Origin of the sequence: Marinobacter denitrificans (assembly GCF_008795955.1) — a bacterium.
Lineage (GTDB): Bacteria > Pseudomonadota > Gammaproteobacteria > Pseudomonadales > Oleiphilaceae > Marinobacter > Marinobacter denitrificans.
On the sequence record NZ_VMHN01000003.1, the window covers coordinates 171,111 to 228,781 of the forward strand.

A 57,671-nucleotide genomic window follows, 5' to 3' on the forward strand; every position below is an offset into this window, starting at 1 on the left:
CGCATGAGCGGGTAGTTACGTTCTGATCAGGCCTTTTCCAGTGGCGTCACCACCAGCAGATCATCCCTGAGCTGGATCTGCACGGCGGTTTTCCAGCCGTTGTCCTGAAGATCTTCGGAGATTTTATAGTGTCCGGCGATGGACACAAGCTCTGCTTCAAGAGACTGGCAGAATACCCGGGCGTGTTCGGCGCCATGGATGCCCGCCAGGGCCCGGCCGCGTAGAGGGCCATACACATGGACATTGCCCGCTGCCAGCACTTCAGCGCCGGCCTGGACTGGCGCCAGAATGATCAGGTCGCCGTCCGGTGCGTATACCTGCTGCCCCGAGCGCACCGGCTGATTGATGATTCTGGCGGGTGCGGGCTCACCATGGTTTTCCACCCGTGGCGGTGCCGGGCTGTCTATGGCTTCGGCTGATTCTGTTTCCGGCCCGGTGTCAATCTCGCGGTCTCTCTGGTTGCCCCCAGGAAGCAGTGCCAGAGAAGCACCCCGTGCCAGCCGGCGCTGGTCGTCGTTACCGCCGCGTACGCCGATCACGTGAATGTTGTGACGGCGGCAGGTGCCGATGATCTTGAAGAAATCCAGTTCGCTGCTCAGGCCCTCGTACTTCTCCAGGCTGACGATCAGCGGAATATCCTTGAAAAAGCCCGGAGCCTGGCTGATCTTGTCCCGTAGAGTGCTCTCGAATTCTTCATCGTCAAAGAAGTACAGCTCCAGTGCCGTCATGGAAACGCTGGCACTCTTGAGCTGGAAACATTGTTTTACCCCTGATACGGCGGTTTCGCTCATGGGTGGTTCTCTTCCGTGGTGTCGTCCTGGGTGGTAGCCGGGCGTTTGCGAAGCGCCGGGCCGTCAAAGCGGATACCGGACCAGCCGGTGCCGATAAACTGGCGAATGTTACCATGGCTCTCGCCCGCCGGCTCATCCAGCACCTGCCGGTAATGCTGTGCGAAGAGGCGCAATGTGTCAGCCTCGTTCAGGTTGCAGTACTGGGCCAGGGCAAAAACCCGGCACGAACCGGCATTCTCGCCGGCGCCATTGTACAACGGGCCGTTGTGGAACCCGGTAGGCTGGTACTCAAAAAAACGGTCAATCAGGGCCAAGGTGTCGTCAAAGTTGCCATGGCCGGCCTCTGCGGAGGCCAGATGAATGCGAACCGCGTCATTGAGGTTCATGCGTGGTGATCCCTTTTCGGGCCTTCCTGATACCGGGCTTTCCACTCCTCGTAAGGCATACCGTAGATAATTTCGCGAGCTTCCGGGTCTGACAGTTCGAAACCTCTTTCACCCGCTTCCGCGCGATACCACTTGGACAGACAGTTGCGACAGAAGCCAGCCAGGTCCATCAGGTCAATATTCTGGACCTCAGTGTGCTCACGCAGGTGACTGACCAGTTTCCGAAACGCGGCGGCTTCGATTTCTGTCTGGGATGGTTCCGGGATAGGGTTCGTCATGGTCGTTTGCACCTGTTGCTGGAGTTGAAGTATAGAGCTCCTGACATTCTCGGCATGTTACCGTAAGATACAAGGCTGTACATATGTACAGATAATTTACTTGCTAGAAGAATCATGGCCCAGCGCAAGATTATCCATGTAGATTGCGACTGCTTCTACGCCGCCGTGGAGATGCGGGACGATCCCTCGTTGAGCGACGTTCCCCTGGCAGTGGGTGGTGAGGGCGGCCGTGGTGTGGTCACCACCTGCAACTATAAAGCGAGAGCCTATGGGGTGCGATCGGCCATGCCCGGCGGGGAGGCGCGGCGCCTTTGCCCGGGGCTGGTAACCGTACCGACCGACATGGCCCGTTACCGCGTGGTGTCGAAACAGGTGATGGCGATACTGCGGGAGCTGACGGATCTGGTGGAGCCTTTGTCACTGGATGAGGCCTTTCTGGATGTCAGCGACGTGAGCGACCACAAGGGCAGTGCAACGCTGATGGCCCAGTACCTGAGGCGTCGGGTGAAAGAGGAAGTGGGGATTACCATCTCCGCAGGTGTGGCTCCCAACAAATTCCTGGCCAAGATTGCCAGTGACTGGAAAAAACCCGATGGTCTGTTTGTCATTCGCCCGGAGGATGTGGATGGCTTTGTGCAGGAGCTCAAGGTTGAAAAGCTGTTCGGGGTCGGGCAGGTAACCGCGGGCAAACTCCATGGGCTAGGCGTCATGACCTGCGGCGATCTCCAGAATGTTCCTGCCGATGTGCTACTGGAAAAGTTTGGCAAGCAGGGGTACCGCCTGCGGGAAATGGCCTTTGGCCGCGACGATCGCGAAGTGGTGGTCTCCCGGATTGCCAAATCCGTCAGCGTAGAGCGTACCTTTTCCCAGGATCTTCCCGACAAGCGCGCCTGCGACTCGGTTATGGCCTCACTGGTGGCAGACCTGAACCTGAGGCTGCGCCGCAAGGCGGCCCACAAGCCCATCCACAAGCTGTTTATTAAGATCCGCTACAGCGACTTTTCCACTCACACTCTGGAACGGGTGCGGGAACAGATCCGGGAGCCCGGGCTGGAAGATTATCAGCCGCTGCTGGATGAACTGGTTACCGATACAGGGCGCCCGGTGCGTCTGCTGGGGCTTGGGGTCAGGTTCCGCAACGACGAGTCGCCGGTTATGCAGTTGCGGCTGTTCGACTGACCCGGAAAAGAAGGTTTGGCCTTTATTTGGCTGTTTTAGTTCAGGGTGCTATCTTTTTAACAGGGCGCACGGAGCCTGAACTATGGACAGTTTATTGGCCTCTGAAGCCTTTGAGTTCGGACTCGGGGCTTTTTTTGTCATATTTCATGCCTACGGCCGGTTCAACACACCGGTATCCAACCGCAGCTCCACCACTCGATGGCGCTTCAATGGTTGCTTTGTGTTGTATTCCGGCGCCCTGGTACTGATCTACTGGTTGGTTACGTTCTTTGCCTGGGTATCGCCGGAGGTGGTTGACCGGATACTGCCACTGCTGGGATGGCCCGCTGGATCCGAGATGGAGGGTGGCGACCTCTTCCGTAGCCCACTGACGATTGCACTGATTTTCACCGCGTTGCTGCCGAACTTTCCGGTGCTGAAGAAAGTAGACCATAAGCTGCTGCAGATATTCTGGGACCTGGCCGAAATACCCGGGCATGCGGTCAAGCTTGCCCATCAGATGTACCGTGCCCCTTACCATATTTTTCCGATGAAATTTGACGAGATGGAGCGGGATGCCAAGGCCTTTGACATTCCTGCGAATCGGAGCGAGTTAACCGATGACCATGCCTCGCCAGCCTTCGCCTGGGCAACGGTCTGGTCATTGATCAATGAGGTAAGGCATTGGCATGAAGGCCGCTCGCGCTATCACCGTTTTATCCAGGACCGGGAGAGCGAGTATGAGGCCCTGAGCATGGAGTTCACCACCCTCAGCTCACGAATTGCCGCCTATTATCGGCGGCTGGAGGAGCTGGGAGGGCGCCCGCAGCGTATCGAAAAAGACCTAAGGGATTCCTTGGTGAGCGACGGGCGCGACCTGTTCATGAGGCTGTGCCGCCTGCTGGCCCACGCAGTGCTGGACATCGAGATCGGACCGGGAGCACGTCGGCGCGCACTGGAAACCTTCGGGTTCGAAGTGCCGGACGATGAACCGGAATCGCTTGGCATGGCAAAGCTGCTTCAGGTCGTTGCGATAGCAATGGCGGCTTTTATGGCGGTGTCATTTATTCGCTACACCATCGAGGGGGGGAATGGAGCGCCTTTCGGTACCGTCGTATTCTTCGCGCTATTGATGGGGGCCAATTTTGGCGTATCGGCTCACGCCGGCACATTTCCCAAAAGCCGCTGGCGATTCGCCGATATCGAGGCAAATCGCAGCCGTCCATGGGGTGGCTATGTTTTCTCTGGCGTCCTAGCAGTCGGTGGCAGCCTGGTTGTGATCTCCGCGTTGCGGTTCACCCGTTATGTGTTTGACGGCAGGAGTTATCAGGCAGGGTTTGACCAGCTGATTGTCGACCTTTCCTGGTCCTTTCCCTACCTGTTCCTCTCATTTGCCATAGGGTTCGGTGTTGCCTGGGTTTGTGATACTGAATGGCGGCGTTGGCCGGCCCGCTACAGACGATGGCTGGATGCGTTGGCCCTGGGCATCATCGGTGTTGTCGGTGCCTATATCTGTTACAGCGCCATGCATGGTTTTCCCCCGTTCGAGGGAACCAAGGCGCCCGAATTCAGGGATGCAAGTGTCGCAGGTGCGGTGCAATTCATTGTTCAGAGCACGGTGGCCGCTGCGCTGATTGGCGCACTGGTCCCCGGCTGGTATCGGCAAAACCGCTATCGCAGCCCTGTGCAACGGGTCTGTCGCTACATTGATCGCAACAGCCATGACTTGAGGATCGAGGCGGGTAAGCTGGCACCCTTCATGTTGAAAAACCTTTTGACGAAAGTTGCTGCGTCATCTGCTATGGCTGATGGACTGCTGGATCATGCCGAGCGGGATGTTCTGCGGGACACGCTTAACAAACTGGCAGAACATAACCTGCTGGATTTCACGGTTGACGCCGGAATGGAAGAGATGATGCAGCAGGTCGAGCGCTGGCGTGAGGAGGACGCGGAAGAGTTGAGAAACGAGATGCTACAAGCATTACAGATGCTGAGAGGTAGCGAGTATCTGGCGGGGCTGATGGTTCAGTTGAGTGCAGCCACCGGGTATGCGGACGGCGTGTTCCAGGTACCGGAACAGTACATTCTGGAGTGCATCGCCAGGGCTCTGAATCTTGATCCCCAGAGTGAGCTTGCAGCCTGTAGTCTCTGCCGGGGATGGGTGGGGCCCGGGCCGGGCGTTACTGTTCAGGCTGCAAACAGGACCGACAGCGGCTCGCCAATGGTGTAGACCGAAACCAGACCCAGGCTACCGCCAATCAGGGCTCCGGCGGCGACGTCACTGGGGTAGTGCAGCCCCAGTACCACACGGGACGTGGCGACACTCAGGGTGAATGGCAGGAGCAGCCAGGCCAGCTCTGGCGTGGTCATGGCCAGCACAGTATTGAAGCAGGCAGCGTGTAATGTGTGGCCGGAGGGAAAACTGTACCGGTCAAGGGGAGGGGTGCCGCAGTTGATGGATGGGAATGAAATGAACGGCCGCTCGCGGATCAGCCAGTGTTTCAACAGCTTGTAGCTTATGGTGCAGGTCAGCCCGGTGACCACCATCAGCAATGCGATGGCCAGCCCGTTTTGTGGCCTGATCAATGGCATGGCCAGAATCACCAGATACCACAACCAGCCGTCGCCCAACCGGCTTACCACCTGGAAGTAACCGTGAACCGGGCGGAATCTCAGGCTGCGATTGATGGACTGGCAGAGGGCAAACTCCCTCTGATCCACCACGCTAAAGAAGCGAGATGCCTTGCTGTTGGAGGGCATTGGAGTGATTCCTTTGTGGCTGGTTCAGTATCAATTGCTCGAACTGATCGATCTGCGCCGCCCAGTCCAGTTCCAGTGCATCCAGGCGCGCCTGGGCACGAATTCTGTTCATCAGTGTTGGCTGGTCGGCAAGACGCAGGGCGTGATCAACAAAGCCTTCGTCATAGTGCAGCTGTGCTTTCATCCCGTTGTCTTCGTGGCGGATATGCTCGCTGGCGGCGGCATCGTCAAATGCGACAACAGCAAGGCCGCTTGCCATCGCTTCAGTGACCACATTACCGAAGGTGTCGGTTTTGCTGGGAAACAGGAAAATATCGCCGGAGGCATAGTGCCGGGCCAGATCCTCGCCCCGCCGTGTGCCGGCAAAAATATAGTCCGGATGGCGTTCGGCCAGGCGCTTGCGCATGGGGCCGTCTCCCACCAGGATAAATCTGGCGTTGGGATGCAAACTGCGAAGCCGCTCGAAGCACGACACCGCCATTCCCAGGTTCTTTTCCGGAGCGAGCCGTCCCACGTAGAGAATGGCCCGGTCCTCGGGTTGTAGCTGCCATTGCTGCCGCAGTGCCTGGTCGCGCTTGTGGGGCGCAAAACGGCTGCAGTCGACACCACGGCTCCAGACGGAGGTGGGGTGAATGCCCATGTCAGCCGTGGTGCGGGCTATTTTCCGCGTAGGAACCAGGGTAAGGGCGGTCCGGTTGTGAAACCAGCGACCGTAAGCGCACAGTAATTTCTCCAGAAAACCGGCGCCATAATAGCGGCTGTAAGCATGGAAGTTGGTGTGGAAGCCGGAGGTCACCGGTATGCCAGCCTTCCGGGCGGTTGAGACTGCGGCAACACCAAGGGGGCCCTGGGTGGCAACATAGATTGCATCCGGGCGTTGACGCTTCCAGAGAGCAGCAAGGAAACCGGGACGGGGGATGCCGAATCGCAATTCCCCATAACCCGGAAGTGGCAGGCCGGTAACGATATGCTCTTGCGAGAACAGGCGTTCCCCCGCTTCGGAAAGGTCGCGTTTCGATTCATGGCTCTGGCAAGGACGGATAATCGTCACCCTGTGACCGCGGCGCCTCAACCCCAGGCACAGATACCTGAGGGTGTTGGCCACGCCATTGATTTCCGGAGGAAAGGTCTCCGAAACAATGGTAATGTGAAGCCTGCGCCCTGAAGCCTGGGTGATTCTGGTCACGGTTTTTCCTGCGGTGTCCTTTGGCATGCCTCTACTATGGAAAGCTGGCATGACAGTAGCGGGACAATTCCGTGACAATCCGTTTACCCTTTCAGCAATTGACTCTTTTCCGTTCCAATAACGAATCCGGGAGGAAGCATGAAGACCCGAAAACTGGGCAGAACCGATATTGAGGTCAGTGAGATTTGCCTCGGCACGATGACCTGGGGGGAGCAGAACACCGAACAGCAGGCCTTTGACCAGCTGGATCTGGCAACCGCCGAAGGCGTCAATTTTATTGATGCAGCAGAGATGTACCCGGTACCTCCACGGCCCGAGACCCAGGGGCTTACAGAGACCTATCTGGGTAACTGGCTGGCGAAGCGTGGCCGCAGGGACGATCTGGTGATTGCCTCCAAGGTCGCCGGGCCGGGCAACGGCCTGACGTACCTGCGTAATGGCCCCCGCCTGACCCGGGCCCATATCCGTCAGGCCTGTGACGACAGCCTGCGCCGGCTCCAGACAGACTACATTGACCTTTACCAGGTGCACTGGCCGGACCGGAATGCGAACTTTTTTGGCAAACTGGGGTATCAGCACAGCGAGGATGAGCAGGCCACGCCCATTGAAGAAACCCTGAGTGCTCTGGCTGAACTGGTAGAGGAGGGCAAGGTTCGACATATTGGTATTTCCAACGAAACGCCCTGGGGCACCAGTGAGTACCTGCGCCTTTCCCGGGAGCGTAATTGGCCCCGCATTGTCAGCGTCCAGAACCCTTACAACCTGCTCAACCGTACCTTCGAGGTGGGGATGGCGGAAGTCGCCTGCCGCGAACAGGTGGGCTTGCTGGCCTATTCGCCCCTTGCGTTCGGAATGCTTTCTGGCAAATACCTTGATGGCAGACGCCCGGAGGGTGCCAGAATGACCCTTTATGAGCGTTTTACACGCTACACCAGTGGCCGGGGGGCCGAGGCTACCCGTGCCTACGTGGATCTGGCTGCCAGCCATGGCCTCTCACCAGTGCAGATGTCGCTCGCCTATGTGACCAGCCGTGGTTTTGTGACCAGTAATATTATTGGTGCGACCACCCTGGATCAGCTTCGGGAAAACCTGGGGTCTGCATCGGTTTCCCTGGAGGATGATGTGCTAGCGGCGATCGAAGACCTTAACAGGGAGTACACCTATCCCTGCCCTTGAGCGAGGAGTGATTACCGTTCTTTAACAAGATGGTTGCGTTAAGCGCTATTCTATTGACAAGAACCTGTGAGTAGACCCTCTAGTTACAGGTTGCAACAGAGATCGGTAATATTTTGACAAAATCGTGGTGGTGTGGTGACAAAAATACGGCGAAGTTGTGTGCAAAATCACATCTTTCCGGCCGTTAATCATTAGACTTAAGCATTACGTGACAGTAGACTTCCGTTTCGCTAACAGGTCGCCAAAACCACCATGATTATCCGTATCTTCATCGCACTCCTTGCTCTCAACATGATCGCTTTCGTGGTTCGCGCAGAAGCCAATGAGCGCGTTTTTGCCGATGACGTGCCGATTGAAGACATCTACCAACTCCAGGATCAGATGGCCGGAGATTTTGAGAGTGATGACGTGGACATGTATGCGAACCTCGGCTCCCGGTTGCTGAGCCTCGGTTTCAGCCGCGCGGACTCCCGGGAAAAGACTTACGCTTCTGACCGCGCCCGGCCTGACCACGGTATTGCTCTGCTTGACGAGGGTGCCTGCCTCAATCTCAAGTGGAACTTCTGATCGGCTTAACCCCGTTTCCCGGCGCTCCGTGCCGGTATTGATTGCCCCCTCTGTGTATTAACCTTCCTGAGCTGGCGTTTATATGACCGGGCGCATTGCCTGACTCGTTTTCGCATGTGATTATTCCTGTCCTATGCATTTTCACGCACAGATAACGGAGTATGGCCATGGCAAAGGAACAACCGGTAACGCTTGGAAGTAGCGCTGAGTGTGTGGACGAGTTGATCCGTCGTGTGGGAAAGAACATCACGCTGGGCCTCCCGCTCGGTCTTGGTAAACCTGTCCGCTTCGTGAATGCCCTGTATCAGCGTGCGAAGGAGGACTCCTCCATACAGTTGCACATCGTTACCGCGCTGTCCCTGACCGCCCCGGGTGGAAGTTCGTCATTGGAGAAGCGCTTCATGGGGCCGTTTGCCGAGCGACTCTACGGTCGGATCCCGGAACTTGAATACGCACGGGACGTGATCCGGCAAAAGCTGCCGGCCAACGTGAAAGTGTCGGAATTCTTCTTCAAGGCAGGCTCCTTTCTCCATAATGAGACTCAGCAGCGAAACTACGTCTGTACCAATTACACCCACGCTGTTCGTGATTTGATGGCGCTTGGCGTCAATGTGGTGGGGCAGATGGTGGCGCCTCCCGCAGAGCCCGAGCAACAGGAGACCTTTAGCCTGAGTTGCAATCCGGACCTGACACTCGATCTGATTCCCTTGCTCCGGGAGCGGGAGGAATCCGGAATGGCCGTTGCTCTCGTGGCTGAAACCAATAGCCACCTTCCATTCTTGGGCAACGATGCGGCGGTGGAACAAAGTCAATTTGACCTGGTTCTCGAGCACGAGGTCTCTGATTACCCCTTGTTCTCTGCTCCACAGATGTCGGTCAGCCCGGAAGACCACATGATCGGCTTTTATGCCAGCGCGATGCTTAAAGATGGAGGCACCCTTCAGGTAGGCATCGGTTCCCTGGGAGCAGCGCTGGTTCACAGTACAATCCTGCGGCACACCGATAACGAGCACTGGAAAAAGGTTTTTGACCATCTCAGGGTTGCCGAGCGCTTTCCGGTGGTTAACGATTATGGCGGCACCGGTACCTTTACAGAGGGCCTCTACGGTTGCAGTGAGATGATGGTCGACGGGTTCATCTACCTGATGGAAGCCGGTGTGCTGCATCGGGAGGTGTTCGATCATGCCGGCTTGCAGACGCTGATCAACCGGGGGGAGTTGGCTCACAGCGTGTCAATAGACACTCTGGACTTGCTGCGGCGGGAAAAACTCATTGCATCGCCTTTGCGGGCCCGCGATGTGGAGTGGTTGTGTCGTTACGGTATTTTCCACCCGGGCGTTGAATTCAAAGGAGGGCGGCTGAGGATTGGTGAAGAGTCACTCGGCCCCGACCTGGACAGTGACGAGGACAGGCAGGCCATTGCCTCTATGGCCCTGGGTGAGAGGCTGGCCGGGGGTATTGTTCTGCACGGTGGTTTCTATGTCGGTCCGGAGCAGTTCTATCAGCGCTTGCGAGATATGCCGCCGCAGGAACGAGACCGTATCTGCATGACCAGCGTCAATTACATCAACCATCTTTATGATCACGCCTTTGGCAATCAGCGACTTAAAGTGGCACAGAGGGTCCACAGCCGTTTCGTCAACTCGGCGATGATGTATACCCTCAGCGGAGCGGCCGTCTCCGACGGACTGGACGATGGTCGCGTGGTCAGTGGCGTGGGCGGTCAGTACAACTTTGTGGCCATGGCTCACGAGCTGCCGGGCGCCCGGTCTGTGCTGACGTTGAGCAGTACCCGCAGTTCGGCGGGTAAAACCCTGTCCAACATTGTGTTCAGTTACGGCCATTGCACCATTCCCCGTCACCTCAGGGACATCGTGATCACCGAGTATGGCATCGCGGACCTGCGTGGTCAGTCAGATGAGCAGGTATACCTGCGCCTGATCCGTATTGCCGACTCCCGCTTCCAGCAGGATCTGTTGAAGCAGGCCCAGAAAGCAGGAAAAGTCGATCCGTCGTTCCGGTTGCCAGAAGAGTGGTGCAACAATACGCCGGAAGCGATCCAGGCTGCTATCAAAGCCGCTGGTGACAAGGAGGTGTTTCCTCCTTTCCCGTTTGGCCGGGATTTCACCGACGAAGAACTGAGGTTGGGCAAGGCATTGCAGACCCTCAAGGCCGCAACGGCGACCCGTCGTGGTAAACTGGCAACCTTGTGGCATGCAGTGAAGGCAAAAGACGATCAGGGCCGGTACCGGTCGTTGCTGGAGCGCATGAGTCTGGACGAGCCCAGAGGCCTGAAAGCCAGGCTGGATCAACGCCTGGTTATTCATGCACTGAATCTGACTGATACACCGGAAACAGGAAACCGTACTGCCTGATGCAAAAACCTGCCGTATTTACCGTTCATTATGTTCTCAAGAACAAAGTGGGAGAACTGGTCGACACTTCCGAGGGCAGCGAGCCGCTGTATTTCCTGGAGGGTAGCCCGGAAATTATTGAAGGCATCCAGAAAGCGGTGAAAGACCGCAATGTGGGGGATTGCCTTGAAGTCACCGTACCCCCGTCCATGGCCTATGGCGAGCACAATCCGGAACTGATCCGCAAGGTGCCTCGCTCGATGTTCGAGGGGGTGGAAAACCTGCACGTGGGGATGAAATTCCAGACTAACACCGGCGACAGGGCTCAGGTGGTCCAGGTGGTGGGCATTGACGGCAATCTCGTTCGGGTCGATGCCAATCACCCGCTGGCGGGTTTCACTCTCTACTTCGACCTGGAGATTATCGGCAAGCGTGAAGCCACGGAAGAGGAAATCAACGCAGGCCACCCCCTGAGTTGAGGTTACACGTCAGGGCTGGCAACTACCGCTGGCCCGGCAGCTTCCCGGTCTGCCAGCCGCCCGGCCTGTATTTGCCACAGGCCCTCCCTGACGGTCTTCTGCAGTTCCCCTGACAACTCCGATTGTTCCTTGCTGCTCAGTGGGGATACCACCGGATGGGCGATTATGCCCACTTCTACAGCTGGCTGGCGGAGCATGCGGATCAGGTGGTGGTGGAACTCATCATCACCGATAAACGGGGCCAGGTGGTCCGGATGGCCTTTGCGCAGGTAACCGATACTGATGGGCTGTATGTCTACGCCGGCATCGGCTGCAGCCTGGAGCAGACGGCTGTGAAATGGCAGCACGGTGACGCCCGCGGTTGTGGTGCCTTCCGGAAATACCAGTACTGACTGCCCGCGCATCAATGTATTCGCTATTTCCCGTCGGGCCTGCCCCGCTTTACCGCTACCACGCTGGATAAACAGTGTGCCCGCCTGCTTCGCCAGCCAGCCGATCACCGGCCAGTGCCCCACCTCCGCCTTCGATAGAAACCTAAGGGGCACCATGCTCCCGAGTACCGGAATATCAGACCATGAGATGTGATTGCAGACATAGAGCACGGGGCGGCTGCTGAAAGTGCCCCGAGTGGCCACCCGATAACCCAGGCACCAGCTGGCGCCGCTGAAGCAGAAGCGGGCGAAGGGCGCACGGTCGGTCCGGACCCGGAGAACGGTATCCACCAGTACCAGGATACCGGCGAGTAAGGCGGTCAGGGCCATAAATCCGACAAAAAGTGTGAGTCTGGTGGTCAGGCGTATCAGTTCCATGACTGGCTCCCGGCTTATCTGGTGGAGATTTGCCACTTAACGGCCCTGGTGGCGCATGAAGTGGCGACTGTAGCGACTGGCCAGGTTGTTTACATCCAGCACCACCAGCAGGTCTGCACAACGGAAATCCGGGTCCCAGCAGGGCTCTCCGCACACACGGGCACCGAGCCGCATATAGGCTTTGATCAGCGCCGGGACATCGACTGGCCGGTCTTCACTGACGGAATGGGTGAGATGGGGGAGCGCTCGCAAGGGGGTCACCCGGTATTTTTCACTGGCCAGGAATTCCCGTTGCAGGTAGCGGGCAATGCGCCAGGCTTTCAGACCCCCATCGGACATGCCGATGCTGGCACATCCGATCAGGTAGTCTACGCTACGTGATACCAGATATTCCGCCACCGAAGCCCATAGCAGGCTGATGGTGGCGCCGTTGCGGTAGTCGGGGTGGACGCAGGTGCGTCCGAGTTCGGCCACGGTTCCCGGGAGCTGATACAGCGAAGACAGTTCGAATTCGCCCTCGGAATAGAACCCCCCGGCTTTCATGGCATTGCTGTGATGAAGTACTCGAGTGGTTGCCACCAGCCTGCCGGTATTCTCATCGGAGACAACCAGATGATCGCAGTAGGGGTCAAACTCGTCGGCGTCGATTCCGGGAATGGCAGCTCCCAGGTCGGAGCCATATTCCTCCGAGAACACCTCATATCGCAGTCTCTGCGCGGCTTCCACGATATCCGGCTGCTGGGTGATCACAGTTTTAAGCCGGCGGACCGGGCGTGATATACGGGCTGTCCGGGCGATCATTTATAGGCCTCTTTTTTGTCCACTTTGGGACAAGGCTATGAACTCGGTGTGACACCGAAATGAACGAGCCATGACGACTTCGTGACAGATGAGTTGGGGCGGGGTCGTAGTGTGACGTTTGTCACGGGCTGTAACGAACGGGCGGTTCCATGTATATTTCTGAATAGCATGTATAATTGCTGTTACAGGAGGTAGCCTGTATTGTCAGTGACATGGCAGACCTTCTGACCAAAGACTCTTGTCCGGCCAGGTGGGGTGAACATGGCCGGAAGCTTCAAAAACCGGAAAAACAAAATCAGAGATGGACGGCGTGGAACAGACGAACGAAAGTTGGCGGATTCTTATAGTCGAAGATGATGAGAGACTGGCGGAGCTGACCAGGGAGTACCTGGAAGGCAATGGTCTGACGGTCGCTCTAGAAACCCACGGTGGCAAAGCGGTAGAGCGTATCCGCCAGGAGCAGCCTGACCTGGTCGTGCTTGACCTGATGTTGCCCGGTGAAGACGGGCTTTCCATCTGCAGGCGTGCCCGGCCATTCTATCCCGGCCCCATCATCATGCTCACCGCCCGTACGGATGATCTCGATCAGGTGCTCGGTCTGGAAATGGGGGCTGATGATTACATTGGCAAACCCGTTCAGCCCAGGGTGCTGCTGGCAAGAATCCGTGCTTTGCTGAGGCGGGTTACCGAGAATGGTTCTGCCTCTGCAGAAGAGGGCAGTGGCGAAGAACCCGTCAGGCTGCAGTTCAATGACCTGGTGGTAGACCGCTCCATGCGCGAAGCGTGGCTGAATGAAGACAGCATTGATCTGACCAGTGCCGAATTCGACCTGCTGTGGTTGTTGGCCAGCAATGCTGGCCGCGTTCTCAGCCGTGAAGAAATCTTTACGGCGCTGAGAGGGATCGAATACGATGGACAGGACCGCTCGATTGACGTCCGGGTGTCACGGATACGGCCCAAGATCGGTGATGACCCCATTCATCCGAGGCGCATAAAAACCGTACGCAGCAAAGGCTATCTGTTTGTAAAGGAAGCCTGACTGTTCAGTCTCTGGCGCTGGCCCGTCCGGGCCGGCGTTCATTGCCAGGGTTATTGCAATGCCCCTCAAGTTTTTTCTCAAGCTGTATGCCCGCCTGATTGGCCTGACCTTTCTGATTCTCCTGCTTTGTGCCGCGCTTTTTCTGGGCGTGAATTCCGTGCGGGAACAGTTCTGGCAGGAGCGCTTTTCGGCGCCATTGCTGCACTGGATTGGGGCTACCTCCTATCCGGAACAGCAATATCATTGGCTTGAGTCATTCTATGATTTCCGCGTAACTCCCCCCGGTGACCTGCCATTCTCCGATGTCATAATGGAGCGTCTGTCCTATGGCCAGGTAGTGGCACTGGAAACCAGTATTGGCCAGCAGGTGATGATTCAGGACGGTCAGGGCCGTGTTCTCGACCTGCGATTCCGGGATATCTACAGTGACGTTGCCGAGGCAACCGCACTGATTGCCCGTATCCATCTCGACGCCACGCCGGCAGAAGGCCGGGAAGATGCCATGGTCCAGCTCTCCGGAGCGCTGGGGGTGGAAATGGTGCCGGTCCAGGACCAGTCCGCACTCCCGGATTCAGATGTTCTGGAGCGTGTCTCGGAGCGTGGAATCTCGCTTTATCATCACCCGTCAAAGGACAGGGCTCATGTGCTGCTTCGGCTGGAGGACGGCACTCTGGTGGATATGGCAATGCCTGCACAGTTCGATCCCTGGGCCTGGCCAGTGATTATGCTCTTGCTGGTTGTTGCAGGCAGTGTGCTGGCGCTGGCGCTCTATCTGGCTCTGAGGGATGTGGACAGCAATCTCCGCGCTGTGGAATCCGTCGCCATTCGTATTGCCCGCGGGGAAATGGGCGCCCGGGTCGACGCCGGCGACAGCCGGCTGGTGTCGCGATTGGCGGCAGCCTTCAACAGCATGGCGGAGCATATCCAGCGATTGGTGGGCGTGCAGCGGGAAATGATCCATGCGGTTTCCCACGAACTGAGAACGCCAGTGGCGCGTATCCGGTTTGGTGTTCAGATGATTGAGAGCGCCAGCAGCCCGGAAGCATTGCAGAAGCAGCTGGACGGCATCGATGGTGATATCCAGGAGCTGGATGAACTGATCGACGAAATACTGACTTACGCAAGGCTTGAGCAGGGCGGACCGGTCTTCGCGCTGCAGGAAACGTCGGTCTCGGACATCGTCCGCCAGGTGGTCAGCGAACAGCAGATGACCCGGCCTGAGCACAGCATTGAGGCGGATATCGACGAAGAATCGGAGCGCTGGTCATTGTCGGATGTGGAGCCCCGGTACCTGCACCGGGCAATCCAGAACCTGGTGGGCAATGCTGCTCGCTATGCCGCCCGGAATGTCAGGGTTCATTGCCAGTTTGATGAAGACAATTGCCGCATCGATGTTGAAGATGATGGCCCGGGTATCCCGGAAGAGGACTGGGAAAAAGTGTTTACGGCCTTTGCGCGGCTGGATGACAGCCGCACCCGAACCTCGGGAGGTTATGGTCTTGGCTTGTCCATCGTGAGAAGAATTCTGTATTGGCACGGCGGCCAGGCGTTCGTCAGCCGTAGTGACGAGCTGGGCGGTGCCCGGTTCAGTCTGGTATGGCCCCGTAAGAAGCCTACGGAACACAGTCTGTAAGCGAATTTGTGACGGGTTTCTCGGTGTCTCACCGGATGTAACAAACACGCAACACAACCACAACTGAAGGGCTTCTCGATCAGCGGGATACTGTTTGTGTAAGGGATGACTTTTGAGGTTGTAGTTCTTACGAACTTTCCTTGTTTCATTCGTCATTTGAGGGCCGGTTTTCCGGCCCTTTTTTTATGCTCGTCCCTGGAGCCCCCTCTTCCCCGGGCTTCTGCCCATAGCGTTCTCCCCCATCCTTTGAGAAGATTGCGGCATCAACAACAATGATGCAGATAACTCTGAAAGGACGCCTGAAATGACCCAGTACCTGCTCGCCATCGACCAGGGAACAACCAGCTCCCGCGCCATCGTGTTCGACGCAACCGGCGCCTCTGTGGCTACTGCGCAACAGGAATTCCACCAGTATTTTCCCAAAGATGGTCAGGTTGAACATGATGCCCGTGAAATCTGGGACAGCACCCTGGTGGTTTGCCGCGAAGCGCTGAAAGAGTCGGGCCTCAGAGCGTCAGAACTGGCCGGTATCGGCATCACCAACCAGCGTGAAACCACGGTAATCTGGGATCGAAAAACCGGCGAGCCTATCCACCATGCCATTGTCTGGCAGGATCGACGCACGGCCTCAGTTTGTACAAAGCTCAAAGCCGATGACCACGAGAATACGGTTGTTGATCGCACGGGGTTGCTTATTGACCCTTATTTTTCCGCCACCAAGATCGCCTGGATACTGGATAACGTTGAAGGCGCGAGGGCCAGAGCCGAAGCAGGGGAACTTGCTTTCGGTACCGTCGACAGCTGGCTGTTGTGGAATCTCACGAGCGGCCGGTCGCACCGCACCGATGCCACCAACGCCTCCCGTACCGCGTTGTTCAATATCCACGAACAGCAGTGGGACGATGAATTGCTGACACTGTTCCGGGTCCCCCGCGAACTGCTACCCGAGGTGCTGGATTCGGCGGCGGACTTTGGCATCACCGACGAGCACTGGCTGGGCGCTCCCGTGCCGGTGGCGGGCATTGCCGGGGACCAGCATGCCGCTCTGGTCGGTCAGGCCTGTTTTGAGCCAGGCATGGCGAAGAGCACATACGGAACTGGCTGTTTTCTGATGCTGAATACGGGAGAGAAAGCGCTGCGTTCAGAAAACAGGCTGTTGACTACCATGGCCTATCGCCTCAATGGCAAGCCCTGCTACGCAATGGAGGGCAGCATATTTGTTGCCGGGGCTGCCATGCAGTGGTTGCGGGACGGCCTCCGACTGATCAGTCACGCCAGTGAGTCGTCTGCCTATGCGGCCAAGGTGGGGGTGGATAATGCGGTTTACCTGGTGCCAGCCTTTACCGGACTGGGCGCTCCGCACTGGGACCCTCATGCCCGCGGAGCAATAATGGGACTGACCCGGGATACCGGCATTGGCGAAATCGTCACTGCCGGGCTGCAGTCCGTGTGCTACCAGACCAAGGATCTGATACGGGCGGTACTGAACGATGGGGCGTCCCTGCAGACATTACGCGTGGATGGCGGCATGGTGGTGAATGACTGGGTGATGCAGTTTCTGGCGGACATTCTGAACGTGTCAGTGGATCGCCCGAGGGTCACGGAAACCACAGCTCTGGGGGCTGCCTACCTGGCAGGCCTGCAGACAGGCGTTTATCAAAGTCTGGAGGAGATAGCGCAGTTGTGGGCGCGTGAACGCCGTTTTGAGCCGGTGATGCAGCCGGCCCTGAGGGAAAGGCTCTACGCTGGCTGGCTGGATGCCGTCGAACGGGTCTGTAATAACTGAACCGGTAAAGGATGCCCGGTTCAGACCCGCTCGAACGCGATCAGATGGTCGGCTTCAACCCGCACCGGTACAAGTTCGCCCAGATAAAAGTCCAGGTGGCTACGGAACAGCGCTTCGAATTCGGTGTCTTCCGAGCAACGGAACCGATAGAGAGTTGAGGTGCCGGCAAAGGTCTTTTCCACAACCCGGGGTTTCAGGTCCGACTCCGCATCATAAACAATGTCATCCGGGCGAATCAGTACATCTACCAGGGTGCCGGGCTTCCACTTGTACGCCCGGTTACCGCGGATGACCCCAAGCTCAGATTCTATCGTATCGGGCCCCAGCGTTTTCCCGGGTATGAATCCGCCCTGACCAACAAAGCCGGCCACAAAGCGATTGGCAGGCTCATGATAAAGGTTATAGGGCACATCCCATTGCTGGATGCCGCCATCCTTCAGAACCGCCACCTGATCACACATCGCGAAGGCTTCCTGTTGGTCATGGGTGACCAGAATGGCGCTGATGCCGAGGGTTTTCAGGATTTCCCTGACGTCGAGGCTGAGCCGGCGACGAAGGTCTGCATCCAGGTTCGAGAACGGCTCGTCCAGCAGGATCAGTGTCGGCTCGGGAGCCAGCGCCCGGGCAAGCGCCACACGTTGCTGCTGGCCACCGGAAAGTTCGTGGGGATAGCTTCCTGCAAGGTCCTGAAGATGAACCAGTTGCAGCAGTTCCATGACCTTCTGGCGCTTTTCTTTCCGGTCTTCGTTACGCAGGCCGAATCCCACATTTTCGGCAATCGTCAGGTGGGGAAAGAGGGCGTAGTCCTGAAACACCATGCCGATACGCCGCTTTTCCGGCGCCAGGGTGCGGCCGGGAAGACTGATAGAACTGGACTGTAGGCGAATCTCACCGGTATTGATGGGCAGAAACCCGGCCAGCGCCCGCAGAATGGTGCTTTTACCGCAGCCACTGGGACCCAGCAGGCAGCCGATGTCGCCGTGGCTGAGAGCAAAGCTGACGTCCTTCACAACAGAGCCGTCACCATAGCCGCAGGAGAGGTTGTTTACTTCCAGCAGCCAGTCGGCGGGCTGTACCAGGCTTTCGCTCATCCAGTCAGTCCAGTCGATTGAGTATCAGAAACTCGAGCAATGCTTTCTGGGCATGCAGGCGATTTTCGGCTTCGTCCCAGACGACGGAGCGCGGATGCTCCATCATGTCTGCTGAGATCTCCTCACCGCGATGGGCAGGCAGGCAATGCATGAACAAGGCGTCCTTGTCTGCCAGCTTCATCAGTTCAGGGTTGATCTGATAATTGCGGAAAGCCTTCTCCCGCGCTTTCTGCTCATCTTCCTGACCCATGGAGGCCCATACATCGGTGACCAGCAGGTCCGCGCCTTTGGCGGCCTCAGCCGGATCACGAACAATGGAGACATGCTGTCCCTGGTCTTCGATCAGCCTGTTGTCGGGTTCATAACCTTCCGGGCAGGCGACACGAAGGTTGAATCCGAACTGTGCGGCGGCATTGATATAGGACTGGCACATGTTATTGCCGTCGCCGATCCAGGCCACGGTGCCGCCGCGTATACTGCCGCGATGTTCACGGTAGGTCTGCATGTCCGCCAGCAGTTGGCAGGGGTGGAAGTCGTCTGTGAGCGCATTGATGACGGGAGCTCTCGACGCTGCCGCAAACTTCTCTACAGTGCTGTGAGCGAAAGTGCGGATCATTACCGCATCCACCATGCTCGAGATAACGATGGCAGAATCTTCAATGGGCTCTCCGCGGCCAAGCTGGGTGTCGCGGGGGGACAGGAAGAGGGCGGCGCCACCGAGTTGTGTCATACCGGCTTCAAAAGAAACCCGGGTGCGGGTGGAGGATTTCTCGAAGATCATGGCAAGAACCCGGTTCTTCAGAGTTTCCCGTACGGTTCCCTGGCGCCACTCCGTGCGGAGCCGGGTGCCGTGATCCAGCAGTTGCTCGAGTTCGTCCGAGCTCAGGTCATTGAGTGTGAGAAAATGTCTTGCTGCCATGCGATGGCCCTTAGTTAATCGATAACCCTGTCTTTGATTTCCGGGGCATGTTCGTGGTTACAACCGGCCCGCGCAGTCATTGTCCTGGAACGACAACACGCCAGCTTGCGGCGAAAGTCGCACTGGCGGGATTCAAAGACGGGGGTTGCCTGGCTGCCTGAAAGACAGGGGCTCAAGTCTAGCCCGTCGGGGGGCTGAAGACAACGCCAGGGGCCGGGCGGTTGCGTTGGATCAATACCAGTGTTTGGTGCCAATGCCGGGACGTGTACAATGGAACCAGTCAGGTGGCCGCAAGGCAATCCCGTTTTCAATGAGAGGTACGTATCCATGGATATCAACGAAACTATCAAGAGCCAGCTCGAGGAAAACCCCATTATCCTTTACATGAAGGGTACACCTCAGGCCCCACAGTGTGGCTTCTCCGCCAAGACCGTTCAGGCCCTGATGGCCTGTGGCGAGCGGTTTGCCTTCGTGAATATTCTCGACAATCAGGAATTGCGTGAAGGCCTGAAGGTCTACTCAAGCTGGCCGACCTATCCACAGCTTTATATCAGCGGCGAGCTGGTAGGTGGCTGCGATATCATTCTGGAAATGTCCGAGAGTGGTGAGCTGGCCGAGCAGGTCAAGGCTGCTGCCAAGCAGGCCGAAGCCTGAGAAACCCTCGTTTAGTTTAAAGGCGTTCCGGGGTGAAAATCAGTTCAACCCGGAAACGCTGCCTTCCTGAATGATCCTGCGGTGGTTCGGGGTACGGGCTGGCAAGCAACGCCGCCTGGTACACAGCCTTGTCAATCTCCTGAAATCCCGTTGACTGAGTTACCTTCGCACTAGTCAGCGCACCGCTGGGCATAAGCTGTAATTCCAGCTCCATGGTTACCGGCTGCTTGATGCGATGGCTGGAAGGAACCGGGCGTTTGTCCAGCTCCTTGCCGACCCGGGCCGCCAGACGTGCGAGATATGGGTCGGTTTCCTGCACTGAACGGCTGATCTGTGTTATCGGTTCTGGTTCTGTCTCTGGCTCAACAGCCGCCTCCGGCTTGCCCGCGGTTGAGGCGACGGATGAACGGGAAGGCGTGGATTGGTCTGCAGGCTCGGGAGAGGGGCGTTCCGGTGGTGAAGGTCTTGAAGGTTCATCCGGGGGTATGTCGTGATTACGGGGTGAGTCCAGGGCCACAATTTCGGGTCGGGTAGCGGATTGGTTGTCGCTGGGCCGTGCCGCTGCGCTGGCAATGTTCTCGGGCGAGGCCTCGCTGTCGGGGCTAATCAGCTCTACCCGCACGGTCCGACGGTGGGATTCCATCTCGGGGAGCGTGAAGGGCAGCGCTGACATCACCAGGGTATGGAGCAGCAAGGCAATCGATATTGCTAGGGTAATCCGGTACTTTCCCGGAAGACCGGTAACACTGCCATGCTCCAGCATTGATGCCAGCTTACCCCGCCTTACTCCGCAAAGTGCCCACAACGGCGTCCAGCGCCCGGTCAATCAGCGCGCCTTGCTCAAGTACGGTCAGGCGCCCGCGCCGCATTTCATGAGCAAGATCGGTACGGGATTTCTCAATAACCTTGAGGCCCATGCGGTTAACGAAAACGAAGCAGTCGGCCTCTTCGATAATCGCAGATAGCTTGCAGCGGAAACTGGCTCCGTTAACCAGATTGAATTCCACCCAGTTACCAATTTCAATAGCATCTATCTGCGCGACGAACTCGGCAATTGCAGCCTCTTCCAGCTCCTGTTGCCTTTGTATGGCGGTCTGGTGGCTGATAGGGAGCTCGTCCTCGTCTTCAGGTTCCTCCGGGGGAGAGTCTTCCATGGCTTCTGCAAGCGCATTGGCGCGGAAAGCCTCGGTCAACTCATGCTTGAGGTCCGACATCATTTCATCCAGCTTGGATGAATTGTAGGAAACTTCCTCAAGGCCGGCTCTCAGCGATTTCAGCAGTCCCGGTACCACCCGCACCCACTGGTCCCGCTCTTCGTCGTCCTGATGGGGGTGCAGGCACCAGATCAGGTCGTCTACGACCCGGACCGTCTGAGGCCAGCGATGCTCCACGTCATCCCTCAGGTAGGCCAAGAACATTACCCGGCTCCAACCGTTCAACAGAATATTTCGCACCGGTTCCTGAAGCTTGTAACGCGCCAGCTTTTTCTGGAGTAGTTCGTCTACGGTTTCCTGGGCTTTCTGGGATTTGATCCGGCCGCGCTCGGACTCCCGGGTGCGTTGCTCCACCAGGGAGGACTTGCGATTCTCTCTGGCGAGGAACTGTTCAAATTCGTCACAAAGGGTTTCGAACAGGGTTACGTCTCCGTCGAATTCGTTCAGGATACGGGCAACCACCGCATGAATCTGCTCATACAGTTTGTCCCTGGCTTTTTCGTCGCTTTCACTCCAGCCGATGCCGGCCCTGGCAAGCGAGTTAAGCAGGCGGCGGGCAGGGTGAGTGGCTTTGCTGAAGAACGTCTTGTCCTTGATCACCACTTTGAGAATAGGAATCTGTAGCCGGCTGATCAGCACCTGTACCGGTGCGGACAGGTTGTAATCGTCGAGGATGAACTCGAACAGCATGGACACCAGATTGATCAGGTCCTCGTCCATTTCGTTCAGCGCGGGCTTCTTGCCATCACTGGTATTTTCGGCCCGGGATAGTAATTGTTGGACAACCTGATACAGGTCGACCATCACCGGCTCGCCGGCACTCAGGTTACCGCTTACCTGCTCCCCCGGAGGTTGCTGGGGAAGCGATCCCAGCAGGCTGGCGAGTTCTGCGCCGCCAATCACATGAACGTTCGGATCAGACGCGCGGGGCGGAATGCCGGAATTAGCGCGCTGATGCGCGAGCATCTGCCGGATTTGCTCGAACATCGCACCTTCGTGGTGCCCTTGCTGGCCACTGGCGGCAGGCGCCGATTCACCACCAGTCGCTTCGCCGGACGTGGTGCCAGGGGCCGAGCTGTCCTGTTGCTTGCCGGCTTTACCGTGGTAGCGGAAATTGGGGATGACGCCGGCCTGGATCAGTATCCGGTTGGCTTCATCCAGCAACATGCCAAGGTTGGATACCACGTAACGGTCAAACTGCTTGAGCAGGATCAGACGCTCGCGAATCTGAATCTCGAGGGCCTGAATGGCTTCCACGAAGGCACTGCAAAGGTGCTCGGGGGCCATGGGGTTGACGGGCACGTCTTCACTGGCGCCCGGATAGACAACACTGAATCGGGTTTGCAGTTGAAGCAGTGGGCCCTGGAAGTGCGCCTTGGACTTGGTAATCATGGCGTTGAGCGCAACCTGTTCTTCCAGGTCGTCGTCGCCCACCAGAGACAGGCTATCTGAGTTGGTCTGGCTGGCCAGGCTTTCGTCTGCCGCTACGCTGCCGCTGCGAGGCGGGTTTGCAAACAACTGTGCAACCGCATTCTGGAAGTGGCGTTCGACACCCTTCCGTTTGATGCGGATTTCGCGCATGGCTTCAAAATAGCGGTTCTGCTCGTTGTTGCTTCTGGCATTATTTGCCAGCTCGAACAGCGAGTCATCAACCGCGTCAAATGCACCCTGCAACAAATCTCCCAGTCCGGCAACGACAGTGTCACGGATACGGACCACCTGTGCAGGTACGGGATTCGAACTCCCAGCCTCCCGGTGCTCGCGGAGATAATGTATGCCGGACTGCTTATTCATGGCCGACTCCTGTGTGCGCCTCAACCGGATACATGACCGAGCTTAATACTGTGTTTATTGGTTATACGTTAAATCTACCTCATTTTAACACTTGGTAACATGACCAAATGCTAACTGAGCCTATAAATAAAAAAATTCCGGGATACCTGAAGGCACCCCGGTTTTCAGAAGATCGTATTGGCGCGCGTCAGCTTACATATACCGGGCCAATACCCACACTCCATATCACAACGGTAATGGCCAGCAGACCAACAAACATGACTAGTCCAACCGTCAGCACGGCAGAGGCGAACATGAATCCGCGATCTTCGGGTATTTTCATCAGGATCGGTAACCCTTCATAAAGCAGGTAGACAGCATAGGCAACGGCAATCAGGCCCACGACCATGTTTACCCAAATGTTGGGATACACCGCAGCTATGCCCAGCAAAAATACCGGCGTTGCCGTATAGGCTGCCAACGTAACGCCTCTCGGATTACTGTCCTTGACTTCGTATGTTGCGGCAAAAAAATCGATGAATCGGCCAATAATATAAATGCCTGTCAGCATGGCCAGATAAAAGAGGGCAGTCAGCTGCAGGGCGCTGGTAGTTGTCAGTCTGATAACCTGGCCGTCACCGATTTGCCAGCCGACCTGTGTGCTGCCGTAGAAGCCGGCAATGGCCGGGATGAGTCCCAGCAACAGAACATGGCCCAAGTAAAGCCTGCCAAGGGATTCCGGCTCATTACGAATGGCTTCCCATTCACGATCCGGGTGCGTAAGCAGACCCAGGGTATGGGTTAGACTCATGGACGTACTCCTGTTCATTATTGTTATATCTCAAGCCTTCAGTTTTGGTGGGAAAGGCTTTTCGGTCAAGGGAAAGATTAAACTTTCCTATTTCTAACAGAATTGCTGTTATAACCGGATAGCCTACTTGAGGGAGCGTTTTTTTCGTTTCTTGGGGTGAACGATGGCTGCCTTGACCACGTTATCCTTGATCTGCAGGACTTCAACCCGGTGCCCGCCCACTTTAAGGCAGACGTTCGTTTCCGGAATGTTTTCCAGTGTTTCGGTGATCAGCCCGTTCAGAGTCTTGGGCCCGTCAATCGGAAGCTTCCAGCCCAGGGTCTTGTTAATGGTTCTGACTGCCGAGGTACCGTCAATAATATAGGTGCCGTCATCCTGGGGGATGATGTCCGGGCTGGTGGCGGCGTAGTCGGTTGTAAACTCACCCACAATTTCTTCCAGTATGTCTTCCAGGGTGGCCAGGCCAAGAACTTCCCCGTATTCGTCAACCACGATTCCGAAGCGCCGCTTTTCTTTCTGGAAATTGATCAGTTGGGTGTTCAGCGGCGTGCTTTCCGGAATGAAGTAGGGGTCCCGGCAAAGCTGCATCAGCATGGTCTTGTTGATGTCATCCTGCAGAAGCAGTCTGGAGACGTTTCGCAGGTGAAGCACGCCCTGTATGTTATTGATGTCGCCTTTGAAAACCGGCAAGCGGGTATGCTGGCTGCTTCTCAGTTGGCGCAGGATGGTGTCCAGGTCGTCGTCCAGGTCGATACCGACCACCTCATTTCGGGGCACCATGATGTCGTTCACGGTTACCTTTTCGAGGTCCAGAATGCTGACCAGCATGTCCTTGTGTTTGGCAGGGATCAGCGCCCCCGCTTCGTTAACGAGGGTTCTGAGCTCCTCACGGCTGAGGTGCTCGTTGGCGGCATCGTTGGCGGATACCCCTATGATCTTCAGAATGGCGCCGGTAAACAGGTTCACCGCCCAGACAACAGGGTAGAGTATCTTCAGCAGTGGCCCCAACACGTGGCTGGCGGGAAAAGCAATTTTTTCCGGAAACAGGGCGGCGAGGGTTTTGGGGGTTACTTCCGCGAATATCAGGATGACAATGGTCAGCAGTACGGTGGCGATGGCGATGCCGGCATCGCCCCAGATGCGAATGGCGATGACGGTGGCAATCGCGGAGGCAAAAATGTTGACGAAATTGTTGCCGATAAGGATGACGCCGATCAGCTGGTCCGTGCGGTTCAGCAATCCCTGAGCCCGTTTGGCGCCCTTGTGACCAGTCTTGGCCATATGCTTCAACCGGTAACGATTAAGCGACATCATTCCGGTTTCGGAGCTGGAGAAGAAGGCAGACAGCAGGATGAGCCCCGCCAAAATGATGAACAGCGCGGTGAGCGATGTCTCGTTCAAGACTGAATGTCCTTATATTGCTGACAAGAGGGGAAAATAGGCGGTTGGTGATCGCAGTGTCAAGTTTGCATCGAACCCGCAGCAGTTAAGAGTGTCATCAGCCGCCCCGGTGGAAGATCAGTTCGAGCACAAACTTGCTGCCATAAAAAGCCAGCATGAGCAGGGCGCAACCCGCGAGAGTCCAGCGACTGGCGGTTATACCGCGCCACCCACGAGTGTACCGGCCGATCAGCAATGCCAGGAAGACGGCCAGGGACAGAAGCGAGAAAACGGTTTTATGGGCCAGATCCTGGGCAAAGATATCGTCGATGAACAGCGCCCCGGTGACAATTGCCAGTACCAGCATCACCACGCCTGCCCAGACCATTTCGAACAGCAGCGATTCCATGGTCTGCAATGGCGGCAGGTTTCTGATCAGTATGCTGTTGTAGTTGTGCTTGAGCTGGCGGTTCTGGAGGTACAGTAACGCTGCCTGTATGGCCGCGAGGGTAAACAGGCTGTAGGCTGTTACCGACAGGGCGATATGGGAGAGCATGCCGTAGCTGTCTTCCGGGACCAGTCGCGAAGAGGAGTGGGTGATAAGGCCCATGATGATGGTCAGCGCTGCAATCGGATACACACCGAGGAAGAGGCTCTGGACAGGCTTGCTCAGGTTAAGTCCCAACAGAAGAAACACAATCAGCCAGGAAATGAGCACCGAACTCTGGAAGAATCCGAAATCGAACCCGCCTTCCTGGTGGACGGTCTGGGCAATCAGCAGGCCATGGGCGGTTAGCGCCAGCATGCCAATAAGAGTGGTTATTGCAATATTGGTATGTACCCGCCCCCTGAAGCTGAGTGCCTGCAGGGCAGTACCGATGCTGTATAGTAATAATGAAGTAACCGCGAGAATCAGCGTTCCCATGACTTCCTTTTAACCACTCTCTGACTGGGGGCGACGGGCTTTCACGCCGATTTGACCGGGCTGGTCGTTTCAGGGCGATAGTCTGGTTATAATGTCGCGATTATGCAACAGGAATCAAGGAACCTGATCGGGTTCCCGTGTTTCATGCACTCAATTAATCCGGGTACGGAAGATCAACATGTTTGAAAACCTCCAGGACCGACTTTCCGGCAGCCTGCGCAAAATATCTGGGCAGGCGCGGCTGACTGACGACAATATAAAGGAAACGCTGCGCGAAGTTCGCATGGCGCTTCTGGAGGCAGACGTTGCCCTGCCAGTAGTCAAGGCATTTATAGAGGGTGTGCGTCAGCGGGCCATCGGCCAGGAAGTCCAGCGTAGTCTCAGCCCGGGGCAGGTATTCGTCAAAGTGGTCCAGCAGGAGCTGGAGCGCGTGATGGGGGATGGCAACGAGTCCCTCAATCTGGCAGTAGCGCCCCCGGCCGTAATCATGATGGCGGGTTTGCAGGGTGCCGGTAAGACGACCACCGTAGCCAAGTTGTCCCGTTTCCTCAAAGAGCGGCACAAAAAATCCGTGATGGTTGTGAGTGCGGACGTGTATCGTCCCGCGGCCATTCGCCAGTTGGAAACCCTGGCCGGTGAAGTGGGTGTCGAGTTCTTCCCCAGTTCGGCCGACCAGGATCCGGTAGACATTGCCAACGGTGCCATGGACGCCGCCCGCAAGAAACATATAGATGTAGTGATCCTGGATACCGCGGGTCGCCTCCACGTCGATGAGCAGATGATGGGCGAGATCGGGCGGCTGCACAAAGCGGTCAACCCGGTCGAGACCCTGTTCGTGGTGGATGCCATGACAGGCCAGGACGCTGCCAACACGGCCAAGGCATTCAACGATGCCTTGCCGCTGACGGGTGTGGTTCTTACCAAGACCGATGGCGATGCCCGCGGCGGTGCCGCACTGTCCGTGCGCCACATCACCGGCAAGCCCATCAAGTTCCTGGGTGTGGGGGAGAAGTCTGACGCTCTTGAGCCGTTCCATCCGGATCGGGTGGCATCGCGGATTCTGGGCATGGGGGATGTGCTCTCCCTTATCGAAGAAGCCGAACGCAAGATTGACCAGAAAAAAGCCCAGAAGCTGACAAAGAAGATCAAGAAGGGTAAGAGCTTTGACCTGGAAGATTTCCGCGATCAGCTGCAGCAGATGAAAAACATGGGTGGAATCGGCGGGCTGATGGACAAGCTGCCGGGCATGGGCCAGATGGCGCAGATGGCCCAGCAACAGGTGAACGACAAGTCCATGGGGCAGATGGAGGCCATTATCTGCTCCATGACCCCCAAGGAGCGCCGTTATCCGGATGTGATCAACAATTCTCGCAAACGCCGCATTGCTACCGGCTCCGGTACCCAGATCCAGGACGTCAACCGGCTGCTGAAGCAACACAAGCAAATGCAGAAAATGATGAAGAAATTCGGCAAGAAAGGCGGAATGGCTAACATGATGCGGGGTCTTGGCGGTATGATGCCGCCGGGCGCGGGAGGAGGCGGAATGCCCCCTCGGGGACGTATGTAGAAACCGGGATGTATTCCCTGTTTTCTTTGGCGTTCATTTAGCATAGAATAGCGCCCCTTTCGAGTATGGGTCTTCGCGCCGGCCTTGGTTTGGCGGGTGTGAATCGTACAAAGTTCGTACAACAGAACAGGATATTGGTCGAAATGGTAATAATCCGTTTGGCTCGTGGTGGCTCCAAGAAGCGCCCGTTCTACCATCTGACAGTGACAGACAGCCGCAAATCCCGCGACGGTCGTTTTATCGAGCGCGTTGGCTTCTTTAACCCGATCGCCCGTGGTCAGGAAGAGCGTCTGCGTATTGATCGCGATCGCATCGATCATTGGCTGGGCCAGGGCGCTCAGACCAGCGAGCGCGTTGCCCAGTTGCTGAAAGGCGCTGCGGCAGAGTAACAGAGTTAACGTTTCATCACCGGGGTCAGGGCATGGCGCAGCATTCGCAGGAAACTGTGATTGGTCAGATTACCTCGGTGTTTGGGGTCAAGGGGTGGCTTAAAGTTCACTCTTATACAGACCCCAGAGAAGGGATACTGAACTACCGCGACTGGACTCTGGTCCACAATGGCAAGCGTATCCCGGCAAGGCTTGAGGAAGGTCGCCGGCAGGGCCAGGGGATCGTAGTCAGGCTGAAAGGTATTGACGATCGTGACGTGGCGCGCAGTTACTGCGGCGCCGACGTTATTGTGCCCACCGAAGAGCTGCCAGAGCTCCCCGAAGGGGAATACTACTGGTATCAGCTGGAAGGGCTTGACGTGTTCACGACTGAGGATGAATGCCTCGGAAGAGTGCATCATCTAATAGAAACAGGCTCCAACGATGTCCTGGTGGTGAGGGCTACTGAGGCCTCCATCGACCAGCGTGAGCGGCTGATTCCCTATCGTCCGGACCATGTTGTCCGGAGTGTGGATCTGGCCGGTTCGCGCATGGTAGTCGACTGGGATCCGGAGTTCTGACGGGTGTGGATTGGCGCAGTCAGTCTGTTCCCGGAGATGTTCGCTGCGGTGACAGATTACGGGATTACTGGCAGGGCGGTCAGAGATGGTTTGCTGACGTTCAGGGCCTGGAATCCACGGGAATTTACCCACGATCGTCACCGCACTGTTGACGACCGGCCTTATGGTGGTGGTCCTGGCATGCTGATGAAAATTCAGCCGCTGCGGGATGCCATTCACGCGGCGCGGGCGTCGGCACCCGGCAAAGCCTGCGTGGTTTATCTGTCTCCCCAAGGGGAGCCGATGGATCAGAGCGTGGTTGACTCACTGGCGGCAGAACAGAACCTCATTCTGGTAGCCGGGCGGTACGAGGGTGTTGATGAACGCCTGATATCGGCCGAAGTCGACCGGGAGGTATCACTGGGAGATTTCGTGCTCTCCGGTGGTGAACTGGCAGCCATGGCTGTGATTGATGCGGTTACGCGCCTCATCCCCGGAGCGCTGGGTCATGCGCAGTCGGCAGAGCAGGATTCCTTTGCTGACGGTTTGCTGGATTGTCCGCACTACACCCGGCCCGAGGTTTACGAAGGTCAGGCGGTGCCGGATGTTTTATTGGGCGGTCACCATGATCAGATCCGGCGTTGGCGGCTCAAGCAGTCGCTGAGGCGAACCCGGGAGCGACGCCCCGACCTGCTGGAAAAGCGGGTGTTTACGGACGAAGAGCGTGAGCTGCTGGAAGAGATTTTGAACGAACCGGGTGCCTCTGAATCATCAGGGCATTAAAAGATTGGGTATCAGGAGCACTAACGATGAGCGGCAAGAACAACATCATCAGTCAGATTGAATCAGAGCAGATGACCAAGGAAATCCCTGCCTTTGCGCCGGGTGATACCGTGGTTATCCAGGTGCGTGTAACTGAGGGCAACCGTGAGCGTCTGCAGGCGTTCGAAGGCGTTGTGATTGGTAAGCGCAACCGTGGCATGAACTCTTCCTTCACTGTACGGAAGATTTCCTACGGTGTTGGCGTTGAGCGTACTTTCCAGACCTTCTCCAAGCTGATCGACAGCATCAGCGTGAAGCGTCGCGGTGACGTTCGCCAGGCCAAGCTTTACTACCTGCGCGACCTGTCCGGCAAGGCAGCTCGTATCAAGGAAAAGCTGGGCTGATCAGCACGGGTTGCTGGTCAAGTTCGTCGAAAAAGGCAGCCACTGGCTGCCTTTTTCGTATCTGACCTCCGTAACTGCTTGACGCGGTTCGTTTCGAGTAAGTTGCCATGAGCCCGAACACCACATCCAAAGCCGAAGTGCGGCCCCCCGACGAAGCGATTATTTCGCGCTTCACGGATGCCGTCTGGCTTGAAGATGGCTTGGGTGAGAAAACCCGCCAGGCGTACCGCAGCGACCTTGAGCGGTTGGCGGCCTGGCTGCAGGAACAGCCGGGAAAGCCATTGCTCACAGACGTGCGCCGTACCGATTTGCTGGCCTGGATTTCCCGGGGTTTGGCCGATGGCTTCAAGACGTCAACCGCTGCCCGCCGCCTGTCCGGGCTGCGGCGTTTCTATCGCTACCTTCTGCGGGAAGGGGTGATTTCCGAAGATCCGACGCTACGTATCGATAGTCCCAGGCTCCCGCGTCGCCTTCCGGATTCGTTGTCGGAGGAAGATGTGGACAACCTGCTGTCGGAACCTGACCCGGAGGTTCCCATTGAGCTGCGCGACAAGGCCATGATGGAAATACTGTATGGCTGCGGTTTGCGGGTGTCGGAGCTGGTGGAGTTGACCGTTGATGAGGTGAATCTTCGCCAGGGCGTGGTCCGGATTGTTGGCAAGGGAAACAAGGAGCGGCTGGTGCCTCTCGGAGAGGAGGCCATTGACTGGCTGGTGCGTTACATGAAGGAAGCTCGGGGTGAGCTTCTCAGGGGGCGGTCCTGCGATGCGTTGTTTCCTGGAAACCGCCCCGCTGCGATGACACGACAGACGTTCTGGCATCGAATAAAACACTACGCCGTTCGGGCGGGGGTTCACAAGCATCTGTCCCCCCACACTCTGCGGCATGCTTTCGCCACCCACTTGCTGAATAATGGCGCAGACCTGCGAGTGGTTCAGATGCTGCTGGGCCATTCAGACCTGTCCACCACACAGATCTACACCCATGTGGCGCGGCAGCGATTGCAGTCGCTGCACCAGTCCCACCATCCACGTGGTTAGGTTGATGCCTGGTTGCTGTGGTGCTGCGCCTTGGTACACTGAACTTTTTACGGCGGTCGGTGTCGCAATTGTCGCCATTACGATAGGGCGCGGCGTCAGCCTCGCTGCCCTGATGCCGGAACTCCCTGTGAGCCCTTTAATCTGGAAGCCAATATGTTGATCAAGAGCCTGTTCAAATTCTGCCTGCTGATTGTCGCCTCTACCCTCGGAGGAGTGGCGGCACTTCATGCGGGTGAAGTCGAGGACAATATTACCAAAAAACTGTCAGCCGCAGTTCCTGGCCTGAAAATCTCCGAAGTGCGCAAATCCGAAGCCGAGGGCCTGTACGAGGTGTACAGTAATAACGGCGATACCATCTTTACCACCGCGGATGGTCAGTACATTCTTACCGGCGACCTCCTGAAAATTACCGATAGCGGTATTGCCAACGTCTCGGAGCAGGGGAGGGCGTCGCAACGTGCCCGCACCATGGACGACTTTGGCGGGAAGGGGGTGATCAGCTATGCCGCCAAGGGTGAGCAGAAGGCTTCAATTGCTGTTTTCACCGATATCGATTGCCCATACTGCCGCAAGATGCATGACGAAGTGCCACAGCTTAATGAGATGGGCATTACCGTTAACTACTACGCGTTCCCGCGTTCCGGGCCCAATACCCCCTCATTCCGCAAATACGTTTCCGTCTGGTGTTCTGATGACCAGCAGGCAGCCATGGATGCCGCCAAGCAGGGGCGCAGCGTGGACGAGCAGAGCTGTGAAAATCCCGTCAGCGACCAGTTCCAGCTGGGCGGTCGCGTTGGAGTGACAGGCACCCCGGCAATTGTACTGGAAGACGGTAATATGGTGCGTGGTTACGTGCCGGCCCAAAAACTGGCTGAAGGCCTCGGGCTGCTCTGATAGTCTACCTGACTGAGGCTCAGCCGGTTGCATTGGCAAGGGCTTATTCGAGAGCACGTTAACCGTTATACTGTCGCTCCCCACAGCAACCCATCGGGAACAGAGGTGAAAGCTTGAAAGACGTCAATGTCGGAATCTGCGGACTGGGAACAGTCGGTGGTGGTACGTTCAACGTACTGACCCGCAACGCCAGCCTGATCACGGGCAGGACAGGTTTCAATATCCGCATTGCCAGGGTGGCAACACGCACACCCCGCAGTGATATTGATCTGGGTGATATCCCGTTCAGTACCGACGTATTCGACGTGGTGAATGACCCGTCCGTGGATATTGTTGTGGAACTGATTGGTGGCTACGAGACTGCGCGGGAGCTGGTGCTGGCAGCGATCAAGAATGGCAAGCACGTAGTGACAGCCAACAAGGCCCTGATTGCGGTTCACGGTAACGAGATCTTTGAAGCGGCGGCGAAGAAGAACGTGATCGTTTCCTATGAAGCGGGGGTCGCGGGCGGCATTCCTGTTATCAAGGCGGTCCGTGAAGGCATGGCGGCCAACCGTGTTGACTGGATTGCCGGCATCATCAACGGTACCGGCAACTATATCCTCACGGAAATGCGTGCCGGTCGTGAATTCGCCGAGGTGCTCAAAGAGGCTCAGGATCTGGGTTATGCCGAGGCCGATCCCACCTTTGATGTGGAAGGGATTGACGCTGCCCACAAGCTCACCATCCTCGCCTCAGCCGGTTTCGGTGTACCGCTTCAGTTCGAGAAGGCCTATACGGAGGGGATTTCCGAGATTACCCCGTACGACATTGCCCATGCCGAGGTTCTGGGTTACCGCATCAAGCATCTGGGCATTGCCCGGCGTCGCGATGAGGGCATTGAGCTGCGTGTTCACCCCACGCTGGTACCCCGCAGCCATCTGATTGCCCAGGTTGACGGTGTACTCAATGCCGTACTGGTGGATGGCGATGCTGTTGGCCAGACCATGTATTACGGCCCTGGGGCGGGCGACGAAGCGACAGCCTCAGCGGTGATTGCTGACATCATCGATGCCGCCCGCTCTGTTGCTGCTGAAAGCAACCAGCGCGTGCCATATCTCGGCTTTGAACCATCGGCGATGGAAGATCTTCCGGTATTGCCCATGGAGGATGTCCAGTCTGCCTACTACCTGCGTATCCAGGCACTGGATCGCCCCGGTGTGCTGGCGAAAGTGGCGTCGATCCTGAGTGAGCACGGTATCAATATCGAGTCCATCATGCAGAAAGAGTCAGAGCTCAAGGATGGCCGTATTCCGGTGATTATCCTGACCCACACGGTTCAGGAACGCCAGATCAACCGCGCCATCGAAGAACTGGAAGCCCTCAGCGACATCGACGGAAAAGTCGTTCGCATCCGTGCCGAAAACTTTAACTGACAGGAATGCAAGGTGAGATACATCAGTACACGGGGCGAAGCTCCCGCCCTGGGCTTTGAAGATGTCCTGCTGACAGGCCTGGCCACCGACGGTGGCCTTTATGTCCCGGAATCCCTCCCCCATTTCAGCCTTGAGGAAATCCGAAGCTGGCGTGGGCTCTCCTACAGCGAGCTGGCCTTCAAGGTAATGCATCCGTTTGTGGACGATGCCATTCCAGCGGAGGATTTCCGCAGGATGCTGGAGGAGACCTACGGCGACGTATTTACCCACAAGGCGGTCGCACCACTGGTTCAGCTGGACTCCAATGAATGGGTCATGGAGCTGTTTCGCGGCCCCACGCTGGCGTTCAAGGATTTCGCGCTTCAGCTGCTGGGGCGGCTGCTGGATTACGTACTGGAAAAGCGCCAGCAACACGTGGTGATCATGGGGGCGACGTCGGGCGATACCGGTTCTGCCGCCATTGAAGGTTGCCGGCGCTGCAAACATGTGGACATATTCATTCTGCATCCCCATGAGCGAGTTTCCGAGGTGCAGCGTCGCCAGATGACGACGGTGAAGGGTGACAACATTCACAACATTGCTGTGCGTGGCAATTTCGATGACTGCCAGCGCATGGTGAAGGCAAGCTTTGGTGACCAGTCTTTCCTGGGCGGAAAAACCCAGCTTGCGGCGGTGAACTCCATCAACTGGGCCCGCATCATGGCCCAGATCGTCTACTACTTTCATGCCTCCCTGGCCCTTGGCGGTCCCGACCGCAGCATGGCCTTTTCGGTGCCAACCGGTAACTTTGGCGATATCTTTGCCGGCTACCTGGCCAAGAAAATGGGCCTGCCCATCTCCCAGTTGGTCATCGCCACCAACCGTAACGACATCCTGCATCGCTTCATGAGTGGCAACCGGTACGAGCAGCTGAAGCTGGAGCATACCCTGTCGCCGAGCATGGACATCATGGTGTCCAGCAACTTCGAGCGCCTGCTGTTTGATCTCCACGGGCGTGACGGCGCTGCGGTGAAAGATCTGCTGGAGAATGCCTCAAAAGGGCCGGTCAGTATTGAAGATTACCGCTGGAAGCATGCCCGCAAACTATTTGATAGTGATGCAGTGGGGGACGAGGGTACAACGGATACCATCCGTGAAATCTTTGAACAGAATGAATATCTGCTGGATCCGCATACCGCCATTGGTGTGCGCGCCGCCCGCAACTGTCGTCGCGACCCGGCCGTTCCCATGATTACCCTGGGCACAGCCCACCCGGCCAAATTCCCGGATGCCGTGTTGCGCTCCGGAGTGAAGGCGGAGCCCTCGTTGCCGTTGCATATGGCGGATCTGTTCGAGCGGGAAGAGAAATACACCGTACTGGATAATGACCTGCCAGCCGTGCAGGCCTTTATTGCCAAACACTGGAAGAATACCTGATTGGTATGACACCAAAAAAAATCCTGCGTCGCCCTGGTCCGGAAATCACCCCGGGCTGGGGCCAGAACCTGCCTCCTTTGCTTCGCCGTCTCTACGCCGCCCGTGGCGTCACCTCTGATGAGCAGCTCAGTTATACCTTGAAACACCTGGCCTCACCCATGGAGCTTCGGGGGATCGACCGTGCTGTCGCTCTGCTGAGCGAGGCGATTACCAGCCAGCAGCGGGTGCTGGTTCTGGGCGATTTCGACGCTGATGGAGCCACCAGCACTGCAGTGGCCATGCTGGGCCTGGGCATGCTGGGATTGAACGACATCGACTTCCGAGTGCCCAGCCGTTTTTCCGATGGTTATGGCCTGACGCCCGGCATTATTCACCGTTTACAGGAAGACGGCTCCCTGCCGGACCTGCTGATCACCGTGGACAACGGCATTTCCGCGGTCGAAGGCGTTCGCGCCGCACGGGAACTTGGCATAAAAGTGGTCGTGACCGATCACCACCTGGCTGGCGAAATCCTGCCAGACGCTGATGCCATCGTGAATCCCAACCAGCCCGGTTGCCCATTCCTGAGTAAGAACGCAGCGGGGGTGGGTGTCATGTTCTATGTGCTGACCGCTTTGCGCAAGCATCTGCGGGAACAGGGGTTGCTGCCGGATCCTCAGCCCAATCTTGGTAACCTGCTGGATCTGGTGGCCTTGGGCACCGTGGCGGACGTTGTACCGCTGGACCACAATAACCGCATCTTCGTCGAACAGGGCCTGCGCCGAATCCGACAGGGCGAAGCCCGCCCGGGTATCCTGGCGTTGCTGGAAGTGGCTGGCCGCGACCACAGCGAAATCAGCTCAACCGACCTTGGGTTTGTGGTCGGCCCGAGGCTTAACGCAGCCGGCCGTCTTGATGACATGAGCGTTGGCATTGCCTGCCTGCTGGCGGATAGCCGCGACGAGGCCCAGCGCCTGGCCCGGGAGTTGGACACTTTCAATCGTGAACGGCGCACCATTGAAAAAGACATGAAAACCCAGGCCCAGGACCTGCTGGCTTCCATGTCGCTGGATATTGAAGGTTTGCCCTGGGGGCTGGCCCTGTTCGACACTGACTGGCACCAGGGCGTGATCGGCATACTGGCTGCCCGCATCCGTGAGCAGACCCATCGCCCGACCATTGCCTTTGCGCCGGACGATAACGGCGAGGATATCAAAGGCTCCGCACGCTCCATTCCCGGCCTGCATATCCGCGATGTGCTTGCGGTGGTTGATGCCCGTCATCCGGGTATGATGAAGAAATACGGGGGGCATGCCATGGCTGCCGGCATGACTCTCTCTCGCCGCGACCTGGATGCCTTCAGCGAGGCTTTTGACAGGGCGGTGCGCGATACCCTCCGAGCGGAAGATCTGGAGGCCGCCATCACCACCGACGGCCCCCTGAGTCCAGATGAGCTGCACCTTGAAACCGCCACCTTGCTGAAACGGGCCGGCCCCTGGGGCCAGCACTTCCCGGAGCCGCTGTTTGACGGCAACTTCCGCGTGGTCAGCCAGCGCATTGTCGGTGAAAATCATCTGAAGCTGGTGCTCCAGTTGGAAGAGGGCGGCGCGATTATCGACGGCATCGCCTTCAATACCGGGCCTGAAGTGCCCGACTACACCCGGACCGGGGCTCGGGTGGTGTACAAGCCTGACGCCAATACCTTTCGTGGGCGTACTAATCTGCAGCTTCTTGTGGATTATCTGGAGCCTTTGGCCTGAGTGTTTGGTGGGCTGGGCCTGGGAGGGGGTATTTTTTCTTTGGAAAAAGAACTCGCTTCGCTCAGACACCTTTTTCTGGCAGAAAAAATACCCCACCCCAGGCCCGATCAAGCCTGAGAGATAGCACCGGCGGGATGCCGTTTTGGTGGTGACTCCCAATTCTGGGCGCCAGGCAGGGCCGTTGTTCCGGGAGTGTCGAAAACATGGATGTTTTCGTCAAGCGTACATGGACGTATTCACAGCGTCTCCCGGAACAACGGCCCTGCCTGGCGCTTTCACCGAAGTCGCGGTTACCACCGGCTGATTTAAAAACAGATTTCCGGTAGAATCTCGCGTCTGATTTTGATCGCATCCATTTTCTGATAGCGAGTAAGGATTTCATGGAAATCAATCCCATTGTTACGAAGATAAAAGACCTTCGTGAGCGCACTGAAGCGCTCAGGGGGTATCTTTGACTACGATCAGCGTAGTGAGAGACTGACCGAAGTCGAGCGCGAGCTGGAAGTGCCCTCGGTGTGGGAAGATCCTGACCGGGCCCAGGCGCTCGGCAAAGAGCGTTCTGATCTTGAGCTGATTGTCCGCACCATCGACAACCTCACCTCCGGCCTCGAAGACGCCGAGGGCCTGTTGGATATCGCTGCCGAGGAAGAGGACGAGGGTACGGTTGCCGAGATTGAAGCTGACCTGGAAAGCCTCGACAAAGAGCTTGAGAAGCTCGAGTTCCGCCGTATGTTCTCCGGCGAGATGGATGCCAATAACGCGTATCTGGACATTCAGGCCGGCTCCGGCGGAACCGAGGCTCAGGACTGGGGCAATATGCTGTTGCGCATGTACCTGCGTTGGGCCGAGCGCCGTGGGTTCAAGGCGGAGATTGTCGAGTTGCAGGAAGGTGACGTGGCGGGCATCAAGAGTGCCACCGTTCATATCCAGGGTGACTACGCCTTTGGCTGGCTGCGTACGGAAACCGGTGTGCACCGTCTGGTGCGTAAATCGCCGTTCGACTCCGGCAACCGCCGACATACCTCGTTCTCTTCGGTGTTTGTATCACCGGAAGTGGACGACAGTTTTGAAATCGAGATCAACCCTGCAGATCTGCGGGTGGATGTTTACCGCGCCTCCGGCGCCGGTGGTCAGCACGTTAACCGGACTGAGTCCGCAGTGCGCCTGACCCACAACCCCACCGGTATCGTCGTGGCCTGTCAGGCTGGCCGAAGCCAGCACCAGAACAAAGATCAGGCCATGAAACAGCTGAAGGCCAAGCTGTTTGAGCGCGAGATGCAGATGCGTAACGCCGAGAAGCAGAAGGCGGAAGACGCCAAGGCGGATATTGGCTGGGGCAGCCAGATTCGCTCCTACGTGCTGGACGACAGCCGTATCAAGGACTTGCGCACCAAGGTGGAAACCAGCAATACCCAGGCGGTGCTGGATGGTGATATCGACAAGTTTATTGAAGCCAGCCTGAAGATGGCGCTGTAATCAGCGCCATCCCATGCTAACCCGGACAATTCCCCATTTTTGTGAGCCAACATGACTGACCACACCCAGAATGCACAGCCAGAGGACAACAAGCTGATTGCCGAGCGCCGCGCCAAGCTGGCCGAGATGCGCGAGCAGGGCAACGCTTTCCCCAACAACTTCCGCCGCGACGCTACCGCCGCAGAGCTTCAGGCCAAATACGGCGACAAGACCAAGGAAGAACTGGCGGAAATGGGTATCGTGGTGGCGATTGCCGGCCGCATGATGCTCGACCGCAAGGCGTTCAAGGTGGTTCAGGACATGACCGGCCGCATCCAGATCTATGCCTCCAAGGATGTCCAGAAAGACACCAAGCACTGGGATCTGGGCGACATCGTGGGTGTGCGTGGCGTTCTGTGCAAATCCGGAAAGGGCGACCTGTATGTGAGCATGGACGAGTACACTCTGCTCACCAAGTCATTGCGGCCGCTGCCGGAGAAACACAAGGGCCTGACCGACACCGAGTCCCGTTATCGCCACCGTTACGTCGACCTGATGGTGAATGAAGACAGCCGCCGGGTGTTCTACGCACGCTCGAAGATCATCAGTGTCATGCGCCAGTACTTCACCGAGCGGGACTTCATGGAAGTGGAAACCCCGATGCTGCAGGTGATCCCGGGCGGTGCCACCGCGCGCCCGTTCGTGACCCATCACAACGCCCTCGGTATCGACATGTATCTGCGTATCGCCCCGGAGCTTTTCCTCAAGCGCCTGGTGGTGGGCGGTTTTGAGCGGGTATTCGAGATCAACCGCAATTTCCGCAATGAGGGGCTGTCCACCCGCCATAACCCGGAATTCACCATGGTGGAGTTCTACCAGGCCTATGCGGATCACAACGACCTGATGGACCTGACCGAAGACATGCTGCGCACCATCACCCAGAAGGTGCTGGGAACCACCACGGTGGTGAACACCCGAACCCTGGCCGATGGCGAAGAAGAAATCATCGAGTATGATTTCGGCAAGCCGTTCGAGCGTCTGACCGTAGTGGACGCCATCCTGCGGCATAATCCCGACATCAAGGCCGCGGAACTGGCTGATGAGGCCGGTGCCCGCAGGATCGCCAAGGACCTCGGTATCCATATCAAGAACGGCTGGGGGCTGGGCAAGGTGCAGATCGAGATATTCGAGGCAACCGCCGAGCACCGCTTGATGCAGCCGACCTTCATAACGGATTATCCAAAGGAAGTGTCCCCGCTGGCCCGGAGCAAGGACAACGATCCGTTCGTCACCGAGCGATTCGAATTCTTCGTGGGCGGCCGCGAAATTGCCAACGGCTTCTCCGAGCTTAACGACGCTGAAGACCAGGCCGAACGTTTCCAGGACCAGGTAGCCGAAAAAGACGCCGGCGATGATGAAGCCATGTTCTACGACGACGACTACATCATGGCGTTGGAATACGGCCTGCCGCCTACGGCTGGCGAGGGCATCGGCATCGACCGCCTGGCCATGTTGCTGACCAACTCCGCGTCCATTCGCGATGTCATCCTGTTCCCCGCCATGCGTCCGGAACATAAAGCCGAAACCAAGAGAGACGAGGGCTGACCCATGCAGCCGGTTGAGGTGCTGGCCCACCAGCTGAAGCCCGGCCGGGGCTGGTCTGAGCACCTCGGCAACGAATTCAGCCAGCCGTACATGCACCAGTTGGCTGATTTTCTGGCGGCGGAGGAAGAGGCAGGTAAAACCCTGTTCCCCGCCAGCCACCTCTGCTTCAACGCCCTGAACAGTACACCACTGGAAAAAGTGCGCGTAGTGATCCTCGGCCAGGACCCCTACCACGGTCCCGGCCAGGCCCACGGCCTCTGCTTCTCCGTACGCCCCCATGTGGCCACGCCACCGTCTCTGGTCAACATCTTCAAAGAAATCCAGGAAGATATAGGCATCCAGCCCCCGGACCACGGCTGCCTGCAACCCTGGGCCGAGCGAGGCGTACTACTGCTTAACAGCGTACTCACCGTCGTCCAGAACCAGGCCGGCGCCCACCAGGGCAAAGGCTGGGAAACCTTCACAGACAGGGTTATAGAAACCATCAACCGGGAACGGCAGGGTGTGGTGTTTCTACTCTGGGGAAGTTACGCAAAAAAGAAAGGCCAACACATCGACCGCAGCAAGCACCTGGTACTGGATGGTCCACACCCGTCCCCGTTAAGCGCCTACCGCGGCTTCTTCGGATGCAAGCACTTTTCCCGGGCCAACGAGTGGTTAAAGCAAAACGGGCTACCCACCGTCGATTGGTCTTTGCCAAGCAAGTCAGAGTTACTGGAACAATACGGGAAAAGCCAGTCCAGCTCGTAAAGAGACTTCAAAGGGCGGCCCGCAACAAAGTCTCATCGGCCGGAGGCGGGGGTATTTTCTCTGACAGGAAAAGGTGTCTGAGCGAAGCGAGTTCTTTTCCCGAAGAAAAATACCCCCACCTCCGGCCAGCCCCCGACTATTTCAGAAGCGCCATCGCAGCTTCCATCTGCGCATTCAGATCCTCTTCCTCACTCATATCCACTTCCGGATCCAACCCCAGACGATCAAACGCCGAAATCGTCTTCCAGTCCACCTCCGTCCAGGGGTGATCCGTACCCGCAATCAACTGCAGATTGGCAATCAAAACCAGATCCGCATAATCCGCAGCCGGTACCTCACGGTGCAGATTTGCGTACTCCAGAGGCACATTCTGCAACTCCTTCGGAAAATCCCACTTCTGCAAAATGGTGGCGCCGATGCGTGGATGAATCTCCTCTATCACATTGTCGAGCATGATACCGCTGATCTGGATGTCGCGGTCCTCTACGTAGCGCAAAATCGGCAACACCCCGATCAGATGCACCAGCCCTGCCAGCGTGGCCTGATCCGGCTTCAGCTTGGTGTAATGCTGCGCCAGCACATGGCACACACCCGCCACTTCGGTGCTCTTCTGCCAGGTGGCACGCAGACGCTTGTCGATCATGTCGGACGTAGCCTGGAACATCTGCTCCATCGCCAGACCCATGGCGAGATTACTGGTGTAGGCCATGCCAAGGCGGCTCACAGCCATGTTCAGGTTTTCAATCGCGCGGCTGCCACGGAATAACGGACTGTTGCAAACACGTATGATGCGGGCTGAAAGCGCCGTGTCGTTACTGATGCACTTCACCAGGTCAAGAATCGCGGAGTCTTCATTTTCAGCGATTTCCCGGACCTGCAACGCCACTTCCGGAAGCGTCGGAAGTACAAGCTTGTCGTTTTCAATGGCATCGGTCAGATCGGTTTTAATGGTTTCGACAATATTCGACATGGTCAACGATGGTCCGCCTGTTGAATGTTACCTGGCCGGCAGAAGAATCCGGAAAGGCCAAAATTTGCAGCTATATGAAGTACTTTATAGCAAATTTTCCGGATTCGTCCTGTCAACTTATGTATCAGACGTACCTGTTTGTTCACGTTCGGAAACGGAATAGGGCAGTGGAAGCAGGGAAAGAGCGGCCTCTGGCGCGTGTTCCGGTGTGAGGATGAAATCCACCGAATCATGGCGCACCACGGCAAGAAGTTCGGCGGTGCCATCGGCAAAACTCACCGAGCTGATCACCGTGCCCACCGGCCCATCACCGGCCATCACAGCCTCTCCCGGAGTTGGCGGAGTCGTGCTTTGGCCCATAGCAAAGCGAAACAGGCTTTTTTTGAGTTGCCCCAGAAAATGCATGCGGGCGATCACCTCCTGCCCGGTATAGCATCCCTTTTTGAAGTGAATGCCTCCGACATGCTGCCAGTTCAGCATTTGTGGAACAAAACCTTCTTTGGTGGCCGGACTCAGCGCCGCCACGCCGGCAGCAATTTCCGAGGCATGCCAATCCGCCAGAGCTATTTCCGGTAGATCATCCAGTAACTGGCGCAGCGACGAATCCAGATCACCGGTGTGCCACAGCTCATAGCGGGCCAGTCCTTCGGCGGTGTCCATTGTTCGTATCAGACTGCCGCCGTTCACGGGCAATGCATCCCCTGGGGCCGCCAGTTTGCCGGCAGCGTCGGGCAGCAATTGTTTTATCGAGGACTCACCCATCAGCCCGATTATCCCGGCGTTGGCTTCTTTCTCCATTGAAGTGCCACGAAACAGCATCAGGTATTTCCGCAGATGGCTGATGGTGTCGTCTGCAAGTTCCACAGGCAGCTCCATCAGTACATCTTCGCCTTCCCTGACAAGCCGGGTCAGGCAATACGCGCGACCTTTCGGAGTGCAGGCGGAAGCCCTTGGCGAGTGGTTTTGGGTGACGTCATCAATCTGCTGGCTGAATTGTCCCTGCAGGAATTTGTCGGTTCCCGGACCGGTGACCCGCACGATAACCCGGTCGGAAATGGTAACGCGGGCCGGATGAGGCAGCGGATGGCTGGCCCGGTTTTCGGTATCTGACATGGAACGCTCCGGAATCAGTGGGTTTCCTGAACATTTAAGGGTTGCTGGCCACCCGTCTTCCCTGCATCGGCAGGCGACCCCAGGCGAAGCCATACCCGTAACTGGCGAAAGGCATCCGGGGAGGTGTTGCCGAGCCGCGGGGTGAATGCAACCAGGACAACAGGATACGTAGTGGATATGGAGCCGGTACGTCGCAGTTTCAAGATAGCAAACCGGGCGCTTACCCGGCTTTCACCAGAGGGTAGCACGTGAACTTCCAAACCGGAGCCAAGGCGAGCGTAGAGGCGCTGGTTTTCCACCCGTAAACCGGTCACGGCATTCGGACCTGCCAGCAAGCCGCTGCGGCGATACTGGACAATGGCCCCGGCGAAGGGGAGCGGGCTCAGGAGCAGCCAGGCCGGTCCATAAGTGCTGAGCATAAGCACCGCCAGGGCCGTCAGCAACAGCCAGGGCAGGGCGCACAGAAAAGCCACTGGATGCGATGGTGAAATCCGCAGGTCAATCCGGCTGGACACGGTTCAGAATGATATCGACGATGCGTTGAAGGTCTGGGTCGTCCGGGCGGCTGCGCTGCATGAACCACTCGAACATATCGCTGTCTTCGCAGGTGATCAGTTTTTCGTAGCGTGCCTGGTCTTCTGCCGGCAGATCCCGGTAGGCCTGTTCCAGAAACGGGATCAGCAAGACATCCAGCTCAAGCATGCCGCGACGGCTGTGCCACCACAGGCGGTTAAAGTCGGTGTTATCAGACATGAATTCTCTCAGTTGCCCAGTGGGATCAGTTTGAACCGCCCCGGTCAGGGAGCGGATCGTCTATAGGTTGTAGGAACCAGTACGGTATCCTTCGCTTCGTGGAGCAGTCCCGGGAAATCCAGCGTGTAGTGCAGGCCCCGGCTTTCCCTGCGCTGCAGGGCCGAGCAGATGATCAGGTCGGCAACGGTGACCAGGTTACGCAATTCCAGCAGGTCGTTGGACACCCGGTAATTGCTGTAGAACTCGCCAATTTCCCGCTCCAGCAAGTCAATACGGTGTTTGGCTCTCTGCAGACGCTTGGTGGTTCGTACAATGCCAACATAGTCCCACATGAAATGCCGGAGTTCGTCCCAGTTGTGGGAGATTACCACGTCCTCATCGGAATCCCTTACCTGGCTTTCGTCCCAGTCCGGAGCCTCTGGTGGGGATGGTATGTTGGCTTCCCGCCGCGTGATATCTGCGGCCGCGGCGCGGCCGTAGACCAGGCATTCCAGCAGGGAGTTGCTGGCCATACGGTTGGCGCCGTGCAGTCCGGTAAACGCCGCCTCACCAACCACATAAAGCTGGTTGATGTCGGTACGTGCCCGTTCGTCACTGACGATGCCACCACAGGTATAGTGGGCCGCAGGGACTACCGGAATGGGCTCCCTGGTGATATCGATTCCGAACGTCAGGCATTTTTCGTAGATTGTGGGGAAGTGATGCGTGACAAACTCGGGCGGCTTGTGGCTGATGTCCAGGTACAGATGATCGGCGCCCAGTCGCTTCATCTCGTGGTCGATGGCGCGGGCGACAATGTCCCGGGGGGCCAGTTCTCCCCGGTCGTCAAACCGGTCCATGAATCGTGTGCCATCGGGAAGCAGCAACACGCCTCCTTCGCCCCTCACCGCTTCGGTGATCAGGAATGACTTGGCATGAGGATGGTACAGGCAGGTAGGATGGAACTGGTTGAACTCCATATTCCCCACCCGGCAGCCCGCCCGCCAGGCCATGGCAATGCCATCTCCGGAGGCTCCATCGGGGTTGGTGGTGTAGCGATAGGCCTTGCTGGCCCCGCCAGTGGCAATGATGGTAAAACGGGCCCGGAAAAGCTCAACGTGATTGTCTTCCAGGTTCAGGATATAGGCCCCCACACAGGCATTGCCCGGCAGCGACAGTTTGCGATTGGTGATCAGGTCCACGGCCACACGGCGCGACATCAGTGAGATATTGGGGCGCGCCTGGGCCTGTGATGTCAGTGTGGTAGAAACCGCATGGCCCGTGGCATCGGCAGCATGGATGATGCGCCGGTGGCTGTGCCCGCCTTCCCGGGTCAGATGGTAGTGCGACTCATCGTCGCGGGTGAAGGTGACACCGCTGTCAATCAGCCAGTCAATGCTCTCGCGGCCATGCTCCACGGTGAACCTGACAGCGTCTTCGTGGCAGAGTCCACCCCCGGCGCTGAGGGTGTCACTGATGTGGTTCTCCAGGGAGTCATCATCATCCAGCACCGCGGCAATCCCGCCCTGGGCCCACAGTGTTGCACCGCTGCTGATATCCCCCTTGCTGACGACGGCAATCTTCAAGTGTTCAGGCAAATTGAGGGCAGCGGTCAGTCCGGCTGCACCGCTGCCGATTATCAGAACATCGAATTCGTAGGATTGTGGCATCGGGTCGTTATCGCAGGCCATAATGTGGAGGTGTATTGAACTAAACTTTGTGCCTGCTGTCTATTTGGCCTGACGGGGTGCACCCACGAATCGGGCGTGCCATAGCCTAATCGGACATCGGGCAGTAGCATGAATCCACCGAAATACAGGCAAGCCGACCAGATGGTCGCTCACTTTGGAAACCCCGGCGCTCCGTCCATGACTGCGGATACAGAACGACACAAGGAAGAAAACAGTGAAAGCCAGACAGACCTTCAGTTGGTGAAGAAGGTCCGTCATGGTGACCGGCCTGCTTTTGACCTTCTGGTGGTCAAGTACCAGTCACGGGTGGCGTCGATCATCAGTCGGTACGTGTACGATAGCCAGGAAGTGATGGATCTGACCCAGGAAGCCTTCGTCAAGGCCTATCGTGCGATAGACCGGTTTCGGGGTGATAGTGCATTTTATACGTGGCTGTACCGGATTGCGGTGAACACAGCGAAAAACTTCCTTGAGTCCCGTGGCCGTCGTCCGCAAGGGAGTGCTGACGCCGTTGACGCTGAGAACTATGACGATGGCTCGAAACTGAGGGACAACGCTTCCCCGGAGAAGCTGCTGCAGCGGGACCAGTTACAGGAAGCGCTCAGAGAGGCCATCGGTAATCTGCCGGAGGAACTCAGGTCAGCCTTTCTGCTCAGGGAGTATGACGGGCTGAGTTACGAAGATATCGCCGGCATTCTCGAATGCCCGATAGGTACAGTCAGGTCACGGATTTTCAGGGCGAGGGATGCGGTAGATCGACACCTCGGCCCTTTATTGAATGATTCCCGGACATAATGAGGTTGCGTCCTATGGATGATCGTCTCAAAGAAACCCTGTCGGCAATGATGGATGACGAGGCGGATGAGCTGTCTGTCCGCCGACTGTTGTCCCACGCCCGACAGGATGAAGTTCGTTCCCAGTGGCAGCGTTGGCAGCAGGTCCGCGATCTGATGCACCAGGGCAACCTGGCCGATGACCGGGTGGACGTCAGTGCCGGGGTCAGGGAGGCCCTGGACGGCGGCTTTCACAAGGCTCCCGGTCCGGTAGCATCGACTCGCCGGGGCAGGGAGAGGAATTGGCACTGGCCCGCCGTGGCCATGGTGACCCTTGCGCTGGTGGTTGGTTTTGGTGCTGGAGCCGGATGGGAATCGGCGGACACGTCTGCCTCGGTGGCTAACGCCGGGCTCCCTTCCGAGAAGGCCGAAGGCATCACCTCGGAGGCCGTGGGCGAGCCGGTACAGGAAGTCGCCCTGCAGGGGCTGGATGAAGAACAGTGGGAGCAGGTCAGTCGTTACCTTCTGGAGCATGCCCAGCATAACAGCGTCGGGGCAGGTCGTGGCTCGGTTGGCTATGCCCGGCTGGTAAGTGCATCCGGGGCTGGTTACTAGGCCCACGATTTCACCCTGAATACTGCTCGGAGTTGAATGATTGATGCGCAAAACGGTAACCGGAATCCGGACTCGGTGTGTGAACCCTGGCAACTCGCTGTTGGCGATCGTCATGGTTCTGGCTGTTTTTGTCGCCGGGCAGACACGTGCTGAAACGGTTGCCAGGGACGCCGAATACTGGCTTGACCGGCTTGGCCCTGCGCTGAACATGACCTCGTATCGTGGGGTCTTCGTCTACGCACGGGGCGATCAGGTCAGCTCCATGCAGATTGCCCATCGTTACCAGGACGGGGTTGTTGAAGAGCGCCTTGTCCCCCAGGACGGTGCCAATGGTGAAATTGTCCGCAAGGGCATGCGTGTGGTTTGTGTGCTTCCGGATCATGGGCGCATCCAACTGGATCAGGTGATTCCTTCGGGTCCTTTTGCGGAAGCGTTTTCAAGTCAGCTTATGCCGGTTAGCCGCTGGTATCAGCCTGCACTGGTGGGTGACGACCGCATTGCTGGCTATGATGTGGTCAGGCTTGCGCTGAAGGCGAAAGACGAGCTGCGTTACAGTCATCACCTGTGGCTGGAAAAGTCTACCGGCCTGCTGGTAAAGAGCCATGTGCGTTCATCAGGCGGCACAGTTCTTGAACACTTCCAGTTCACCAGCCTGGAGATTACCGACAGTCTGTCAGACAGCGAGTTTGTGATCCGCACTGAGGGAGAGGAAATCGCCCGGGAGCTGGCGCCCAAAACAACGTCTTCCCCGGCGCCACGAATGGAAGGGTGGACGCTAGGGTGGCAGCCGGATGGTTTTATCCCTGCGGCGGCGCCCCGCTCTGGCAAAGGCCAGGCTGTGGCTTTTTCAGACGGTCTGGCAGCGTTCTCGGTCTTTGTGGAGCCATCACGCAAAATAATGATGCCCACCGGGGCGTCACGGATTGGCGCGACTACCGTATACATGAAACAGCTTGAAGCCGGTGATGTAGACTTTTTTGTGACAGTGGTTGGCGAAATTCCTCCCCGGACTGCCCGCAAGGTCGCGGAGTCCGTTAAAGTGGACGATGCGCTGGCGTTCGGAGCTCTCGGAAAATGATTACGGAAACAGGCAAAGTGGTGGCAGTCAATGGCGACAGGGTCTGGGTGCAGACCATCCGCACCAGTGCCTGCGAGAGTTGTTCTGCACGCAATGGCTGTGGTCAGCGGGCGCTGGCGGGCGTTTCCGGCGGGCGAGCTAACCAGGTGTTGGTCGCCAACAGTCTGAATGCAAGTGTCGGCGATGAAGTGACAGTGGCGATTGATGAGTCGGCACTGCTTGGTGCTTCGCTGCTGGTGTACGCATTGCCGCTGGTACTGATGGTGCTTGGAGCCGTAGTCGGTCATCAGCTGTCAGGGGGGCAGGATATCGCAGCCATGATTGGTGCCGTAGCGGCAATGGCCGCCGGTTTTGTCGTGGCCAGGCGGGTCGGCTCGAACCCGGGGCGGAACTATGAGCCACGGCTGGTGAACGTCAGGCCGTTAGCTGGTCCCTGGACGTGAATCGCTGGCGAGTTGAAAACGCCGGTTTTGACCACACAATATTCTCCAAACAATAGCCTATCAGGGGGTTCTGAATGCTCAAAGTAAGGAATGACCGTGAACTGTCGTCCGGGCGCGGGGGCCGGAATGTGGCAACGGTCGGAGTGTATCTGCTTTGCCTGCTGGTGCCTTTGTTACTGGCTCAGACGGTGTCGGCCCGCAGCTTGCCTGACTTTACCGAGCTGGTTGAGAACAATTCCTCAGCCGTGGTAAACATCAGCACCACCACCGAGCCGAAGGCCGGGCGCAATCGCCCCCATGGTCTTCCGTTTGATGAGCGCCAGCTTGAGCAACTGCCGGATTTCTTTCAGGACTTCTTCCGCGGTCCACAGTCGCCGTTTGGCGGCGGGCCGGGCGGATCTGCCCCTCGCCAATCCATGGGGTCCGGTTTTATTGTTTCCAACGATGGTTACGTCTTGACCAACAACCACGTGGTTGAAGGAGCGGATGAGATCATTGTGCGTCTCAATGACCGTCGGGAGTTGCCGGCAAAACTGGTGGGCACAGATCCCCGTTCCGATATGGCGGTTCTGAAGATCGAGAACGGAGATGATCTTCCCGTCGTCCGGGTGGGAAGTTCCAGAGACCTTAAAGTGGGTGAATGGGTGTTGGCCATCGGCTCGCCTTTCGGTTTCGATTATACGGTCACCGCCGGTATCGTCAGCGCCCTGGGCCGTTCCCTGCCGACTGAAAATTATGTTCCGTTTATCCAGACGGATGTTGCCATTAATCCGGGAAATTCCGGCGGGCCGCTGTTTAATCTGGACGGGGAAGTTGTTGGTATCAACTCACAGATCTATACCCGTTCCGGCGGTTTCATGGGCGTGTCGTTCGCTATCCCCATCGATGACGCCATGAATGTATTCCGGCAGATCAGGGACGAGGGATCGGTGTCCCGGGGATGGCTTGGCGTTCTTATCCAGGAAGTGAACCGGGATCTGGCGGAATCTTTCGGCCTGAAACGCCCGCGTGGAGCTTTGGTTGCGGAGGTCATGTCAGGCTCACCGGCCGAAAAGGCCGGATTGAAGGCGGGGGATATCGTGCTTGAATATGATGGCGAGGATGTAACCCTGTCTTCCGATTTGCCCCCGATGGTTGGTCGCACTCCGGTTGGCGAAACCGCGTCCCTGGAGGTTATGAGGGAAGGCGAGCAGATCACTCTGGACGTGGAGATCGGTAAGCTGCCGGAGGATGGCGAAGAGCGTGCGTCCGCGCCGGCTTCTGGCAATGCTGGTCCGTCCTCTTCACCATTGGGCATGACGGTTGAGCCCTTGCCGGATGACATCCGGAACTCGTTGGGAATATCCGGTGGTGTGTTGGTGTCCGACATTGCCCAGGGCCCCGCACTCAATGCTGGCATCCAGCCCCGGGATGTGATTACCGAGCTCAACCGTCGTCCTGTCAGCTCGGTTGAGGAATTCCGGGAGGCGGTGGCATCCTTGCCGAAAGACAGTGCGGTATCGGTGCGGGTTGTCCGCCAGGGTCGTGCGATTTACCTGGTCATGAAGCCCTGATCACCCTGACCGCTGCCCTGAGGCTGCGGTCACAAATTGGAACAGAATTGAAAGCCCTGCTGGTTGTTGGTTAAACGACAGCCAGCGGGGCTTTTGTTATAGTTGCGGAAATAATCAGATAACTGCCATGGATCGGACCCGCCCGAATGATGAACAAAAAGGACCTTCCTCTCCGGAAACTGCTTCAGCTGCGATACTCATGGGTAGCGTGGTTGCTGCTGGCCGGATGCCTGGCCGTGACTGTGTTGTTGTGGCAGGTGTCGATTCGCCTGGTTGATGATCGCACAGAGGCCCGTTTCAAAACCCAGTCCCTGCAACTGAAAACCGCCATCGAAGAACGTCTGCTGAACTATGAACAGGTATTGGCTGGTAGCGCCGGCCTGTTCGCCGTAGCCGGTGATATTTCCAGGGAGGACTGGCGGGAATACGTCGACAATGTGGATATCAACCGTTATTACCCGGGCATTCAGGGCATCGGTTATGTCAAGAAGATTGGTGTACGCCAGATGGCCGATCATATCGCCTCTGTCCGGCGGGACGGGGTTCTCAACTACCTGGTCACTCCCCTGGGTACTGGTCCCGATTACTACCCGATGGTGTATCTGGAACCCGGCACCGAGCGGAACCGCAAGGCACTGGGGTACGATGCATTCAGCGATCCGGTGCACCGGCGTGCCATGGTACGTGCCAGAGACCACGCCGAACCCAAGGTCACCGGCAAGGTGGTATTGGTACAGGAAGAGGTGGCTGAAGACCAGGCTGGCTTTTTGATGTACTACCCCGTCTACCAGGGGGGTGATGTGCCCGAGAGTCGGGGAGAGCGTCAGATTATGCTGGCGGGGTATGTCTTCAGCGCGTTCAGGATGAATCACTTGCTGGATGGTATCGTTGGCCTGATTTCTCCGTTTCTGGACGTGAAGATATACGATGCCGGGAACATCTCCCGGGATTCGCTGATGTACGGCTCCAATCTTGGCTCGCTGGATGAAGAATTCAGCTTTGAGATGAGCCAGACAATCAGCCATGGTGGCCGGGACTGGCTGTTGCAGACCCGTTCCACGCCAGCTTTTGATTTTCTTGCCTCTGATCCGCGGCCGCCCATAGTTCTTGGCTCCGGTATTCTCATCAGCCTGCTGATGTTCCTCTTCGTTCTTACCATGATTCGCGGCAGGATCATGGCGCAGATCAGTGCTGGCCGGTACCGGGCCATTACCGAAGGCGCTGCCAATGTGACTCTGGTTCTGGATCGCAAAGGTAACCCCCGGTATGCGAGCCCTTCGAGCCGTGACATTCTTGGTTTTGACCCGGAAGAGGTTTATCGCCTGGATCTCGATACCCTGGTGCATGCTGAAGACCGGCCCCAATTGACGGCTGGTTTTGAGGAGGCGGTCAGTTCGCCCGGCAAGCAGATGCCAGTTGTTCGTGCCCGCATCCGGGATTCGGAAGGGCAGTGGCGAGACATGGAGGGCACCTATACCGCCATGCTCAATGTCCCCGGGGTTGATGGTGTGGTGCTCAGTCTGCGAGACCTGACCCAGCTCAAAGCGGCCCAGTCGGAGCTCCACCGGCTGGCGTTCTATGATCCCCTGACGGGGCTGGCAAACCGTCAGTTGTTCAAGGATCGTCTGAGTCATGTGGTGCGTCGAAGCCGCCGCAGTGAAGAGCCAGCCGCCCTGATGTTCCTGGATCTCGATGGCTTCAAACGTATCAACGACACCCTGGGGCATGACGCTGGTGATGAGTTGCTCAAGCAGGTGTCCCAGTGGCTTACCGGCTGCGTAAGGGAAGATGATTCGGTTGCCAGGTTGGGGGGTGACGAATTTGTCGTGCTGTTGTCGCGCATCAGCGGCCCCGATGCCGCTGGCAAGGTTGCCGACACCATTCTTCGTCGCCTTTGCCAACGTATTCGCCTGAACGATCATGAAGTGGGCATTACCGTCAGTATCGGTATCACCATGATTCCCCACGACAGTGAGGACCCGGGCACGCTGATGAAATATGCGGACCTGGCCATGTATCGGGCCAAGGAGATGGGCCGTAACACCTATCAGTTCTTTACCCCGGCAATGAATATCAAGGCAGCCCGACGTCTGTTGCAACAGGAGGAGCTGGCGACGGCCCTGGATGGCGACCGCTTCGTTCTGCACTACCAGCCCAAGATTGATCTTGAAACCGAACGGGTAATCGGAGTTGAAGCATTTCTGCGCTGGCATCACCCGGAGAAGGGGCTGGTCAGCGCCCAGCAGTTTATCTCCCTGGCAGAAGAAACCGGGCTGATTGTCAGGCTTGGTGAGATGGCGCTGCGGCAGGCTTGCATTCAGGTGCAGGCGCTTGAGCGTGCCGGGTTCGAATCACTGAAAATGGCGGTTAACCTGTCGGTACGTCAGCTCACGGATTCCGGCTTCCTGGACATGATGCGGCAGGTGATCACTGAAACCGGTGTCTCACCGGAGCGGCTGGAACTGGAAATGCCGGCGGAACTGCTGAACGAAGACCCGCGAATGCTCCGGGAGTTGTTGGTCTCCCTCCACGATATGGGGGTATGCCTGATTCTGGACGATTTCGGAACCGGTTCCTGCTCGCTGGTGGCCCTTCAGCAGTTGCCGCTGGATGTTATCAAGATCGACCACCGGTTTATCCGCGACATTCCCTACAGCGTCAGCGCCACCGACGTGGCATCGGCGGTTATTGCGCTGGCCAGAAAATTACACCTCACCGTTGTGGCCGAAGGGGTGGAAACGCCGCAGCAGCTGAGTTTCCTGAAAAGCGCCGGCTGTGCTCAGTGCCAGGGCAACCTGTTCAGCTATCCGCTGGATGAGGATGCCCTCATTGGTTTCCTGATTCGGCAATATGAGCGGCCACTGACTTCCTGATCATGGCAATGGCGGCCGGTAACCGGTAAAATCACGCCGTCGCCGGACTCCGGCACGGCCCCTTCCGGGCTCAATCCTTCGTATTTTATGAGTATTCATTGTCTGTGACTGAACTGAGCCGAATCCGTAACTTTTCGATCATCGCCCATATTGACCACGGTAAATCCACTCTGGCTGACCGGTTTATCCAGATCTGCGGCGGCCTCACGGAACGTGAAATGGCCGAGCAGGTGCTTGATTCCATGGATCTTGAGCGCGAACGCGGCATCACCATCAAGGCCCAGAGCGTCACTCTGAACTACAAGGCCCGGGACGGCCAGGAATACAAACTGAATTTCATCGATACCCCGGGTCATGTGGATTTCTCCTATGAAGTCTCGCGATCGCTATACGCCTGCGAGGGTGCGCTACTGGTGGTGGACGCCGGCCAGGGTGTCGAGGCCCAGTCCGTGGCCAACTGCTATACCGCTATCGAGCAGGGGCTGGAAGTGGTGCCGGTACTGAACAAGATGGACCTTCCCCAGGCGGAGCCCGAACGGGTCGCCCAGGAAATCGAGGATATCATTGGTATTGCCGCCACCGAAGCGGTTCGCTGCAGTGCCAAGAGCGGTATTGGCGTGGAAGATGTGCTGGAAGATCTGATTGCCAAGATTCCGCCACCGAAGGGCGATCGCAGTGCACCGTTGCAGGCGCTGATTATTGACTCCTGGTTCGATAATTACCTGGGAGTGGTGTCTCTGGTACGGGTAACCGAGGGCACCCTGAAAAAGGGTGACAAGATAGTCCTGAAGTCCACCGGCAAGGCCTGGAACGCGGACAAGGTGGGTATTTTCAACCCCAAGCCCAAAGATACGGATATTCTTGAAGCCGGGGACGTCGGCTTTGTGGTTGCCGGCATCAAGGACATCCATGGTGCGCCAGTGGGCGACACCATAGTGCAGCAGAAAGGGTCGGACGATATCCCGATGCTGCCCGGTTTCAAGAAAGTGAAGCCCCAGGTCTATGCCGGGCTGTTTCCAGTCAGTGCCGACGACTACAATGATTTCCGCGACGCACTGGAAAAACTGACGCTGAATGATGCCTCGCTGTTTTTTGAGCCTGAAAGCTCGGATGCACTCGGCTTCGGTTTCCGTTGTGGCTTCCTGGGCATGCTCCACATGGAAATTATCCAGGAGCGTCTGGAACGTGAATACGACATCGACCTGATTACCACCGCGCCGACAGTAATCTATGAAGTCGTTACCAAACAGGGTGAGACCCTGTCGGTAGACAATCCCTCCAGCCTGCCGGATATTGGTTCCATTGAGGAAATGCGGGAACCAATCGTTGAAGCCAACATTCTGGTGCCTCAGGAACACCTGGGGAATGTCATCAAGCTGTGCGAGGAAAAGCGCGGTATCCAGCAAAACATGCACTTCATGTCAACGCAGGTTCAGGTGACTTACGAGCTGCCGATGGCGGAAGTGGTTCTGGACTTTTTCGACCGTATCAAGTCTGCGAGCCGGGGTTTTGCGTCACTCGATTACCATTTTGTGCGCTTCCAGACAGCCAATCTGGTGAGGCTGGACGTGCTGATCAACGCTGAGCGCGTGGACGCTCTGGCGCTGATTGTGCATAAGGACCAGGCCCACTATAAGGGCCGCGCCCTGGTCGAGAAGATGAAAGAGCTGATTCCACGGCAGATGTTTGATATTGCCATCCAGGCCGCGATTGGCAACCAGGTGGTCTCCAGGGTAACCGTTAAAGCGCTTCGCAAGAACGTAACGGCCAAGTGTTACGGTGGCGACGTCAGCCGGAAGAAGAAACTGCTGCAGAAGCAGAAAGAAGGTAAAAAACGCATGAAGCAGCTGGGTAATGTTGAGGTGCCTCAAGAAGCGTTCCTTGCCGTATTGAAAGTGGATAACTAAAAGGCACCTGAATGGATATTGATTTTCCCCTGGTTCTGGTAGTTCTGACGTTTGCAACCGGGCTGATCTGGCTGTTGGACAGACTTCTGCTTCGCAAGCGCAGGCTTGCAGCCGCAGGGTTGGCGCCAGGGGAGTACGAGGCCGACCAGGAACCCAAAGAACCCTACCTTGTTGACCTCAGCCGTTCCTTTTTTCCGGTCCTGGCGGTGGTTCTGGTTTTGCGTTCATTCCTGGTAGAGCCTTTCCAGATTCCCTCCGGATCCATGTTGCCCACCCTGGAAGTGGGGGACTTCATTCTGGTGAACAAGTATGCCTACGGCCTGAGACTACCCGTGGCCGGTACCAAGATACTGGAAGTGGATGACCCCGAACGCGGGGATGTCATCGTGTTCCGCTATCCCGACGATGGCACCACCAACTACATCAAGCGGGTAGTGGGCCTTCCGGGAGACCGCATCCGTTACCAGGACCGGCAGCTATACATCAACGGCGAAAAAGTCGATTCCCGCTTTGTGGCACGGTTGCCACCGGCAGAGCTGCGACGTGAAACCCTTGGCGATACCCAGCACGACGTGTTCCTCACCCTGGGGCGAACGGGCCGCTCCGGTGAGGGTGAGTGGCTGGTGCCGGAAGGCGAATACTTCGTGATGGGTGATAACCGGGATAACAGCAATGACAGTCGCTATTGGGGCACGGTTCCTGATGAGATGGTTGTGGGCAAGGCATTTGCGATCTGGATGCACTGGCAATCACTGACCAGTCTGCCATCCTTTGATCGTGTGGGCGGCATAGAATAAGTGGGTTGTAATTCAGGGGTGTCTCTATAATGAAGAAAAACAGTCTTTCATCCATGCAAAAGCAGTCCGGTGCCTCGGCGCTGGTGATCATGATCATGGTGCTCTTCTTCGGTGGCCTGCTCACTCTGGTGATCAAGCTGGGGCCGGCCTACCTGGACGACATCACTATTCAGGAGGCGCTGGAAAGCCTTGAGGGCACCGAGGACCTCTCCAGCATGGGGCCCGCTCAGGTAAGAACCCTGATTAACAAGCGATTGAGCGTTAACAATGTAAGAGGCTTTGACGCGAAAAACATAACCGTGGAGAAAAACGGTGAGTTTGTGGTGATCAACGTGGACTATGAAGTCCGCAATAACCTCTTCCGTAACGTGGATACGGTTATCCACTTCCAACACGAGTATGAGATGAAGGGCAAGTGAGTTCGCAACCGGATCTGGAACAGCTACAGCGACGTATCGGTTATCAGTTCAAGGTACCTGAGCGCCTGTTGCTGGCGCTTACCCATCGCAGTTATGGCAACCAGAACAATGAGCGCCTGGAGTTTCTGGGCGACTCGATTGTCAATATGGTCATTGCGGAGCATCTTTACCTGCACTTTGAAAAAGCCCGGGAAGGACAACTGAGCCGACTGCGAGCCCGCATGGTCAAAGGTGTTACGCTGGCAGAAATCGGCCGTGAATTTGAACTGGGGAAATACCTCAGGCTGGGTTCCGGTGAGTTGAAAAGCGGTGGGTTTCGCCGCGAGTCCATCCTTGCCGACGGTGTGGAATCCATTATTGGTGCTATCTACCTGGACAGTGACTTCCATACCTGTCGGGAGCAGATTCTACGCTGGTTTGACCAGCGCCTTAAACAACTGGACCTGCAGGATACCCAGAAAGATCCCAAAACCCGGCTGCAGGAATATCTGCAGTCACGGCAATTTCCGCTGCCGCGCTACGACGTCATTTCAGTGGATGGTGAAGCACACGCCCAGACGTTCCATGTTTCCTGTGCCATGCCATCACTGGATCGGAAAACCACCGGTACCGGCAACAGCCGCCGAATAGCCGAGCAGCAGGCCGCCCGCAATGCCCTCAAGCAACTGGGCGTGGAGAATGATTGATGAATGATGTTACCCGTCCTGAGAATCCGGACAGCCGTTGTGGTTTTGTGGCGATTGTTGGTCGGCCCAACGTGGGCAAGTCAACGCTGCTGAACCATATTCTGGGCCAGAAGCTGAGCATTACCTCCCGCAAACCCCAGACCACGCGCCATCAGGTTCTGGGTATCAAGACCGAAGGCCCGGTTCAGGCTATCTACGTGGATACACCGGGTATGCACGAGGAAGAACCCCGGGCCATCAACCGGTATATGAACAAGGCCGCAACCTCGGCGTTGAAGGATGTTGACGTGGCCGTGTTCGTGGTTGACCAGATGGCCTGGACCACAGCAGACGAAATGGTGCTGGAAAAGCTGAGCAGCCTGAAATGCCCGGTGATTCTTGCGGTGAACAAGGTGGACCGGATCGAGAATCGCGAGGCCTTGCTGCCCCACCTGGACATGCTGTCACGGAAACGGGATTTTGCCGAAATGATCCCCCTGTCTGCCCTGAAAGGCATGAATCTGGAGCCCCTGGAGGAAGCGGTGGGGCGTTTCCTGCCCCAAAGCGTTCACTTCTATCCGGATGACCAGATCACCGATCGCAGCGAACGTTTTATGGCCTCGGAGATGGTACGGGAGAAAATCACCCGGCAACTGGGCGCCGAGCTGCCGTATTCGGTGGCGGTTGAGATCGAGGAATTCCGCCGGGACGGCAAGACCCTGCATATTTCCGCGTTGATTCTGGTGGAGCGCGAAGGCCAGAAGAAAATCATGATCGGTGACAAAGGCGAGCGACTGCGCCGTATTGGCCAGGAAGCCCGGGCAGACATGGAGCGGCTGTTCGACAGCAAGGTTATGCTACGGCTCTGGGTCAAGGTCAAGCGCGGCTGGGCCGATAGTGAGCGGGCCCTGAAAAGTCTTGGTATGAACGACTTCTGAGGCGTTTATGACAGGGCCAACACAACAGGAGCCCGCTTACGTCCTCCACCGCAGGCCATGGCGCGAAACCAGCTTGATGGTGGATATCTTCTCTCTCAACGCCGGCCGGCTTACGGTCATTGCCCGTGGTGGTAACAGCGCCAAAAGCCCCCTTAAAGCACAGCTTCAGCCCTTCCAGCCTTTGCTGCTGGACTGGACTGGCCGCAGTGAGCTGAAGACGCTGACCCAGGCTGAGGTTCGTGGCGGGCCCCTGCTCAGGCGCACACTGTCGCTTTACAGCGGGCTCTATGTGAACGAACTATTGCAACGCCTGCTACCCCTGTCAGATCCCCATCCCCGTCTCTTCGCGTCCTATATCGACGTGCTTGCAGAACTGTCGGAAGCCAGTGATGTGGAGCCGGTTCTCCGGCGATTTGAACAATCCTTTGCCGCAGAGCTGGGCTATGACTTTGCCTGGGATCTGGCCACCGACACCGGCCTTGCGGTCGAGGCTGGTGAGTATTATTGCTATGATCCTGAGCAGGGAATAATGGCCACACCGTCGGCTGGTGTCAGGCTACAGAACCTTCCCGGCGCCACATTGCTGGCGCTCGCTTCCGGAGATCTGGAATCAACAGAATGCCGACGTATTGCCAAGCGGGTGACCCGTGTACTGGTGGACTACCTTCTGCAGGGCCGGCCCCTCAACAGCCGAAGCCTGTTCAGTCATCATCGAGGAGAGCGCAATGAACCCTAGCCCAACGAATCCCAGAGTACTGCTGGGCGTCAATATCGACCATGTCGCAACGCTGCGCCAGGCCAGGGGCACGCGCTATCCCGATCCGGTTCAGGCGGCGATCCTTGCGGAAGAGGCCGGAGCCGATGGTATTACGATCCATCCGCGGGAGGATCGCCGCCATATCCAGGACCGGGATGTGCTTCTGCTCAAGGAAATACTGACCACCAAGATGAATCTGGAAATGGCGGTTACAGATGCCATGCTGGCGTTCGCTGAACAGGTGCGCCCCGAATGCGTATGCCTGGTACCGGAAAAACGCGAGGAGCTGACCACAGAGGGTGGGCTTGATGTGGAGGGCCAGGAAGCGCGGGTCGCCACGGCTTGTGAGCGGTTGGCCAGGATCGGTGCCGAAGTGTCCCTGTTTATCGATCCTGACGTGGC

Annotated in this window: 55 protein-coding genes (1 of these 55 only partly in view); 36 read left to right on the top strand and 19 right to left on the bottom strand. The window is 57.4% G+C overall.

What is annotated here, in order from left to right; all coding sequences use genetic code 11:
• Positions 1-26: 26 nt before the first annotated feature.
• Genes minC through FO268_RS12930 form a run of 3 tightly spaced genes read right to left on the bottom strand, consistent with a single transcriptional unit; the run spans position 27 to position 1,455 of the window.
• The gene (minC, locus tag FO268_RS12920; protein ID WP_150993655.1) at positions 27-791 is read right to left on the bottom strand and encodes a septum site-determining protein MinC; all 765 of its coding nucleotides are present in this window, start codon (positions 789-791) and stop codon (positions 27-29) included.
• The gene (locus FO268_RS12925; RefSeq protein ID WP_150993657.1) at positions 788-1,177 is read right to left on the bottom strand and encodes a HopJ type III effector protein; all 390 of its coding nucleotides are present in this window, start codon (positions 1,175-1,177) and stop codon (positions 788-790) included. Before FO268_RS12925 ends, minC begins: the two co-directional genes overlap by 4 nt.
• Positions 1,174-1,455 carry a DUF1244 domain-containing protein gene (locus tag FO268_RS12930; protein WP_150993659.1) on the bottom strand — a complete coding sequence of 94 codons (282 nt, stop codon included), beginning with the start codon at positions 1,453-1,455 and terminating at the stop codon, positions 1,174-1,176. The genes FO268_RS12925 and FO268_RS12930 overlap by 4 nt, the downstream gene beginning before the upstream one ends.
• A 114-nt stretch (positions 1,456-1,569) precedes the next feature.
• On the opposite strand from FO268_RS12930, the gene dinB reads away from it, so the two are divergent.
• Positions 1,570-2,634, top strand: coding sequence for a DNA polymerase IV (gene dinB / locus FO268_RS12935; RefSeq protein ID WP_150993660.1), 1,065 nt, complete (start codon positions 1,570-1,572; stop codon positions 2,632-2,634).
• An 82-nt stretch (positions 2,635-2,716) separates the two neighbouring features.
• Positions 2,717-4,843, top strand: coding sequence for a tellurite resistance TerB family protein (locus tag FO268_RS12940; protein WP_150993662.1), 2,127 nt, complete (start codon positions 2,717-2,719; stop codon positions 4,841-4,843).
• Here FO268_RS12940 and FO268_RS12945 read toward each other — a convergent pair.
• A complete protein-coding gene (locus FO268_RS12945) occupies positions 4,801-5,373 on the bottom strand; it encodes a phosphatase PAP2 family protein (RefSeq protein ID WP_150993664.1) in 573 nt (190 codons plus the stop codon). The genes FO268_RS12940 and FO268_RS12945 overlap by 43 nt on opposite strands.
• Positions 5,339-6,586: a glycosyltransferase family 4 protein gene (locus FO268_RS12950; protein WP_150993665.1), complete on the bottom strand. Its 1,248-nt coding sequence runs from the start codon at positions 6,584-6,586 to the stop codon at positions 5,339-5,341. The genes FO268_RS12945 and FO268_RS12950 overlap by 35 nt, the downstream gene beginning before the upstream one ends.
• Positions 6,587-6,697: 111 nt before the next feature.
• On the opposite strand from FO268_RS12950, the gene FO268_RS12955 reads away from it, so the two are divergent.
• The 4 genes from FO268_RS12955 (at position 6,698) to FO268_RS12970 (ending at position 11,135) form a co-directional block, all read left to right on the top strand.
• Positions 6,698-7,735: an NADP(H)-dependent aldo-keto reductase gene (locus tag FO268_RS12955; protein ID WP_150993667.1), complete on the top strand. Its 1,038-nt coding sequence runs from the start codon at positions 6,698-6,700 to the stop codon at positions 7,733-7,735.
• A gap of 252 nt (positions 7,736-7,987) precedes the next feature.
• A complete protein-coding gene (locus tag FO268_RS12960) occupies positions 7,988-8,302 on the top strand; it encodes a hypothetical protein (RefSeq protein WP_150993668.1) in 315 nt (104 codons plus the stop codon).
• A 167-nt stretch (positions 8,303-8,469) separates the two neighbouring features.
• The gene (locus FO268_RS12965; RefSeq protein WP_150993670.1) at positions 8,470-10,677 is read left to right on the top strand and encodes an acetyl-CoA hydrolase/transferase C-terminal domain-containing protein; all 2,208 of its coding nucleotides are present in this window, start codon (positions 8,470-8,472) and stop codon (positions 10,675-10,677) included.
• Complete coding sequence (locus FO268_RS12970; RefSeq protein WP_150993672.1) at positions 10,677-11,135, top strand: FKBP-type peptidyl-prolyl cis-trans isomerase; 459 nt, start codon at positions 10,677-10,679, stop codon at positions 11,133-11,135. Before FO268_RS12965 ends, FO268_RS12970 begins: the two co-directional genes overlap by 1 nt.
• Positions 11,136-11,137: 2 nt before the next feature.
• On the opposite strand, the gene FO268_RS12975 is transcribed toward FO268_RS12970, so the two are convergent.
• Positions 11,138-11,944, bottom strand: a complete 807-nt coding sequence (locus FO268_RS12975) for a lysophospholipid acyltransferase family protein (protein ID WP_150993675.1) — start codon at positions 11,942-11,944, stop codon at positions 11,138-11,140.
• A gap of 36 nt (positions 11,945-11,980) precedes the next feature.
• Positions 11,981-12,745 carry a GNAT family N-acetyltransferase gene (locus FO268_RS12980; protein WP_150993676.1) on the bottom strand — a complete coding sequence of 255 codons (765 nt, stop codon included), beginning with the start codon at positions 12,743-12,745 and terminating at the stop codon, positions 11,981-11,983.
• Between the two features lie 301 nt (positions 12,746-13,046).
• On the opposite strand from FO268_RS12980, the gene FO268_RS12985 reads away from it, so the two are divergent.
• The 3 genes from FO268_RS12985 to glpK all read left to right on the top strand — a co-directional run bounded on the left by FO268_RS12985 (position 13,047) and on the right by glpK (position 17,203).
• A complete protein-coding gene (locus FO268_RS12985) occupies positions 13,047-13,784 on the top strand; it encodes a response regulator (RefSeq protein ID WP_150993677.1) in 738 nt (245 codons plus the stop codon).
• Between the two features lie 58 nt (positions 13,785-13,842).
• Positions 13,843-15,417 carry an ATP-binding protein gene (locus FO268_RS12990; protein ID WP_150993679.1) on the top strand — a complete coding sequence of 525 codons (1,575 nt, stop codon included), beginning with the start codon at positions 13,843-13,845 and terminating at the stop codon, positions 15,415-15,417.
• Between the two features lie 304 nt (positions 15,418-15,721).
• Positions 15,722-17,203, top strand: coding sequence for a glycerol kinase GlpK (gene glpK, locus FO268_RS12995; RefSeq protein ID WP_150993681.1), 1,482 nt, complete (start codon positions 15,722-15,724; stop codon positions 17,201-17,203).
• 20 nt (positions 17,204-17,223) lie between these two features.
• Here glpK and FO268_RS13000 read toward each other — a convergent pair whose 3' ends face one another.
• Both FO268_RS13000 and argF read right to left on the bottom strand, forming a co-directional pair.
• Positions 17,224-18,294, bottom strand: a complete 1,071-nt coding sequence (locus FO268_RS13000; RefSeq protein ID WP_150993684.1) for an ABC transporter ATP-binding protein — start codon at positions 18,292-18,294, stop codon at positions 17,224-17,226.
• A gap of 4 nt (positions 18,295-18,298) precedes the next feature.
• The gene (gene argF, locus FO268_RS13005) at positions 18,299-19,213 is read right to left on the bottom strand and encodes an ornithine carbamoyltransferase (RefSeq protein WP_150993685.1); all 915 of its coding nucleotides are present in this window, start codon (positions 19,211-19,213) and stop codon (positions 18,299-18,301) included.
• Positions 19,214-19,540: 327 nt separating this feature from the next.
• Here argF and grxD point away from each other — a divergent pair, with 327 nt between their 5' ends.
• On the top strand, positions 19,541-19,867 hold the full coding sequence (gene grxD / locus FO268_RS13010; RefSeq protein WP_137437519.1) for a Grx4 family monothiol glutaredoxin: 327 nt from the start codon (positions 19,541-19,543) through the stop codon (positions 19,865-19,867).
• A gap of 16 nt (positions 19,868-19,883) precedes the next feature.
• Here grxD and FO268_RS13015 read toward each other — a convergent pair whose 3' ends face one another.
• The 5 genes from FO268_RS13015 to FO268_RS13035 form a co-directional block, all read right to left on the bottom strand.
• On the bottom strand, positions 19,884-20,693 hold the full coding sequence (locus tag FO268_RS13015) for an energy transducer TonB family protein (RefSeq protein ID WP_150993686.1): 810 nt from the start codon (positions 20,691-20,693) through the stop codon (positions 19,884-19,886).
• A complete protein-coding gene (locus FO268_RS13020) occupies positions 20,641-22,875 on the bottom strand; it encodes a DUF1631 domain-containing protein (protein WP_150993687.1) in 2,235 nt (744 codons plus the stop codon). The genes FO268_RS13015 and FO268_RS13020 overlap by 53 nt, the downstream gene beginning before the upstream one ends.
• Positions 22,876-23,062: 187 nt before the next feature.
• Positions 23,063-23,665, bottom strand: a complete 603-nt coding sequence (locus FO268_RS13025) for a Yip1 family protein (RefSeq protein WP_150993689.1) — start codon at positions 23,663-23,665, stop codon at positions 23,063-23,065.
• A gap of 123 nt (positions 23,666-23,788) precedes the next feature.
• Positions 23,789-25,066, bottom strand: a complete 1,278-nt coding sequence (locus FO268_RS13030) for an HlyC/CorC family transporter (RefSeq protein WP_150993691.1) — start codon at positions 25,064-25,066, stop codon at positions 23,789-23,791.
• 97 nt (positions 25,067-25,163) lie between these two features.
• On the bottom strand, positions 25,164-25,970 hold the full coding sequence (locus FO268_RS13035; RefSeq protein ID WP_150993692.1) for a cytochrome C assembly family protein: 807 nt from the start codon (positions 25,968-25,970) through the stop codon (positions 25,164-25,166).
• Positions 25,971-26,148: 178 nt separating this feature from the next.
• Between FO268_RS13035 and ffh the strand changes: the two genes are divergently transcribed.
• The 13 genes from ffh (at position 26,149) to ung (ending at position 39,945) form a co-directional block, all read left to right on the top strand.
• Positions 26,149-27,537: a signal recognition particle protein gene (ffh, locus tag FO268_RS13040; RefSeq protein ID WP_150993693.1), complete on the top strand. Its 1,389-nt coding sequence runs from the start codon at positions 26,149-26,151 to the stop codon at positions 27,535-27,537.
• 143 nt (positions 27,538-27,680) lie between these two features.
• Positions 27,681-27,926, top strand: a complete 246-nt coding sequence (gene rpsP, locus FO268_RS13045) for a 30S ribosomal protein S16 (protein ID WP_027831197.1) — start codon at positions 27,681-27,683, stop codon at positions 27,924-27,926.
• A gap of 32 nt (positions 27,927-27,958) precedes the next feature.
• Positions 27,959-28,486 carry a ribosome maturation factor RimM gene (gene rimM / locus FO268_RS13050; RefSeq protein WP_150993694.1) on the top strand — a complete coding sequence of 176 codons (528 nt, stop codon included), beginning with the start codon at positions 27,959-27,961 and terminating at the stop codon, positions 28,484-28,486.
• A gap of 3 nt (positions 28,487-28,489) precedes the next feature.
• Complete coding sequence (gene trmD / locus FO268_RS13055; RefSeq protein ID WP_150993695.1) at positions 28,490-29,248, top strand: tRNA (guanosine(37)-N1)-methyltransferase TrmD; 759 nt, start codon at positions 28,490-28,492, stop codon at positions 29,246-29,248.
• Positions 29,249-29,274: 26 nt separating this feature from the next.
• Positions 29,275-29,631, top strand: coding sequence for a 50S ribosomal protein L19 (gene rplS, locus FO268_RS13060; protein WP_027831200.1), 357 nt, complete (start codon positions 29,275-29,277; stop codon positions 29,629-29,631).
• A 107-nt stretch (positions 29,632-29,738) separates the two neighbouring features.
• Complete coding sequence (gene xerD / locus FO268_RS13065; protein WP_191966958.1) at positions 29,739-30,671, top strand: site-specific tyrosine recombinase XerD; 933 nt, start codon at positions 29,739-29,741, stop codon at positions 30,669-30,671.
• A 153-nt stretch (positions 30,672-30,824) separates the two neighbouring features.
• Positions 30,825-31,565: a thioredoxin fold domain-containing protein gene (locus tag FO268_RS13070; RefSeq protein ID WP_150993697.1), complete on the top strand. Its 741-nt coding sequence runs from the start codon at positions 30,825-30,827 to the stop codon at positions 31,563-31,565.
• A gap of 113 nt (positions 31,566-31,678) precedes the next feature.
• Positions 31,679-32,980: a homoserine dehydrogenase gene (locus FO268_RS13075; protein ID WP_150993698.1), complete on the top strand. Its 1,302-nt coding sequence runs from the start codon at positions 31,679-31,681 to the stop codon at positions 32,978-32,980.
• Positions 32,981-32,992: 12 nt separating this feature from the next.
• Positions 32,993-34,396, top strand: a complete 1,404-nt coding sequence (gene thrC, locus FO268_RS13080; RefSeq protein WP_150993699.1) for a threonine synthase — start codon at positions 32,993-32,995, stop codon at positions 34,394-34,396.
• 5 nt (positions 34,397-34,401) lie between these two features.
• A complete protein-coding gene (gene recJ, locus FO268_RS13085; RefSeq protein WP_150993700.1) occupies positions 34,402-36,135 on the top strand; it encodes a single-stranded-DNA-specific exonuclease RecJ in 1,734 nt (577 codons plus the stop codon).
• A 380-nt stretch (positions 36,136-36,515) separates the two neighbouring features.
• A protein-coding gene (gene prfB / locus FO268_RS13090) for a peptide chain release factor 2 (RefSeq protein ID WP_150993701.1) occupies positions 36,516-37,611 on the top strand; the annotation gives its coding sequence in 2 pieces (ribosomal slippage) (positions 36,516-36,587 and positions 36,589-37,611; 1,095 coding nt in all).
• A 51-nt stretch (positions 37,612-37,662) separates the two neighbouring features.
• Positions 37,663-39,195, top strand: coding sequence for a lysine--tRNA ligase (lysS, locus tag FO268_RS13095; RefSeq protein WP_150993703.1), 1,533 nt, complete (start codon positions 37,663-37,665; stop codon positions 39,193-39,195).
• 3 nt (positions 39,196-39,198) lie between these two features.
• Entirely contained in the window at positions 39,199-39,945 is a 747-nt protein-coding gene (ung, locus tag FO268_RS13100) for a uracil-DNA glycosylase (protein ID WP_150993705.1), read from the top strand.
• A 136-nt stretch (positions 39,946-40,081) separates the two neighbouring features.
• On the opposite strand, the gene FO268_RS13105 is transcribed toward ung, so the two are convergent.
• The 5 genes from FO268_RS13105 to nadB form a co-directional block, all read right to left on the bottom strand.
• Positions 40,082-40,915 (bottom strand): HDOD domain-containing protein, encoded by an 834-nt coding sequence (locus FO268_RS13105; RefSeq protein ID WP_150993706.1) that lies wholly within the window; start codon positions 40,913-40,915, stop codon positions 40,082-40,084.
• A gap of 117 nt (positions 40,916-41,032) precedes the next feature.
• The gene (gene ygfZ, locus FO268_RS13110; protein WP_150993708.1) at positions 41,033-42,028 is read right to left on the bottom strand and encodes a CAF17-like 4Fe-4S cluster assembly/insertion protein YgfZ; all 996 of its coding nucleotides are present in this window, start codon (positions 42,026-42,028) and stop codon (positions 41,033-41,035) included.
• Between the two features lie 14 nt (positions 42,029-42,042).
• The gene (locus FO268_RS13115; protein ID WP_150993710.1) at positions 42,043-42,543 is read right to left on the bottom strand and encodes a hypothetical protein; all 501 of its coding nucleotides are present in this window, start codon (positions 42,541-42,543) and stop codon (positions 42,043-42,045) included.
• Complete coding sequence (locus FO268_RS13120; protein WP_150993711.1) at positions 42,527-42,781, bottom strand: FAD assembly factor SdhE; 255 nt, start codon at positions 42,779-42,781, stop codon at positions 42,527-42,529. Before FO268_RS13120 ends, FO268_RS13115 begins: the two co-directional genes overlap by 17 nt.
• Before the next feature lie 44 nt (positions 42,782-42,825).
• Positions 42,826-44,430: an L-aspartate oxidase gene (gene nadB, locus FO268_RS13125; protein WP_191966960.1), complete on the bottom strand. Its 1,605-nt coding sequence runs from the start codon at positions 44,428-44,430 to the stop codon at positions 42,826-42,828.
• A 129-nt stretch (positions 44,431-44,559) separates the two neighbouring features.
• On the opposite strand from nadB, the gene rpoE reads away from it, so the two are divergent.
• The 13 genes from rpoE to pdxJ form a co-directional block, all read left to right on the top strand.
• On the top strand, positions 44,560-45,246 hold the full coding sequence (gene rpoE / locus FO268_RS13130; RefSeq protein WP_404802924.1) for an RNA polymerase sigma factor RpoE: 687 nt from the start codon (positions 44,560-44,562) through the stop codon (positions 45,244-45,246).
• 14 nt (positions 45,247-45,260) lie between these two features.
• On the top strand, positions 45,261-45,839 hold the full coding sequence (locus FO268_RS13135) for a sigma-E factor negative regulatory protein (RefSeq protein WP_150993714.1): 579 nt from the start codon (positions 45,261-45,263) through the stop codon (positions 45,837-45,839).
• A gap of 79 nt (positions 45,840-45,918) precedes the next feature.
• Entirely contained in the window at positions 45,919-46,917 is a 999-nt protein-coding gene (locus tag FO268_RS13140; protein ID WP_225316683.1) for a MucB/RseB C-terminal domain-containing protein, read from the top strand.
• Positions 46,914-47,360, top strand: a complete 447-nt coding sequence (locus tag FO268_RS13145; protein WP_150993718.1) for a SoxR reducing system RseC family protein — start codon at positions 46,914-46,916, stop codon at positions 47,358-47,360. The genes FO268_RS13140 and FO268_RS13145 overlap by 4 nt, the downstream gene beginning before the upstream one ends.
• 74 nt (positions 47,361-47,434) lie before the next feature.
• Positions 47,435-48,913 (top strand): DegQ family serine endoprotease, encoded by a 1,479-nt coding sequence (locus FO268_RS13150; RefSeq protein ID WP_150993720.1) that lies wholly within the window; start codon positions 47,435-47,437, stop codon positions 48,911-48,913.
• A 146-nt stretch (positions 48,914-49,059) separates the two neighbouring features.
• Positions 49,060-51,786 carry a bifunctional diguanylate cyclase/phosphodiesterase gene (locus FO268_RS13155; protein ID WP_150993722.1) on the top strand — a complete coding sequence of 909 codons (2,727 nt, stop codon included), beginning with the start codon at positions 49,060-49,062 and terminating at the stop codon, positions 51,784-51,786.
• 104 nt (positions 51,787-51,890) lie between these two features.
• Positions 51,891-53,693 carry a translation elongation factor 4 gene (gene lepA / locus FO268_RS13160; RefSeq protein ID WP_150993724.1) on the top strand — a complete coding sequence of 601 codons (1,803 nt, stop codon included), beginning with the start codon at positions 51,891-51,893 and terminating at the stop codon, positions 53,691-53,693.
• Positions 53,694-53,704: 11 nt separating this feature from the next.
• The gene (gene lepB, locus FO268_RS13165; protein WP_150993725.1) at positions 53,705-54,490 is read left to right on the top strand and encodes a signal peptidase I; all 786 of its coding nucleotides are present in this window, start codon (positions 53,705-53,707) and stop codon (positions 54,488-54,490) included.
• Between the two features lie 29 nt (positions 54,491-54,519).
• A complete protein-coding gene (locus FO268_RS13170) occupies positions 54,520-54,909 on the top strand; it encodes a DUF4845 domain-containing protein (RefSeq protein ID WP_150993727.1) in 390 nt (129 codons plus the stop codon).
• A complete protein-coding gene (rnc, locus tag FO268_RS13175; protein ID WP_150993729.1) occupies positions 54,906-55,595 on the top strand; it encodes a ribonuclease III in 690 nt (229 codons plus the stop codon). The genes FO268_RS13170 and rnc overlap by 4 nt, the downstream gene beginning before the upstream one ends.
• Positions 55,595-56,512: a GTPase Era gene (gene era, locus FO268_RS13180; RefSeq protein ID WP_150993731.1), complete on the top strand. Its 918-nt coding sequence runs from the start codon at positions 55,595-55,597 to the stop codon at positions 56,510-56,512. Before rnc ends, era begins: the two co-directional genes overlap by 1 nt.
• Positions 56,513-56,519: 7 nt before the next feature.
• Positions 56,520-57,248, top strand: coding sequence for a DNA repair protein RecO (gene recO, locus FO268_RS13185; protein WP_150993733.1), 729 nt, complete (start codon positions 56,520-56,522; stop codon positions 57,246-57,248).
• Positions 57,238-57,671, top strand: partial view of a pyridoxine 5'-phosphate synthase gene (pdxJ, locus tag FO268_RS13190; protein WP_150993735.1) — the 5' portion only. Its footprint extends 316 nt past the window's final position; 434 of the gene's 750 nt are visible here — the first part of the coding sequence; it begins with the start codon at positions 57,238-57,240; the stop codon falls past the right edge of the window. The genes recO and pdxJ overlap by 11 nt, the downstream gene beginning before the upstream one ends.

Excerpts from the sequence above, each read along its gene's own strand:
- minC (WP_150993655.1), bottom strand. The coding sequence starts at position 791 with ATGAGCGAAACCGCCGTATCAGGGGTAAAACAATGTTTCCAGCTCAAG.
- FO268_RS12925 (WP_150993657.1), bottom strand. The coding sequence starts at position 1,177 with ATGAACCTCAATGACGCGGTTCGCATTCATCTGGCCTCCGCAGAGGCC.
- FO268_RS12930 (WP_150993659.1), bottom strand. The coding sequence starts at position 1,455 with ATGACGAACCCTATCCCGGAACCATCCCAGACAGAAATCGAAGCCGCC.
- dinB (WP_150993660.1), top strand. The coding sequence starts at position 1,570 with ATGGCCCAGCGCAAGATTATCCATGTAGATTGCGACTGCTTCTACGCC.
- FO268_RS12940 (WP_150993662.1), top strand. The coding sequence starts at position 2,717 with ATGGACAGTTTATTGGCCTCTGAAGCCTTTGAGTTCGGACTCGGGGCT.
- FO268_RS12945 (WP_150993664.1), bottom strand. The coding sequence starts at position 5,373 with ATGCCCTCCAACAGCAAGGCATCTCGCTTCTTTAGCGTGGTGGATCAG.
- FO268_RS12950 (WP_150993665.1), bottom strand. The coding sequence starts at position 6,586 with ATGCCAAAGGACACCGCAGGAAAAACCGTGACCAGAATCACCCAGGCT.
- FO268_RS12955 (WP_150993667.1), top strand. The coding sequence starts at position 6,698 with ATGAAGACCCGAAAACTGGGCAGAACCGATATTGAGGTCAGTGAGATT.
- FO268_RS12960 (WP_150993668.1), top strand. The coding sequence starts at position 7,988 with ATGATTATCCGTATCTTCATCGCACTCCTTGCTCTCAACATGATCGCT.
- FO268_RS12965 (WP_150993670.1), top strand. The coding sequence starts at position 8,470 with ATGGCAAAGGAACAACCGGTAACGCTTGGAAGTAGCGCTGAGTGTGTG.
- FO268_RS12970 (WP_150993672.1), top strand. The coding sequence starts at position 10,677 with ATGCAAAAACCTGCCGTATTTACCGTTCATTATGTTCTCAAGAACAAA.
- FO268_RS12975 (WP_150993675.1), bottom strand. The coding sequence starts at position 11,944 with ATGGAACTGATACGCCTGACCACCAGACTCACACTTTTTGTCGGATTT.
- FO268_RS12980 (WP_150993676.1), bottom strand. The coding sequence starts at position 12,745 with ATGATCGCCCGGACAGCCCGTATATCACGCCCGGTCCGCCGGCTTAAA.
- FO268_RS12985 (WP_150993677.1), top strand. The coding sequence starts at position 13,047 with ATGGACGGCGTGGAACAGACGAACGAAAGTTGGCGGATTCTTATAGTC.
- FO268_RS12990 (WP_150993679.1), top strand. The coding sequence starts at position 13,843 with ATGCCCCTCAAGTTTTTTCTCAAGCTGTATGCCCGCCTGATTGGCCTG.
- glpK (WP_150993681.1), top strand. The coding sequence starts at position 15,722 with ATGACCCAGTACCTGCTCGCCATCGACCAGGGAACAACCAGCTCCCGC.
- FO268_RS13000 (WP_150993684.1), bottom strand. The coding sequence starts at position 18,294 with ATGAGCGAAAGCCTGGTACAGCCCGCCGACTGGCTGCTGGAAGTAAAC.
- argF (WP_150993685.1), bottom strand. The coding sequence starts at position 19,213 with ATGGCAGCAAGACATTTTCTCACACTCAATGACCTGAGCTCGGACGAA.
- grxD (WP_137437519.1), top strand. The coding sequence starts at position 19,541 with ATGGATATCAACGAAACTATCAAGAGCCAGCTCGAGGAAAACCCCATT.
- FO268_RS13020 (WP_150993687.1), bottom strand. The coding sequence starts at position 22,875 with ATGAATAAGCAGTCCGGCATACATTATCTCCGCGAGCACCGGGAGGCT.
- FO268_RS13025 (WP_150993689.1), bottom strand. The coding sequence starts at position 23,665 with ATGAGTCTAACCCATACCCTGGGTCTGCTTACGCACCCGGATCGTGAA.
- FO268_RS13035 (WP_150993692.1), bottom strand. The coding sequence starts at position 25,970 with ATGGGAACGCTGATTCTCGCGGTTACTTCATTATTACTATACAGCATC.
- ffh (WP_150993693.1), top strand. The coding sequence starts at position 26,149 with ATGTTTGAAAACCTCCAGGACCGACTTTCCGGCAGCCTGCGCAAAATA.
- rpsP (WP_027831197.1), top strand. The coding sequence starts at position 27,681 with ATGGTAATAATCCGTTTGGCTCGTGGTGGCTCCAAGAAGCGCCCGTTC.
- rimM (WP_150993694.1), top strand. The coding sequence starts at position 27,959 with ATGGCGCAGCATTCGCAGGAAACTGTGATTGGTCAGATTACCTCGGTG.
- rplS (WP_027831200.1), top strand. The coding sequence starts at position 29,275 with ATGAGCGGCAAGAACAACATCATCAGTCAGATTGAATCAGAGCAGATG.
- xerD (WP_191966958.1), top strand. The coding sequence starts at position 29,739 with ATGAGCCCGAACACCACATCCAAAGCCGAAGTGCGGCCCCCCGACGAA.
- FO268_RS13070 (WP_150993697.1), top strand. The coding sequence starts at position 30,825 with ATGTTGATCAAGAGCCTGTTCAAATTCTGCCTGCTGATTGTCGCCTCT.
- recJ (WP_150993700.1), top strand. The coding sequence starts at position 34,402 with ATGACACCAAAAAAAATCCTGCGTCGCCCTGGTCCGGAAATCACCCCG.
- lysS (WP_150993703.1), top strand. The coding sequence starts at position 37,663 with ATGACTGACCACACCCAGAATGCACAGCCAGAGGACAACAAGCTGATT.
- ung (WP_150993705.1), top strand. The coding sequence starts at position 39,199 with ATGCAGCCGGTTGAGGTGCTGGCCCACCAGCTGAAGCCCGGCCGGGGC.
- FO268_RS13105 (WP_150993706.1), bottom strand. The coding sequence starts at position 40,915 with ATGTCGAATATTGTCGAAACCATTAAAACCGATCTGACCGATGCCATT.
- ygfZ (WP_150993708.1), bottom strand. The coding sequence starts at position 42,028 with ATGTCAGATACCGAAAACCGGGCCAGCCATCCGCTGCCTCATCCGGCC.
- FO268_RS13120 (WP_150993711.1), bottom strand. The coding sequence starts at position 42,781 with ATGTCTGATAACACCGACTTTAACCGCCTGTGGTGGCACAGCCGTCGC.
- nadB (WP_191966960.1), bottom strand. The coding sequence starts at position 44,430 with ATGCCACAATCCTACGAATTCGATGTTCTGATAATCGGCAGCGGTGCA.
- rpoE (WP_404802924.1), top strand. The coding sequence starts at position 44,560 with ATGAATCCACCGAAATACAGGCAAGCCGACCAGATGGTCGCTCACTTT.
- FO268_RS13135 (WP_150993714.1), top strand. The coding sequence starts at position 45,261 with ATGGATGATCGTCTCAAAGAAACCCTGTCGGCAATGATGGATGACGAG.
- FO268_RS13145 (WP_150993718.1), top strand. The coding sequence starts at position 46,914 with ATGATTACGGAAACAGGCAAAGTGGTGGCAGTCAATGGCGACAGGGTC.
- FO268_RS13150 (WP_150993720.1), top strand. The coding sequence starts at position 47,435 with ATGCTCAAAGTAAGGAATGACCGTGAACTGTCGTCCGGGCGCGGGGGC.
- FO268_RS13155 (WP_150993722.1), top strand. The coding sequence starts at position 49,060 with ATGATGAACAAAAAGGACCTTCCTCTCCGGAAACTGCTTCAGCTGCGA.
- lepB (WP_150993725.1), top strand. The coding sequence starts at position 53,705 with ATGGATATTGATTTTCCCCTGGTTCTGGTAGTTCTGACGTTTGCAACC.
- FO268_RS13170 (WP_150993727.1), top strand. The coding sequence starts at position 54,520 with ATGAAGAAAAACAGTCTTTCATCCATGCAAAAGCAGTCCGGTGCCTCG.
- era (WP_150993731.1), top strand. The coding sequence starts at position 55,595 with ATGAATGATGTTACCCGTCCTGAGAATCCGGACAGCCGTTGTGGTTTT.
- recO (WP_150993733.1), top strand. The coding sequence starts at position 56,520 with ATGACAGGGCCAACACAACAGGAGCCCGCTTACGTCCTCCACCGCAGG.